Source organism: Kaistia dalseonensis (assembly GCF_030814715.1).
GTDB lineage: Bacteria > Pseudomonadota > Alphaproteobacteria > Rhizobiales > Kaistiaceae > Kaistia > Kaistia dalseonensis.
Genome location: NZ_JAUSVO010000005.1, coordinates 167,446 through 222,340, shown reverse-complemented (window position 1 = coordinate 222,340; position 54,895 = coordinate 167,446). Strand labels below are relative to the sequence as shown.

General features: G+C 65.2%; 57 protein-coding genes (1 of these 57 cut by a window edge). 23 read left to right on the top strand and 34 right to left on the bottom strand.

Features of this window, described 5'->3' with window-relative positions; genetic code table 11:
* From QO014_RS18195 to QO014_RS18185, 3 genes are all read left to right on the top strand, one after another.
* Positions 1-719, top strand: partial view of an iron-containing redox enzyme family protein gene (locus tag QO014_RS18195; protein WP_266350149.1) — the 3' portion only. 19 nt of this gene lie to the left of the window's left edge; only the last 719 of its 738 coding nucleotides appear in the window; its start codon lies beyond the left edge, outside the window; the stop codon is at positions 717-719.
* 157 nt (positions 720-876) lie between these two features.
* Positions 877-1,356, top strand: a complete 480-nt coding sequence (locus tag QO014_RS18190) for a GlcG/HbpS family heme-binding protein (RefSeq protein WP_266350159.1) — start codon at positions 877-879, stop codon at positions 1,354-1,356.
* A 54-nt stretch (positions 1,357-1,410) separates the two neighbouring features.
* A complete protein-coding gene (locus QO014_RS18185) occupies positions 1,411-2,412 on the top strand; it encodes a 2Fe-2S iron-sulfur cluster-binding protein (RefSeq protein ID WP_266350158.1) in 1,002 nt (333 codons plus the stop codon).
* An 8-nt stretch (positions 2,413-2,420) separates the two neighbouring features.
* Here QO014_RS18185 and QO014_RS18180 read toward each other — a convergent pair whose 3' ends face one another.
* Positions 2,421-3,578 carry an amidohydrolase gene (locus QO014_RS18180; RefSeq protein ID WP_307258701.1) on the bottom strand — a complete coding sequence of 386 codons (1,158 nt, stop codon included), beginning with the start codon at positions 3,576-3,578 and terminating at the stop codon, positions 2,421-2,423.
* A 228-nt stretch (positions 3,579-3,806) separates the two neighbouring features.
* On the opposite strand from QO014_RS18180, the gene QO014_RS18175 reads away from it, so the two are divergent.
* Complete coding sequence (locus tag QO014_RS18175) at positions 3,807-4,451, top strand: GntR family transcriptional regulator (protein WP_266350156.1); 645 nt, start codon at positions 3,807-3,809, stop codon at positions 4,449-4,451.
* A 7-nt stretch (positions 4,452-4,458) separates the two neighbouring features.
* On the opposite strand, the gene QO014_RS18170 is transcribed toward QO014_RS18175, so the two are convergent.
* The 7 genes from QO014_RS18170 to QO014_RS18140 all read right to left on the bottom strand — a co-directional run bounded on the left by QO014_RS18170 (position 4,459) and on the right by QO014_RS18140 (position 9,625).
* Complete coding sequence (locus QO014_RS18170; RefSeq protein WP_266350155.1) at positions 4,459-5,373, bottom strand: ornithine cyclodeaminase family protein; 915 nt, start codon at positions 5,371-5,373, stop codon at positions 4,459-4,461.
* 37 nt (positions 5,374-5,410) lie between these two features.
* Positions 5,411-6,169 (bottom strand): sulfite exporter TauE/SafE family protein, encoded by a 759-nt coding sequence (locus QO014_RS18165; protein WP_266350154.1) that lies wholly within the window; start codon positions 6,167-6,169, stop codon positions 5,411-5,413.
* A 5-nt stretch (positions 6,170-6,174) separates the two neighbouring features.
* Positions 6,175-7,629 carry an aldehyde dehydrogenase family protein gene (locus QO014_RS18160; protein ID WP_266350153.1) on the bottom strand — a complete coding sequence of 485 codons (1,455 nt, stop codon included), beginning with the start codon at positions 7,627-7,629 and terminating at the stop codon, positions 6,175-6,177.
* Between the two features lie 144 nt (positions 7,630-7,773).
* Positions 7,774-8,073, bottom strand: a complete 300-nt coding sequence (locus QO014_RS18155) for a 2Fe-2S iron-sulfur cluster-binding protein (protein ID WP_266350152.1) — start codon at positions 8,071-8,073, stop codon at positions 7,774-7,776.
* Positions 8,074-8,121: 48 nt separating this feature from the next.
* On the bottom strand, positions 8,122-8,415 hold the full coding sequence (locus QO014_RS18150) for a ferredoxin (protein WP_266350151.1): 294 nt from the start codon (positions 8,413-8,415) through the stop codon (positions 8,122-8,124).
* A 76-nt stretch (positions 8,416-8,491) separates the two neighbouring features.
* Positions 8,492-8,782 carry a 2Fe-2S iron-sulfur cluster-binding protein gene (locus QO014_RS18145; RefSeq protein WP_266350150.1) on the bottom strand — a complete coding sequence of 97 codons (291 nt, stop codon included), beginning with the start codon at positions 8,780-8,782 and terminating at the stop codon, positions 8,492-8,494.
* A gap of 105 nt (positions 8,783-8,887) precedes the next feature.
* Positions 8,888-9,625, bottom strand: a complete 738-nt coding sequence (locus QO014_RS18140; protein ID WP_266350149.1) for an iron-containing redox enzyme family protein — start codon at positions 9,623-9,625, stop codon at positions 8,888-8,890.
* Positions 9,626-10,045: 420 nt separating this feature from the next.
* On the opposite strand from QO014_RS18140, the gene QO014_RS18135 reads away from it, so the two are divergent.
* Positions 10,046-11,518 carry a gamma-glutamyltransferase family protein gene (locus QO014_RS18135; protein ID WP_266350148.1) on the top strand — a complete coding sequence of 491 codons (1,473 nt, stop codon included), beginning with the start codon at positions 10,046-10,048 and terminating at the stop codon, positions 11,516-11,518.
* Positions 11,519-11,535: 17 nt separating this feature from the next.
* Here QO014_RS18135 and QO014_RS18130 read toward each other — a convergent pair whose 3' ends face one another.
* The 6 genes from QO014_RS18130 to QO014_RS18105 form a co-directional block, all read right to left on the bottom strand.
* Complete coding sequence (locus tag QO014_RS18130) at positions 11,536-12,540, bottom strand: ABC transporter ATP-binding protein (protein ID WP_266350147.1); 1,005 nt, start codon at positions 12,538-12,540, stop codon at positions 11,536-11,538.
* 7 nt (positions 12,541-12,547) lie between these two features.
* A complete protein-coding gene (locus QO014_RS18125; protein WP_266350146.1) occupies positions 12,548-13,570 on the bottom strand; it encodes an ABC transporter ATP-binding protein in 1,023 nt (340 codons plus the stop codon).
* Between the two features lie 5 nt (positions 13,571-13,575).
* Positions 13,576-14,553: an ABC transporter permease gene (locus tag QO014_RS18120; protein WP_266350145.1), complete on the bottom strand. Its 978-nt coding sequence runs from the start codon at positions 14,551-14,553 to the stop codon at positions 13,576-13,578.
* A 2-nt stretch (positions 14,554-14,555) separates the two neighbouring features.
* Entirely contained in the window at positions 14,556-15,476 is a 921-nt protein-coding gene (locus tag QO014_RS18115) for an ABC transporter permease (RefSeq protein ID WP_266350144.1), read from the bottom strand.
* 129 nt (positions 15,477-15,605) lie between these two features.
* Complete coding sequence (locus QO014_RS18110) at positions 15,606-17,093, bottom strand: ABC transporter substrate-binding protein (protein WP_266350143.1); 1,488 nt, start codon at positions 17,091-17,093, stop codon at positions 15,606-15,608.
* Between the two features lie 637 nt (positions 17,094-17,730).
* A complete protein-coding gene (locus tag QO014_RS18105) occupies positions 17,731-18,327 on the bottom strand; it encodes a MarR family winged helix-turn-helix transcriptional regulator (protein WP_266350142.1) in 597 nt (198 codons plus the stop codon).
* Between the two features lie 255 nt (positions 18,328-18,582).
* On the opposite strand from QO014_RS18105, the gene QO014_RS18100 reads away from it, so the two are divergent.
* Together QO014_RS18100 and maiA are read left to right on the top strand one after the other, a co-directional pair.
* Positions 18,583-18,954, top strand: a complete 372-nt coding sequence (locus tag QO014_RS18100) for a hypothetical protein (protein ID WP_266350141.1) — start codon at positions 18,583-18,585, stop codon at positions 18,952-18,954.
* Positions 18,955-18,972: 18 nt separating this feature from the next.
* Positions 18,973-19,614, top strand: coding sequence for a maleylacetoacetate isomerase (gene maiA, locus QO014_RS18095; protein WP_266350140.1), 642 nt, complete (start codon positions 18,973-18,975; stop codon positions 19,612-19,614).
* Between the two features lie 170 nt (positions 19,615-19,784).
* On the opposite strand, the gene QO014_RS18090 is transcribed toward maiA, so the two are convergent.
* The gene (locus tag QO014_RS18090; RefSeq protein WP_266350139.1) at positions 19,785-21,032 is read right to left on the bottom strand and encodes a flavin-dependent oxidoreductase; all 1,248 of its coding nucleotides are present in this window, start codon (positions 21,030-21,032) and stop codon (positions 19,785-19,787) included.
* 196 nt (positions 21,033-21,228) lie between these two features.
* On the opposite strand from QO014_RS18090, the gene QO014_RS18085 reads away from it, so the two are divergent.
* Positions 21,229-21,993, top strand: a complete 765-nt coding sequence (locus tag QO014_RS18085; protein WP_266350138.1) for an SDR family NAD(P)-dependent oxidoreductase — start codon at positions 21,229-21,231, stop codon at positions 21,991-21,993.
* A gap of 4 nt (positions 21,994-21,997) precedes the next feature.
* Here the strand turns inward: QO014_RS18085 and QO014_RS18080 are convergent, their stop codons facing one another.
* Both QO014_RS18080 and QO014_RS18075 read right to left on the bottom strand, forming a co-directional pair.
* The gene (locus tag QO014_RS18080) at positions 21,998-23,248 is read right to left on the bottom strand and encodes an NAD(P)/FAD-dependent oxidoreductase (protein WP_266350137.1); all 1,251 of its coding nucleotides are present in this window, start codon (positions 23,246-23,248) and stop codon (positions 21,998-22,000) included.
* A 122-nt stretch (positions 23,249-23,370) separates the two neighbouring features.
* Positions 23,371-24,171, bottom strand: a complete 801-nt coding sequence (locus tag QO014_RS18075; protein WP_266350136.1) for a GntR family transcriptional regulator — start codon at positions 24,169-24,171, stop codon at positions 23,371-23,373.
* Between the two features lie 209 nt (positions 24,172-24,380).
* Here QO014_RS18075 and QO014_RS18070 point away from each other — a divergent pair, with 209 nt between their 5' ends.
* The 5 genes from QO014_RS18070 (at position 24,381) to QO014_RS18050 (ending at position 29,334) form a co-directional block, all read left to right on the top strand.
* Positions 24,381-25,640, top strand: coding sequence for an ABC transporter substrate-binding protein (locus QO014_RS18070; RefSeq protein ID WP_266350135.1), 1,260 nt, complete (start codon positions 24,381-24,383; stop codon positions 25,638-25,640).
* 254 nt (positions 25,641-25,894) lie between these two features.
* Complete coding sequence (locus QO014_RS18065; RefSeq protein WP_266350134.1) at positions 25,895-27,022, top strand: ABC transporter ATP-binding protein; 1,128 nt, start codon at positions 25,895-25,897, stop codon at positions 27,020-27,022.
* On the top strand, positions 27,019-27,912 hold the full coding sequence (locus tag QO014_RS18060; RefSeq protein ID WP_266350133.1) for a carbohydrate ABC transporter permease: 894 nt from the start codon (positions 27,019-27,021) through the stop codon (positions 27,910-27,912). Before QO014_RS18065 ends, QO014_RS18060 begins: the two co-directional genes overlap by 4 nt.
* On the top strand, positions 27,909-28,796 hold the full coding sequence (locus tag QO014_RS18055; protein WP_370877170.1) for a carbohydrate ABC transporter permease: 888 nt from the start codon (positions 27,909-27,911) through the stop codon (positions 28,794-28,796). The genes QO014_RS18060 and QO014_RS18055 overlap by 4 nt, the downstream gene beginning before the upstream one ends.
* Positions 28,797-28,827: 31 nt before the next feature.
* Complete coding sequence (locus QO014_RS18050; RefSeq protein WP_266350132.1) at positions 28,828-29,334, top strand: GNAT family N-acetyltransferase; 507 nt, start codon at positions 28,828-28,830, stop codon at positions 29,332-29,334.
* A gap of 10 nt (positions 29,335-29,344) precedes the next feature.
* Here the strand turns inward: QO014_RS18050 and QO014_RS18045 are convergent, their stop codons facing one another.
* Both QO014_RS18045 and QO014_RS18040 read right to left on the bottom strand, forming a co-directional pair.
* The gene (locus QO014_RS18045) at positions 29,345-29,764 is read right to left on the bottom strand and encodes a universal stress protein (protein WP_266350131.1); all 420 of its coding nucleotides are present in this window, start codon (positions 29,762-29,764) and stop codon (positions 29,345-29,347) included.
* Positions 29,765-29,847: 83 nt separating this feature from the next.
* Positions 29,848-30,612 (bottom strand): FCD domain-containing protein, encoded by a 765-nt coding sequence (locus QO014_RS18040; RefSeq protein ID WP_266350130.1) that lies wholly within the window; start codon positions 30,610-30,612, stop codon positions 29,848-29,850.
* Positions 30,613-30,733: 121 nt separating this feature from the next.
* Here QO014_RS18040 and QO014_RS18035 point away from each other — a divergent pair, with 121 nt between their 5' ends.
* From QO014_RS18035 to QO014_RS18020, 4 genes are all read left to right on the top strand, one after another.
* Positions 30,734-31,828: an Ldh family oxidoreductase gene (locus QO014_RS18035; protein WP_266350129.1), complete on the top strand. Its 1,095-nt coding sequence runs from the start codon at positions 30,734-30,736 to the stop codon at positions 31,826-31,828.
* Positions 31,829-31,852: 24 nt separating this feature from the next.
* Positions 31,853-32,650: an SDR family NAD(P)-dependent oxidoreductase gene (locus QO014_RS18030; RefSeq protein WP_266350128.1), complete on the top strand. Its 798-nt coding sequence runs from the start codon at positions 31,853-31,855 to the stop codon at positions 32,648-32,650.
* Positions 32,651-32,797: 147 nt separating this feature from the next.
* Complete coding sequence (locus QO014_RS18025) at positions 32,798-33,220, top strand: cysteine rich repeat-containing protein (RefSeq protein WP_266350127.1); 423 nt, start codon at positions 32,798-32,800, stop codon at positions 33,218-33,220.
* A 35-nt stretch (positions 33,221-33,255) separates the two neighbouring features.
* Entirely contained in the window at positions 33,256-33,849 is a 594-nt protein-coding gene (locus tag QO014_RS18020) for an OmpA family protein (RefSeq protein WP_266350126.1), read from the top strand.
* A gap of 58 nt (positions 33,850-33,907) precedes the next feature.
* Here QO014_RS18020 and QO014_RS18015 read toward each other — a convergent pair whose 3' ends face one another.
* Positions 33,908-34,942 (bottom strand): C-terminal binding protein, encoded by a 1,035-nt coding sequence (locus QO014_RS18015; protein WP_266350125.1) that lies wholly within the window; start codon positions 34,940-34,942, stop codon positions 33,908-33,910.
* A 31-nt stretch (positions 34,943-34,973) separates the two neighbouring features.
* Positions 34,974-36,014 carry a LacI family DNA-binding transcriptional regulator gene (locus QO014_RS18010; protein WP_266350124.1) on the bottom strand — a complete coding sequence of 347 codons (1,041 nt, stop codon included), beginning with the start codon at positions 36,012-36,014 and terminating at the stop codon, positions 34,974-34,976.
* Between the two features lie 273 nt (positions 36,015-36,287).
* On the opposite strand from QO014_RS18010, the gene QO014_RS18005 reads away from it, so the two are divergent.
* The gene (locus QO014_RS18005) at positions 36,288-37,319 is read left to right on the top strand and encodes an aldo/keto reductase (protein WP_266350123.1); all 1,032 of its coding nucleotides are present in this window, start codon (positions 36,288-36,290) and stop codon (positions 37,317-37,319) included.
* A gap of 572 nt (positions 37,320-37,891) precedes the next feature.
* Here the strand turns inward: QO014_RS18005 and QO014_RS18000 are convergent.
* The 8 genes from QO014_RS18000 to QO014_RS17965 all read right to left on the bottom strand — a co-directional run bounded on the left by QO014_RS18000 (position 37,892) and on the right by QO014_RS17965 (position 45,177).
* Positions 37,892-38,641, bottom strand: a complete 750-nt coding sequence (locus QO014_RS18000) for an SDR family NAD(P)-dependent oxidoreductase (protein ID WP_266350122.1) — start codon at positions 38,639-38,641, stop codon at positions 37,892-37,894.
* 30 nt (positions 38,642-38,671) lie between these two features.
* On the bottom strand, positions 38,672-38,986 hold the full coding sequence (locus tag QO014_RS17995) for an L-rhamnose mutarotase (RefSeq protein ID WP_266350121.1): 315 nt from the start codon (positions 38,984-38,986) through the stop codon (positions 38,672-38,674).
* A 123-nt stretch (positions 38,987-39,109) separates the two neighbouring features.
* Positions 39,110-40,111, bottom strand: coding sequence for a substrate-binding domain-containing protein (locus QO014_RS17990; protein WP_266350120.1), 1,002 nt, complete (start codon positions 40,109-40,111; stop codon positions 39,110-39,112).
* 37 nt (positions 40,112-40,148) lie between these two features.
* Complete coding sequence (locus tag QO014_RS17985) at positions 40,149-41,153, bottom strand: ABC transporter permease (RefSeq protein WP_266350119.1); 1,005 nt, start codon at positions 41,151-41,153, stop codon at positions 40,149-40,151.
* Entirely contained in the window at positions 41,150-42,136 is a 987-nt protein-coding gene (locus QO014_RS17980) for an ABC transporter permease (protein ID WP_266350118.1), read from the bottom strand. The genes QO014_RS17985 and QO014_RS17980 overlap by 4 nt, the downstream gene beginning before the upstream one ends.
* Positions 42,133-43,659, bottom strand: coding sequence for a sugar ABC transporter ATP-binding protein (locus tag QO014_RS17975; RefSeq protein ID WP_266350117.1), 1,527 nt, complete (start codon positions 43,657-43,659; stop codon positions 42,133-42,135). The genes QO014_RS17980 and QO014_RS17975 overlap by 4 nt, the downstream gene beginning before the upstream one ends.
* Positions 43,656-44,519 (bottom strand): amidohydrolase family protein, encoded by an 864-nt coding sequence (locus QO014_RS17970; protein ID WP_266350116.1) that lies wholly within the window; start codon positions 44,517-44,519, stop codon positions 43,656-43,658. Before QO014_RS17970 ends, QO014_RS17975 begins: the two co-directional genes overlap by 4 nt.
* A 451-nt stretch (positions 44,520-44,970) precedes the next feature.
* Positions 44,971-45,177 carry a hypothetical protein gene (locus QO014_RS17965; RefSeq protein ID WP_266350115.1) on the bottom strand — a complete coding sequence of 69 codons (207 nt, stop codon included), beginning with the start codon at positions 45,175-45,177 and terminating at the stop codon, positions 44,971-44,973.
* Between the two features lie 224 nt (positions 45,178-45,401).
* On the opposite strand from QO014_RS17965, the gene ykgO reads away from it, so the two are divergent.
* Together ykgO and QO014_RS17955 are read left to right on the top strand one after the other, a co-directional pair.
* The gene (gene ykgO, locus QO014_RS17960) at positions 45,402-45,527 is read left to right on the top strand and encodes a type B 50S ribosomal protein L36 (RefSeq protein ID WP_266350114.1); all 126 of its coding nucleotides are present in this window, start codon (positions 45,402-45,404) and stop codon (positions 45,525-45,527) included.
* A 92-nt stretch (positions 45,528-45,619) separates the two neighbouring features.
* Complete coding sequence (locus QO014_RS17955; protein WP_266350113.1) at positions 45,620-46,177, top strand: tetratricopeptide repeat protein; 558 nt, start codon at positions 45,620-45,622, stop codon at positions 46,175-46,177.
* A gap of 177 nt (positions 46,178-46,354) precedes the next feature.
* Here QO014_RS17955 and pyk read toward each other — a convergent pair whose 3' ends face one another.
* Genes pyk through QO014_RS17940 form a run of 3 tightly spaced genes read right to left on the bottom strand, consistent with a single transcriptional unit; the run spans position 46,355 to position 49,364 of the window.
* The gene (pyk, locus tag QO014_RS17950) at positions 46,355-47,797 is read right to left on the bottom strand and encodes a pyruvate kinase (protein ID WP_266350112.1); all 1,443 of its coding nucleotides are present in this window, start codon (positions 47,795-47,797) and stop codon (positions 46,355-46,357) included.
* Positions 47,794-48,456 (bottom strand): DUF1036 domain-containing protein, encoded by a 663-nt coding sequence (locus QO014_RS17945; protein WP_370877169.1) that lies wholly within the window; start codon positions 48,454-48,456, stop codon positions 47,794-47,796. The genes pyk and QO014_RS17945 overlap by 4 nt, the downstream gene beginning before the upstream one ends.
* 5 nt (positions 48,457-48,461) lie before the next feature.
* Positions 48,462-49,364, bottom strand: coding sequence for a DMT family transporter (locus QO014_RS17940; protein ID WP_266350111.1), 903 nt, complete (start codon positions 49,362-49,364; stop codon positions 48,462-48,464).
* Between the two features lie 45 nt (positions 49,365-49,409).
* Between QO014_RS17940 and QO014_RS17935 the strand changes: the two genes are divergently transcribed.
* The 3 genes from QO014_RS17935 (at position 49,410) to QO014_RS17925 (ending at position 50,965) form a co-directional block, all read left to right on the top strand.
* The gene (locus tag QO014_RS17935; protein WP_266350110.1) at positions 49,410-50,279 is read left to right on the top strand and encodes an N-formylglutamate amidohydrolase; all 870 of its coding nucleotides are present in this window, start codon (positions 49,410-49,412) and stop codon (positions 50,277-50,279) included.
* A gap of 23 nt (positions 50,280-50,302) precedes the next feature.
* Complete coding sequence (locus QO014_RS17930) at positions 50,303-50,611, top strand: DUF1244 domain-containing protein (protein ID WP_266350109.1); 309 nt, start codon at positions 50,303-50,305, stop codon at positions 50,609-50,611.
* Between the two features lie 87 nt (positions 50,612-50,698).
* Entirely contained in the window at positions 50,699-50,965 is a 267-nt protein-coding gene (locus tag QO014_RS17925; RefSeq protein WP_266350108.1) for a DUF2312 domain-containing protein, read from the top strand.
* A gap of 207 nt (positions 50,966-51,172) precedes the next feature.
* Here QO014_RS17925 and QO014_RS17920 read toward each other — a convergent pair whose 3' ends face one another.
* Together QO014_RS17920 and QO014_RS17915 are read right to left on the bottom strand one after the other, a co-directional pair.
* A complete protein-coding gene (locus tag QO014_RS17920) occupies positions 51,173-52,891 on the bottom strand; it encodes a peptidoglycan L,D-endopeptidase MepK (RefSeq protein WP_266350107.1) in 1,719 nt (572 codons plus the stop codon).
* Positions 52,892-53,141: 250 nt separating this feature from the next.
* Positions 53,142-54,827 (bottom strand): L,D-transpeptidase family protein, encoded by a 1,686-nt coding sequence (locus tag QO014_RS17915; protein WP_266350106.1) that lies wholly within the window; start codon positions 54,825-54,827, stop codon positions 53,142-53,144.
* Positions 54,828-54,895: the final 68 nt, after the last annotated feature.

Here is a 54,895-nt window from a genome sequence, read left to right as displayed (position 1 = left end):
TGAACCCTGACGAATTCCGCACGGCGCTTGAGAATGCGATCAAGGGCAAGAGCGCGAACAAGTCGCCCTTTTCGGTGGCCTGGGCGTCGGGCAAGCTCTCGCGCGAGCATTTGTCGCGCTGGGCCGAGAACCACTATCACTATGTCGGCCCCTTCGCCGACTACCTCGCCTATATCTACGCCCGCATGCCGGAGACCTATGTCGAGGCGAAGGATTTCCTGCTCGCCAACATGTATGAGGAAGAGATCGGCGGCGATCGCCACACCGACCTGCTGATCCGCTTCGGCGAAGCCTGCGGCACGACGCGCGAACGCATCACCGATACGGAGAACATGTCGGCGACGACGCGCGGCCTGCAGAGCTGGTGCTATGCGGTGGCGATGCGGGAAGATCCGATCGTGGCCGTGGCCGGCCTGGTCGTCGGGCTCGAATCGCAGGTTCCCTCGATCTACCGCAAGCAGACGCCGACGCTGCGCGACACCTATGGCTTCACGGACGAGGAAGTCGAGTTCTTCGACCTGCACATCGTCTCCGACGAGATCCATGGCGAGCGCGGCTACCAGATCGTGCTGGAGCATGCGCGGACCGTCGAGATGCAGCAGCGCTGCCTGAAGATCTGCGAGATCGGCGCCCAGATGCGCCTGCTCTATACCACCGCTCTTTACAACGACTATGTCGGAGCCGAACTCCCCCTCTCCGAACTCAACCTCGCCGCCTGAGGCGAGGCTGCATTTCGGCGCGTGGGACGAGGCGAATGGCTCGGCTCGCGCGCCTTCATCTCCATGAGAACGGGGCGCCCCTTGATAAGGGGGATCCATCGAGCCTTTCCGCCTGGACGGCAGAAGGCAACACGATCAAAGTGATAGGATTTACGAATTGAAAGCAGCGCTCAAGCTGGAGCTTCGCGAGGCACGGGCCATGATCGCCGCGGCGATCGCGAAGTCTGAGGAAATCGGCGTTCTGGAGACGGTTTGCATCGTCGATGAGGGCGGCTTTCCGCTCGCCATGGAGCGCATGGACGGCGCGCGCATAACGGGTCCGCAGATCGCCTGGAACAAGGCGTTCACAGCCGCCGGGCACAAGCGCTCGACGCATCTCTTCACCACGCCGCCCAATGGCCCGGCACTGCCGGGCAACGAAGCCTTCGGCATCCAGCTCTCTTTCGAGGGGCGTTTTGCAGCCTTCGTCGGCGGCTTTCCGGTTGTCGTGAATGGTGCCGTCGTCGGCGGCGTCGGTCTGTCGGGCGGCAATGGCGAACAGGATACGAAGGCGGGTCTCGCGGCGCTTCAGGCGCTCGCCGATCTGCTCGCCTCGGAAGGACACACGGTTCTGGTCGAGGCCGATATCAAGAAATAGGAGGGGTCGATCACCGCTCTTCGTTCTTTTCACCGCACAATTGACGGGTGTCCCTTGTCGCACCGCGTGACGCTCATCGAAAGCCTGATCGCTTTCGACGTCGAGCCGCATGAATCGATCCTCGCCGCGGCCCTTCGCGCCGAGGTCAACCTGCCACATGATTGCAAGACGGGCACATGCGGTTCATGTCGCTTCAAGCTGGTGGAAGGCGGTGTCGCCTATGCCGGTGAACCCATGGGGCTTTCGCCCGAAGAGGAGAGCGAGGGGTTCGCCCTGGCCTGCCAGGCGACGCCCACCAGCGACATCGTGGCGAGCGCCGAGGTGCTGCCGTCGACGCGGCCGACCCCCGAACTGCATCGCGCGACGGTCAAGTCCATCGAGGCGCTCAGCAATGACGTCGTGCACCTGGTGCTCGAACTGCCCGACGACACGGAATTCACCTATCTGCCGGGTCAATACGTCAACATACTCACGGACGACGGCGCGCCACGTTCCTTCTCCATGGCCTCGCAGCCTGCCGCGGGCCTGATCGACCTTCATATCCGCCGCATCCCGGGCGGCAGTTTCACACAGGCCCGCCTCGCCGCGCTCAAGCCCGGCGACACGCTCGATGTCGAACTGCCCCATGGGGCCTTCTTCCTGCGCAAGGAAGACTACCGGCCCATGCTCATGGTGGCGACCGGCACGGGTCTCGCGCCGATCAAGAGCATGATCGAATCACTGATGGACGATCCGGATTGTCCGCCCGTCGCGCTCTATTGGGGCATGCGCACCGAGGGCGATCTCTATCTCCACCACGACATCCCTGCCTGGGGCGAGCGGCTCTACGAGTTCCAGTATGTGCCGGTCCTGTCGCGCGCCGGCGAAGGCTGGCAAGGCCGGCGCGGCTATGTCCAGCAGGCCGTTCTCGAGGACATAGACGACCTGTCGGATTATGCGATCTATCTCTGCGGCTCGCCCGAAATGGTTGCAGCCGCCAAGAGCGAGTTCCTGGCCAAGGGCGCGAGCGCCAATCACATCTACGCCGACAGCTTTCTGTTTCAGCACAATCGCTGAACGGACCTCTATTTGGTCGCGCTGCCGCCGAGCGTAGTTCGGATGGCGCGCAAGAACACGTCGATACCGATCGGAATCAGGGCATCGACGAAGTCATAGTCCGGATTGTGCAGAGCCGGACGATCCACGCCAGCGCCGAGCAGGAACATCGCCGTCGGGCAGATGCGGCTGAAACGGCCAAAGTCCTCGGATGCCCGCATCGGCAGTCCGGTCGTCACGATCGGAACGCCGGCATCGGTCAGGGCACGGCGCAGGAGCGCCGTCGCCTCCGGGGCGTTGAAGCAAGCGTCGAACGCATCGTGATGGCTGAACGAGACACCGAGGCCTTCTTCGTTGGCGATGTTGGTTGCCAGGGCCTCCGCTCGCGCCATCAGACTGGCCATGTCCTCATTGGTGATGGCACGAAGTGTCACGCGGATCTCGGCGCTGCCGGGGGCGACACCAAATGTCGGCTCGCCCATTCGTGCATGCGTCACGGTCGCCAGCGAAAAACCCGGGCCGAGCGGCGCGCCGCTGCCAAGCGCCGTCAGCGCCGGCAATAGCCGCGAGACGGCCTGCAGTGGGGAAAGGCCTGTCTCGGGCATGGAGGCATGTGCGGTTCTGCCCGCAAGCGTGATCCGCAGGCCGGCCGAGGCGCAGGCGAATGGCCCCTCGTCGAGCGCGGCGACACCGAACGGAAGTCCCGGCATGTTGTGCAACGCCAGCGCCAGTTCGGGACGGATCTGGTCGAAGCGCGGATCCGCGATCACGGCCGCCGCGCCGGAACCATCCTCCTCGGCAGGCTGGAACAGCAGCACGATGCGGCCTCTCGCCGGGCGCATGCGTCCGAGTTCGAGCGCGAGTCCGGCCAATATGCTGCTGTGCCCGTCATGGCCACAGAGATGACCCTTGCCCGGAATCGTCGAACGGTAGACGGCATGACTCAGCTCCTCGATCGGCAGGGCGTCGAGTTCGGAACGAATCAGCAGCGTTGGACCGGGCTCCGCCCCGGCGAAGATCGCCGCGACGCCATGGCCACCAAGTCCCGTCAACAGGAGATCTGGCCCCGCCGTTTCGATGAAACCGGCAACCCGTCGCGCTGTCTCGACTTCTTCGCCGGAGACCTCAGGATGGCGGTGCAACTCGTGGCGAAAATCCGTGAGCGTGGCGATATCAGGAGCGTTCATCATATCCTTCGGGGCCGCCATCGACGGTAGCCGGCGGTTTCGTAACCTCGCCACAAACGGCCGAGGCTCGCCTGCGACACCAGCCACCGGGCTGGTGGCATGGCGCGGCGATGCTGAATCGGCTATGTCATAGTAGGGTCTTGCATTCTGTATCCAATCGCGAAATAGACCCGTCGGGCGGACCGTTTCCGAGCCCGCGCTTGCAAGGGCCGCCGAGGCAGTAGGATCATGAATATCGCTCTGGGGGCAACCCACGCCCCGCTGACTAAACTCGTCACCGCCGCTCTCCGGGAGCGCATTCTCTCGGGCGATATCCCGCTCGGCGAACGGTTGATCGAAGGCAAGCTCTCCGAGGAGCTCGGTGTTTCGCGCATGCCCGTGCGTGAGGCGCTGCGTGAACTGGCGGCCGAGGGCCTGGTGACGATCGAACCGCGTCGCGGCGCGTCGGTCACGACCTTTACCGAAGAGCAGAAGCGCGAATTGGTTGAGGTTCGTGCCACGCTGGAAGCGCTGAATGCCAAGCTCGCGGCCAAGCGCCATGATCCGAGCCAGATCGCCGAGCTGCAGCAGATTCTCGACGAAGGCGCCGGCATTTCGGAGAGCGAAGATGCGATTCAGCTCTCGCAGCAGAATTTTCGCTTCCATGAGGCGCTCGGCAATATTGGCGGGAACTCTGTCCTTCAGGACATGATCCGCTCGTTGCGCGACCGGACTGCCATGCTGTTCGCACCGATCAGCCGCCATCGCGGCAAGCAGAACTGGCAGGAACACGCTGCGATCCTGCGGGCCGTCATTGATGGTGACGCCGAGCTTGCGGCGCTGCTCGCGGCCCGCCATGTCTATAACGCCGCCCAGATACCGCAGGACGGTTGAACCGCCTTCAGGCGCCGACGATCTTTCGGTAGGCAAGGCCGGCGAGCGCTATGTCCTCGAGGCCGACGCCGACCGATTTGTAGAGTGTGATTTCCGTCGGGTCGGTGCGTCCCGCCTTCTGTGCCGTTACGAGTTCGCCGAGCTCTGCGATCTTCTCGTCCGGCAGCGCGGATCGGGCGCCGAGCACGAGATCGCCGGCCTCGCGCAGGCTTTGGGGCCGCCATTCCACCGCGATGATCGATGAACGGGCGAGCGTCAGATCGTCGAGTTCTCGCGTATTGGGTAGGCTCGATCCCACAGCCGAAATGAACGTTCCCGGCTGCAGCCACGACCCATCAAAGAGCGCTGTCTTGCTGCGCGAAGCCGTGACGATGATATCCGCATTGGCGACCGCCTCCTCCGCCGAGGCGAGTCGGGCAGCGACGCCGCTTTCGGTCGCGATGGCTTCGGCGACCATCGCGTTCGGATGCGAGGAAACGATCAGGATCTCCGCGAGCGGATAGGCGCTCGCCATCTGGATCGCATGGGCACGGCCCTGGACGCCGGTGCCGAACAGCGCGAGGCGCCGGCTGTCAGCGCGGGCGAGGTGGCGTGCGGCCAGGACCGAACAGGCAGGCGTGCGCAGCCGGGTGATCGCGTTCGCCTCGAGCGAGGCGAGCGGCCGTCCGTCCTCCGTCGAAAAGAGCGAGATCGCGAAGGAGAACTGGCCGGCAATCGTCGTGTAGACCTTGGCCCCCGTAACGCCCAGATCCGGGATCACAGCGCCGAGCGTCGAGAGCTTGACGCCGCCGGCCTCCGTGCGGATGCGCTCTTGCATGGAGGCTCGTCCGCGTCCGAAGCTCTCGAAGGCGTCGCGCATCACGGCCTGCGCCTCGGCAATGGTGACGGCTTCGGCGACCATGTCGTCGGTGATGTGGAGCACGGAAGTCCTTTCAGTCGAATGCGGAGCCGCCGGTCGTTCAGGACCAGAGCACCCAACTCCGCACGAGAATACCGATCGCGCCGAGCGCGGAAAGCGTCAACAGCATCATGCGAACGGCTTCGCGGGAAAAGAGGCGCGTCAGCGGATTCGAGGCGATGAAGCCCAGAATCATCAAGGGAAACAGCATCAACCCCAGCCAGAGCTGGGCCGTGCTGAAGCGGCCGACGATCGCGAGCATCAACAGCGACAGGATGGCGCCGAAGAAGAACACGCAGGAGAGCGTCGCCCGCAGGCGGGCCGGGGCCACATGCTGCATGACGATCGCGAAGGGTGGGGCGCCCGACGATGTGATCGTGCCCATCAGGCCGGAAGCGAGGCCGGCGAGCATCATGTTCGGCCGCGTCGCCTCGACCCGCCAGCCGCTCAGGCTGAAGGTCACGCCGGTCAGGATCAGCAAGGCGAAGACGATCGAGAACAGCGTCGTCGGCAGGATCGTCAGCGTCGCGCCGGCGACCAGTGTTCCGCCGATCCGGCCGGCCATCAGGGTGCCGGCGGCGGGCCAGTCAATTTCGCTGCGCTCACGCAGGAGCCCGAGCAGAGCGAGGCCGGCGCCGAGCACCAGCAACGGGCCAGGCGCTAGCTCGGGGAAGAACAGCACCGCGAGCGGCGCCGAAACCATGGCAAAGCCGAGCCCGCCTATGCCTTGCAGCAGGGCCGCGACGAAGACCATGGCCGCGCTGCCGGCAAAATGGCCCCAGGCAAAGCCTTCCGGCAACAGGAACGGCAGGCTCTGCATGATCGCTACGCGCCGAGATAGACCGTCTTGATGCGGCTGTAGAAGTCCATGACGTTGGCGCCGCCCTGTTCCTTGGCCGCCTGGTTGCTCGAATGCTTGAAGCCGCCAAAGGGCGCGTTCAAGGAAACACCCGTTGTCGGGCTGTTGACTTTGATGATCCCGTGTTGCGTTTCGCGCGTGAACCGCATCACGGCGTTCAGGTCGTTGGTCACCAGCGAGACGGCGAGGCCATATTCGGTCTCGTCGGCCAGCGCGATCGCCTCGTCGAGCGAATCGATCGCGCGGATCGCGACCACCGGACCGAAGATTTCTTCGCGCATCAGGCGGCTGTCGGCCGGGAGATCGGCGATGACGGCGGGGCTGACGAAATAGCCATGGGCGAGCGCGTCGTCGCCGCTCTCGCGCAATGCCTCGCCGCCGGTCACGATCCGAGCGCCTTCGCTCTTCGCGATCTCGATATAGGCGAGCACCTTCTCATACTGGCCGCGCGTTGCGAGCGGGCCCATCTTGACGCCGTCGGCGGTGCCGGGGCCGACCTTGATCGCCTTGGCGACGCCGGCGAGCTTTTCGACCAGCGCGTCATAGAGCGGGCGCGCCACGAGCACGCGGCTGGTGCCGGTGCAGGCCTGGCCCGTCAGGCCGAAGGCCCCGCGCTCGATGATTGCCGCTGCCTTGGCGATATCGGCGTCGGCGAGCACGACCGTCGCGTTCTTGCCGCCCATTTCGAGCTGGCAGCGCGTGTCGGTCGAAAGCGAGGCGGCGATCTGCTTGCCGACGGCAAACGAGCCGGTGAAGGTCAGCGCATCGATGCCGGGTTCCGCCGTGATCGCCTGGCCGACGGTCGGGCCGCGGCCCTGCACCAGGGCGATCAGGTTGGCCGGCAGTCCTGCCTCGAGCAGCACCTCGACGAGCCGCTGGCCCATCAGCGGCGTGATCTCGGACGGCTTGAAGATGACGCCGTTTCCGGCGGCGAGCGCCGGGGCGATCTTGCGCGCGGCCATGGAGAGCGGGAAATTCCACGGCGTGATCACGGCGACAACGCCGACCGGCTGGCGGACGGAGAGCACCAGCTGTCCAGCCTCGCTCGGATAGGTCTCGCCGTTGAGGCGCAGCGCCTCGCCCGCATAAAGGCGGAAATTCGCCGCGATGCGGCGGGCCTCGTTGCGGGCCTCGTTGATCGTCTTGCCCTCTTCGCGCGTCAGCTCGGCCGCGATCTCGTCGGCTCGGCGCGACATGATGTCGGCGGCCTTGAAGAGGATGTCGGCGCGCACCTCCGGCGAGGCGGCCGACCAGGCCGGGCGCGCGGCCTTGACCGCGCTCACCGCAGCGGCGACATCGGCCGCGCCGGAATCGGGAAAGGCGCCGATCAGGTCGCGCTCATCGGCGGGGTTCGTGTCCTCGAAGGTCGCGCCGCTCGCAGCGCCGATCCACTGGCCGCCGATATAATTCAGATAGGACATTCCATTGGGCTTTCGTGGTGCGCGGCAATCGATGGACGATCGCCTGTCGTTGCAGGGCCGCGTCGGAGCAGTTTCAGGCGCAGGGAATCGTGGTTTGCATGAAGCAATGCGGCCAGACAGAGAGCCGGGGCATGGGAAGATGCCCTAGCGCCGATCGGCCAGCGGGATCCAGGAGACGCTGATGTCGCCATTGACGAAGGTCTGGCAGGCCATGCGATAGCCGGCGGCGAAATCGGCTTCGGTCAGGTGCTTGCGCTCCTTCGGCTTGATCGTGTCGGTATTCTCGATGCCGTCTTCGATCTTGCACTTGCAGGTGCCGCAGATGCCGCCGCCGCATTTGAACGGAATGCCGCCCTTCTCGCGCAGCGAGACGCGCAGGAGGTTGCTGTTGTCCGGCGCGGTAGCGGTCTTGCCGTCATTGGTAACAAAGGTGATCGTGATCATGGGCCGGCTGGCAGTCCATTGCGTGTCGTGTGGGGGAAGAGGCCGCGATCAGGCCGGACGGAGCTCGATGTCCATGCTGCCATAGGTCGTCAGCGTATGAAGCTCGTGGCGGGCTTCATCCAGCGTCTCGAACTTCTCGAACAGCTTGGACGGCACCTTGTTCACGATCCGCGGCGGCGCATCCTCGATGATCGTGATCCGGACCGGATCCTTGATCTCGGCGATGGTGAAATTGGCGCGCTTGTGGCCGTAGAAAATGTAGTCGTAAGATTCGACGGCTGTCAGTCCGTCGGTGATCTCGGTCTTGAACTGTCCGGGCTTGGTGGTCAGGATGAGATACATCGCACGATCCAATCGGGTTGTTGTCATGTGATCTTCAAGACGCGTTCGCCGCATCGACGATGCGGGTGACGCCCAGTTATTCCTGCATGAGCTCGATATCCTGGTGGATCCAGAGCTGGCAGGCGAGGCGGTAGCCCTGGTCGAGCTTTTCGCCGAGCTGCTTTTTCTCTTTCCAGTTCGGCGCGGCGAGATGCTCCGCGCCGCTCAGGATCTTGCAGGTGCATGTCGCGCATTTTCCCATGCCGCAGCTATATTTCAGATGCGGAAACGGGAACTGCTTGATGCCGGCGCGGACGACGAGATTGGTGTTGTCCTTGACCTCGTCCCGGTAGATTTCGCCATTCTTGTGAAACACCACAGTCGGCATACGAACTCTTTCGCCAGCAAATTGATTGGTCGTCGGCCATGGGTCACGGCCATCTCTCCGTCACCCCAGAGAAAGACCGGGATGACGGAGAAGGTGAGGGGCGCCTCAAGCGGCGAGGTTGAGTTCGGAGAGGGGGAGTTCGGCTCCGACATAGTCGTTGTAGAGAGCGGTGGTGTAGAGCAGGCGCATCTGGGCGCCGATCTCGCAGATCTTCAGGCAGCGCTGCTGCATCTCGACGGTGCGCGCATGCTCCAGCACGATCTGGTAGCCGCGCTCGCCATGGATCTCGTCGGAGACGATGTGCAGGTCGAAGAACTCGACTTCCTCGTCCGTGAAGCCATAGGTGTCGCGCAGCGTCGGCGTCTGCTTGCGGTAGATCGAGGGAACCTGCGATTCCAGTCCGACGACCAGGCCGGCCACGGCCACGATCGGGTCTTCCCGCATCGCCACCGCATAGCACCAGCTCTGCAGGCCGCGCGTCGTCGCCGACATGTTTTCCGTATCAGTGATGCGTTCGCGGGTCGTGCCGCAGGCCTCGCCGAAGCGGATCAGCAGGTCGGTGTGGCGGTCGCCGCCGATCTCTTCCTCATACATGTTGGCGAGCAGGAAATCCTTCGCCTCGACATAGGTCTCCGGCATGCGGGCGTAGATATAGGCGAGGTAGTCGGCGAAGGGGCCGACATAGTGATAGTGGTTCTCGGCCCAGCGCGACAAATGCTCGCGCGAGAGCTTGCCCGACGCCCAGGCCACCGAAAAAGGCGACTTGTTCGCGCTCTTGCCCTTGATCGCATTCTCAAGCGCCGTGCGGAATTCGTCAGGGTTCATTACTGCCGTCTGGCTCATCGGGCGTCTCCTCGTCGTGGGGTCCAAGGCATCTACAGGAAGCGGACGGCACCCAATCCAGTGTGGGCGACATCCGGCGGCGATCGATAAAGAATACTGTATACCAAGATGCCTTGCCTGAAAAGGCGAAAGGCGCGGCAGGATTCTGCCCAATTTGGCGGCGTTCGCACCCGCCGGCCGGCCCGCGGGCGTCGAGCAGGGTCCAAGACCTATCACATTATTATGACTGCCGTTCTGACAGTCGGTGATGGCACTTTTGCCGGCGTTCAAGCGCATCGCCCTGGCCGCCGGAACGCTGCGGGCACCATGTCCGATATGGACGGCGGCCGCTTCCATACAGTATATGAAAGTATACAGCCTTGCCCATGCGACCCTCGCGCGCGGCGCTGGTTCGTCACCCCACAAGCGGAACATGCGGTCATGAATCTTCACATCAACGCGGCCGAGCACGGCGTCCGTGCCCAGAACTGCATGGTGGCAACGGGACACCCGCTTGCGGCCGAAGCGGCGCTGAAGGTTCTGGCCGAAGGCGGCAGCGCGATCGATGCGGCGATTACGGCCGATGCCATTCTCGGCGTGGTCGAGCCGATGGCGACGGGAATCGGCGGAGATCTGCTCGCCATGATCGTGCCGTCCGATGGCAAGGCCATCACCTATAACGGCACCGGACGCGCGCCGGCGGCCCTGACCGCCGACCAGGTCGAGGCACTCCCCGGCCGGCGAATTCCGGAGCGGCACGCGCTGTCGGTCACGACGCCCGGCGCCGTGCGCGGCTGGTTCGATCTCCATGCCCGCTTCGGCAGGCTCGATTTTGCCCGGCTGCTCGCCCCCGCCATTGCGCTCGCCGAAGGCGGCTTCGCGGTCGCCCCGATCTGCGCGCGCGAGTGGAAACTGTTCGAGCCGGTGATCGCCCGGGACCTGGTCAGCGCGAAACTCTATCGTGCCGGCGCCGTGCCTGCCGCTGGCGACATCTTCACCAATCCGGAACTCGCTGCCGTGCTGAAGGCGATCGCGGCCGACGGGCCTGCCGCCTTTTATGAGGGCGAGCCCGCGCGTGCTGCCGCCGAGGCCAGCAAGGCCAGTGGCGGCGTCCTCGCCGAGGCGGATTTCCGTGCCCATACCGGCGATTTCCGCGATCCCGTCTCGGCTGTGTTCCGTGGCCTGACGGTGCTCGAATGCCCGCCCAATACGCATGGTGTCGCTGTGCTCGAGGCGCTCTCGGCGCTCGAGCCGCTCGCCCTGCGGCGCGATGATCCCGAGACGATGGTGCTGGCCGCCCGCGCCATGGCGGCCGGTCTCGCCCACGCCAGGAAGACGGTCGCCGATCCGGCGGGCAACACGGTCTGCACGGTGATCGTCGATGCGAGCGGTCTCGCCATCACGCTGATGACGAGCGTCTTCAAGCGGTTCGGCTCGGGCATCGGCGTTCCGGGCTGCGGCTTCGTGCTGCAGAACCGTGGCTCTGGCTTTGCCGAGCCGGGCCACATCAACGGGCCGGCTCCGGGCAAGCGCCCCTATCACACCGTCGTTCCGGCGGCCGCGCTGAAGGATGGCTGCTTCCATGCCGGCTTTGGCGTCGTCGGCGGCGCGATGCAGCCGCAAGGCCATGTCCAGTTGCTGCTCCGCATCGCCGCCTGGGGCGAGCCGCTGCAGGCGGCTCTCGACGCGCCGCGCTGGCGGCTCGAATCCGACACGGCGCTCGCGATCGAAGCCGGCACGCCGCAGCCGATCGTGGATGCGTTCCGCGCCGCCGGCTTCACCGATCCCGCCGGCAGCGGCGAACTGGCCGGTCGCAGCGATTTCGGCGGCGCCCAGATCGTCATGCGCGCATCCGACGGCAGCCTCATCGGCGCGTCGGACAAGCGGAAGGACGGCGTCGCACGCGGCGCCTGATCGGTTCGCCGCCGCGTTCAGCGGTTCCAGCAGGCGACCCAATGGTCCGGCGCCTTCTTGGTGAGGATGGGCACCTGCAGCGAGCAGCGCTCGGTCGCGATCGGGCAGCGTGTATGGAAATGGCAGCCGACCGGGGGATTGGCGACATCCGGCACCTCGCCCTTGTAGACGATGCGCTTTCGCGCGCGCTGCGTCTTCGGGTCCGGCACGGGAACCGCCGATAGCAGCGCCTCGGTATAGGGATGCATCGGCCGCTCATAGAGCGAGTCGCGGCTCGCGATCTCGACCATGCGTCCCGAATAGAGGATCGCGACGCGGTGCGAGATATGGCGCACCACCGAGAGATCATGCGCGATGAAGAGGTAGGAGAGGCCGAGTTCCTTTTGCAGATCCTGCAGGAGGTTCACGACCTGCGCCCGCACCGAGACATCGAGCGCCGAGACGGGCTCGTCCGCGACGATGAATTCGGGCTTCAGCGCCAGCGCGCGGGCAATGCCGATGCGCTGGCGCTGGCCGCCGGAAAAGGCGTGCGGGAAGCGGTCATGCGCATCGCGCGGCAGGTTGACGAGGCGCATCAGTTCGCCGACCTGATCGCGCGCCTCGTCGACATTGCGGACCAGTCCGTGAACGATCAGCGGCTCGGCGACGATGTCGAGCACGCGCATGCGCGGATTGAGGCTCGCATAGGGGTCCTGGAAGACAAGCTGCATGTTGCGACGCAGCTTGCGCAGTTCCTCGCCTTTGACATTGGTGATGTCGCGGCCATTGAAGACGATGCGCCCATCGGACGTGTCGATGCGCCGCAACACGGCGCGACCAGTGGTGGTCTTGCCCGAGCCGGATTCGCCGACGAGGCCCAACGTCTCGCCGGGATAGAGGTCGAAGGAAATATCCTGCAGCGCATTGATCATGCGCGGGCGGGCCCAGAAGCCATTGCGGCCCGCCTGGTAGCGGACACTCAGGCTGCGGACTGAGAGAAGCGGCTGGGCCGTTTCGGGAGCGGAAGCGAGAACTGCAGACATCCGATCCTCACGAAACGGCTTCGGCCAGCGCGGGAGCTTCGCGCCAGGCTGGGGTTGCAGGATGCCAGCAGGCGGCGGAAGCGCCCGCATGCACGGCGACGAGCGGCGGCTGTTCCGCGCATTTCGGCTCCGAAAGCGGGCAGCGCGGGCTGAAGGCGCAGCCCGTGGGCGGCGCAAGCAGGCTCGGCGGCGAGCCCTCGATCGCGATCAGCCGTTCCATCTGGTCGTCGAGGCGCGGTGTCGAGCGGATCAGCCCTTGCGTATAGGGATGCGAGGGGCGCTCGAAGACGTCGTCGGCCAATCCCGTCTCGATGATCTTGCCGGCATACATGACGGCGACGCGGTGGCAGAGGCCGGCGACAACGCCGAGATCATGCGTGATCAGGATGACGGAGAGGCGCAGCGTCTCCTGCAGACCCGCAAGGAGTTCGAGGACCTGCGCCTGGATCGTCACGTCGAGCGCTGTGGTCGGCTCGTCGGCGATCAGCAACTGCGGCTCGCAGGCGATGGCCATCGCGATCATCACGCGCTGGCGCATGCCGCCGGAGAGCTCATGGGGATATTGATCGACACGCCGGCGCGGTGCGCTGATGCCGACTGCGCCGAGCAACTCCTCGGTGCGGGTCCGCGCCTGTATCTTCGACAGGCCGAGATGGCGACGGAGGACTTCGCCGATCTGCGCACCGATGGTCATCAGCGGGTTGAGCGACGTCATCGGGTCCTGGAAGATCAGCGCGACATCCTTGCCGCGAATATCCTGTGCCATCGCAAGGCCCTCGCGCGAGAGCATGGACTGGCCCTTCCAGCGTATGTCGCCGCTTGCGATCCGTCCGGGAACATCGATCAGGCCCATCACGGCCTGCGCCGTGACGCTCTTGCCCGAACCGGATTCGCCGACGATTGCCAATGTCTCGCCGCGGCGGACGGACAGGTCCACGCCGCGCAGTCCATGCACCACGCCGCCGCGCGTATCGAATTCGACGCAGAGGCGGTCGATTTCGAGCAGAGCTGCTTCGCTCATCATATCCATCTCGGTCATGCCTTTGCGGGGGCGCCCGCCGGGGCACCGTTGCGGCGGCGCTCGACCGCCTTCAGCCGGGCGAAGCGCTTTTCGCGTTCCTGCGGATCGGTGGTGACGCGCAGCCAGTTGGCGAAGAGATTGATCGAAAGGACCGTGATCGAGATCGAGAGCCCGGGGAAGGTGATCAGCCACCAGGCGACGAAAATGTAGTCCTTGCCGTTCGAGACATCCAAGCCCCAGCTCGTCGCCGGCGGCTGCACGCCGAGTCCGAGGAACGACATGGCCGCCTCGGCGAGAACGATGTTGGTGAATTCGAGAATGCCGAGCGTCAGCAGCGGCGAGGTCAGGTTCGGCAATATGTGCTTGAACAGGACCCGGCCAGGCTTGCAGCCGATCATCTCCGCCGCTTCGACATAGGGCGTCTGGCGCACGGAGAGAACGATGCCGCGCACGACACGGGCGTAGATCATCCAGTTGGTGACCGCGAGCACGACGATCATGGTCGAAAGGCTCGGGCCGACGGCCGAGATGATGAGCAGGATCATGAGCAGGCCGGGAAAGGCGACCTGGATATCGACGAGGCGCATCATCAGATCATCGATCCGCCCGCCCTTGAATCCGGCGAAGAGCCCGAACAGCACGCCGAACGTGCCGGCGAGCAGCACGACCGACGTGCCCACGAGCAGCGATGCGCGGGCGCCGTAGATGACACGCGAGAGCACGTCGCGGCCGAGCTGGTCGGTTCCCAGCACATGCTCCCAGCTTCCCTTGGGCAGCCAGGCCGGTGGCTTCAGCCGCGCGGCAACCGATTGGATCGCGGGATCATAGGGCGCGATCAGCGGCGCGAAGACGGCCATCAGGATCAGGAGGACGATGACGGTGAAGCCGATCATCCCGGCCTTGTCGTGCCAGAGTTCCAGCGCGATCGGACGGAACGAGCCGGAGCGGGGCTTGGCCGCGGTCGGGGGCGCCGCGTGTGTGGTGACTGCCATGTTCAAGCCAGCTTGATGCGAGGATCGATGAGTTTGTAGAGGACGTCGAGCAGGATGTTCACGATGACGATCATGATCGCGACGGTGAACACGATCGCCTGTAGCAGGAACAAGTCGCTGCGCTCGATCGCCTTCATGGCGGTGAGGCCGAGGCCGGGCCAGGCAAAGACCGTCTCGACCACGACCGTGTAGCCGGCGAGCGCGCTGATGAACTCCCAGCCGGCCAGCGTCAGGAACGGCACCAGCGCGTTGCGCAGCGCATGGCCGAACAGGATGGTGTGGAAGCGCATCCCCTTGGCGCGCGCGGTGCGCACATATTGCTGGTTCAGCTCGTCGATGACGGACGAGCGCACCAGCATCATCAGCCGCGCCAGTGATGGAATGGCGAGCGTGACCGCCGGCAGGATATAGTGCGATGGCCCGCCCACGCCCGATGTCGGCAAGATCTTCAGCGTCACCGCGAAGAACATGATCATCAGGAGGCCGAGCCAGAATTGCGGCAGTGACAGGCCGAACAGCCCGCCAAAGACGACGACCCGGTCGGCGACGCCTCCCGGGCGCAGCGCCGCGAGCGCGCCGAGCGGCAGGGAAAGCGTGACGGCAAGGCCGAGGCCGAGGCCGATCAGCGCGAGTGTGTTCGGCAGTCGCTCGAACACGATCTGGATCGCCGGCCGGCGCTGCCAGAGGCTGTCGCCGAAATCCAGCGTCGAGAGGTCACCGACAAAGGTGATGAACTGCGCGCCGAGCGGCCGGTCGAGGCCCATCTGGTGGTTGAAGGCCGCGCGCTGCGCGTCCGTCGCCGAAAGCGGCAGCATGACCTTGGCCGGATCGCCGACCATGCGCGTCGCGACAAATACGACGAGCGTCACACCGAGCACGACCAGCATGCCCTGAAAAATGCGACGCAGGAGGAATGCACCCATGCTGCAGCCTCTGATCTCTTGGAAGCAAGATGCGACGCCGGCCGCATCCTGGGTTGAAACGCCTTGCCCTTCTCGTGACGTCGAGGCGGACGTCGCCGTCCGCCTCGCTGCCCTGTCGAGAGGTGAGGACTATTCCTCGGTGACCTTCATCTCCTTGACGAGAAGCTTGGAGTCGACGCGCGGCTTCCAGTCGAGGCGCTTGGAGAAACCATAGATGTCCTGCTGGTTCAGCAGCGGTACCAGGTAGTAATTGTCGTGCGCCTTCTTGGTCACTTCGTCATAGAGCGCCTGGCGCTTGGCGACGTCGGTCTCGGTCCGCGCGGCAATGACCCATTCGGCCAATTCCTTGTCGGTGTTCGAGGTCGCGGTGCCGCCGGCCTGATAGGCGAAGCTGGTCTCGCGATCGGCGTCGAGCAGTTCGTTCGAGTTCACGACGAAGATGGCGTCGGGACGCTTGGCCTTGTCGAAGAGCTGGTTCAGATATTCGCCGAACTCGTTGATCTGGATGTCCGTCTTGACGCCGACGGCATCCCAGTAGGCACCGACGGCCTCGATCAGTTCGCGATCCTTGAGCCAGCGGCCGGCTTCACCGACGAGGGTGATGGTCTTGCCCTCGGCGCCGGCTTCCTTGATCAGCGCGCGCGCCTTCTCGGGATCATAGGGGTAGGGCTCGAGCGCCTTGTTGTAACCGAAGGCGCGCGGGTTCACGAGCTGGCCCTTGGTCGGCGTCGCATAGCCGGAGAAGAGGCTCTCGGCGAGGGCCTTGCGGTCGACGGCGAGGTTCAGCGCCTCACGCACCTTCAGATCCTTGACCGTCGGATTCTCGGTCGAGAGGATGATGACCGAGGTCTCCAGGCCCTGGACGGCCTCGGACTTCGGCACGCTGGCAACGAATTCCGGCAGCAGGTTGGTGATGACGTCGAGTTCGCCAGCCATCAGGCCGGACATGCGCGTGCCGGGCTCGCTGATGAAGCGGTAGTTGACCTGGTCGATCGCCGGTGCGCCGCCCCAATATTTCGGGTTGGCCTTGAGCACGACGCTTTCGCCGCGCGACCAGCTGTCCAGCTCATAGGGGCCGGTGCCAACGGGCGCGGTCGCGAAGTTCGGGTCCTTGGAATAGGCGGCCGGAACCATCTTCATCCAGTACATGCGCGACGGCAGGATCGGATCGGCGCCGGTCGTGATGATGCGGACGGTGACGTCATCGACCTTTTCGGCCGACTTGATCGTGCCGAAATAGGACATCTGCTCGGACTTCAGCGCCGGATCGATGATGCGCGTGACGCTCGCCACGACCGCGTCGGCGTTGAAGGGCTCGCCATTGGTGAAGGTGACGCCGGGACGAAGCTTGAATTCCCAGGTGGTCGCGTCGATTTGCGTCGGCGCCGCGGCCGCAAGGCCGGGGACGAGTTCGCCAGCCGGCGTGCGCGCCATCAGCGTCTCGTAGATGTTGTCGTTGATCGCGCGTTCGCCGCCATCGTCGCGCTGCTGCGGATCGAGGGTGGACGGCTCGGAGCCGATTGCGATCGTCACTTCAGATGCGCTCGCGGCAACGGCCGGAAGCGCTGCCATAGCGGCAAATACCACGCCGGAAAGTAAGTTTCTTATCAACGTCATCATCCGCTCCGTTGCTTTAAAGCAAGGTTTGTCAATGCAGCCCTGCGCTGCACGACCGTGCGGATCGTCGGCATTCCCCAAGCCCAGATTGGAGACTCTCTAAACGCGTGTCAAGCAGTCAGTATACAGCGCATTGATCTAGATCAACGCGAGGCGCGTATTCGCTCGCGCGGCGCCTGGACCGGCTGGAAGGGCGCGACCGGCACAGCGGCTTGGCTTCCCATCACATAGTATGGATCGTGAAAGCCTTGCTGCTGATGAATTTTGCAGCGACTGCCGGCTTTATGCTCAACCCCCTGGGCAGGCGCGCCTAGGCATTGAAATGATAGGCCGAAGGACCCCGGCATGATCCGAGGGCATGATCAATATTTCGGCTACTCAAATCGAATTGTATACCTCATACTAAATACAATGGATCGCGGCGTCCCCACCCCAGCTTTTCCAGCCTCTCAGAACGTTCCCTCTCAGGACGCAAATCCTGGCGGCGGATTTTGCCGGCATAGCGAAAGGCGTGCATGGGCCGTGCCGAAGCGGATCACGGCGCAGGCGCCGACCGCATTCAGTCTCATTATTTCCATCATGATCGGCAGGCCGGCACCGCGATAGGGGCCTTGGCGGCCTCATGCGCCGGCGTGGATCAGGTGTGATCCATCTTCGAGGCGCCCAGCGTCGCGCGGCCATATTTGTTGTTGGCCTCGAGCAGGCGCATCAGCGTCGCGAGGAACTGATCGCGCTCTTCTGATCCCAGCGCTTCGAGCAGGCGATCCTGGGCTTTGGCCATGGCCGGATGCATGCGCTCGACGAGGTCTTCGCCCACACTGGTCAGCCGGGCCAGCACCATGCGGCGATCGTTCTGGCTGCGCATGCGCGCGATGAGGCCGCGCTGCTCCAGCCGCACCAGCACATCGGCAACATTGGTCCGGTCGATCCCGAGCGCATTGGCGAGCGTGACCTGGTCGGCGTCCGGATTGGTCGAGAGGATCGTCAGCAGTCCGTACTGGACGGGTGTGATGCCGAAGCCGTCGCATTCCTCGAAGAAGATCGCATAGTGAATCTGGTGCAGTCGCCGCACCAGATAGCCGGGACGGCGCCAGAGCGGCAGCCGCTCGGCGAGCGCCTTGAGAGCGGGGTTCGATGCGGCATCGTCCGCGCTCGCGGTCTCGGCAATCTTCTCCGTGACAGCAGGGGTCTTGCTGTCGGGCGCCGCGCGGCCGCGCTGCTTCTTTTCCGTCATTTGAGCCGCCTTGTTCCGATTCTGCGGTCGAGTTCCGTCGATCATCAGCACACATCGCAATTGCTGTCGAATGCAGCGGCGCGCCGGCCTGCGGTGCCGACCCAGCGCGCGGGAATCGGAGGCAGGCTCAAAATTCGGGCAGATCGACGCAGTCTTCTGTTGTCGATCCGATAAAAGGCGGTACACTGATGATTAAGCGGATCGATGGCTTTCCCCAAGCCCTTTCCAGACCAACCCCACATCAGGAGAGAATTCATGGCCCAGGAGCCGCTCGCCACTAAAGGAAACTTCCTGCACATTTATGATTTCATCGTCGAGGTCGGCCGCGAGGACGAGTTCATCAAGCTTTTCGAGGAATTCGATTATTCGGACGGCAACCCCATGCACAAGTCATGGGCGCAGGTGAAGGACGGTGTGCTCTGTCGCGACACGGAAAATCCGCAGCGTTTCTTCCTGATCGCCGAATGGTCCGACATCGTCGAGCATGCCAAGATCCGCAAGGTTCTGGCGGAAGAGATCAAGCCGGCCTTTGTCGGCCTGATCGAGGGGCGCAAGTTCGTGCCGAAATATGTCGAGGTCGTATCCTCGACCCCGGACGAAATCCTCAACGCCGCCGCGGCCGGCTGATCGACGACGGGGCCGGCCATGCGGGCACTTTACACCTTCTTCCGGTCCTCAACCTCTTACCGCGTGCGCATTGCGCTCGCGGTCAAGGGGCTCGACTGGGAGGCGCATTATATCAGCCTGCCCAGGATGGAGCATCGCGCTCCGGACTATATGGACCTCAACCCGCAGGGTCTGGTTCCGGCCCTGGTCGAGGAGGGCAGGGCGATCGCACAGAGCCTCGCCATCCTCGAATATCTCGACGAGACCTATCCCGAGCCGCCCTTCCTGCCCGGTGACGCCTTCGACAGGGCCTATATTCGCGGTCTGTCGCAGATCATCGGCTGCGACATCCATCCGCTCAATAATGTCCGCGTGCTGAAATGGCTGAAAGAGCGGTGGGGCGTATCGGATTCGGAGCGCAACGAATGGTATGCGCATTGGGTCGTCGAGGGATTTCGGGCCTTCGAGGCGACGCTGGTCAAGGAAGCGCGGCACGGCACCTATTGCTTCGGTGATCAACTGACCATGGCGGATATCTGCCTGGTACCCCAGATCGCCAATGCCAGGCGCTTCAATTGCGACCTGTCTGCCTATCCGCTCACGGTCGCCATCGCCGATCGTGCGGCCGCCCTGCCGGCCATCCAGGCCGTCGCGCCGCAGACGCAGGCCGACGCCTTTTAGAGCGTTTCTGGGCGAAGTCGACAGCGGCTGGCGTGAAGGAAGCACGGCCAATCAAAGAGCTGGATCATCCCATCGTTCTCGTGAAACGATGAGATGATCTATCGGCCTTGGGCGGGACGGCACCGGCGATACCGCCAGCGTCGCGCGACGATGGTCGCCAGTCCGGTGGCCTATGCCACCTTCTTGCCTGCGAGCGTCTGCTTGTCGTAGCCGGCGACCTTCTTGTAGCTGTTCGTGATCGCGGCAAGCTCGGCCGGGTCGATGACATCCTCGATCCGGTCGAACGGCTTGTCACCGCTTCTGAGATAGACTTCGCGCAGGATCGCGTCGGGCGGCGTGGTCCGGTTGGTGCGCACGACATTCGCCGTCGCGCCGAGCCGCTGGTCCTCATAGATCTTGAGCGCCGTTTCGATGTCGTCATGCCCGGCGATCGCGTCGGCCAAGGCGCGTGCGTCGAGGATTGCCTGGCCGGCGCCGTTCGAGCCGCGCGGATACATCGGATGGGCCGCATCGCCGAGCAATGTCAGCCGACCAAAGCTCCAGCGATCGAGCGGGTCCTTGTCGACCATCGGATATTCGAGGATCGAATCCGCCGCGCGGATCATTGCGGGCACGTCGAGGAAATCGAAATGCCAGTCTTCGAAATAGCTGATGAAGTCCTCGGTCCGGCCCTGCTTGTTCCAGTCCTGGCGATCATGCTTCGGCGTCTCGACCTCGGCGACCCAGTTGATGAGCTGGTTGCCCTCGGCGTCGATATTGTTGCGGATCGGGTAGATGACCATCTTGCCATGCGTCAGCCAGCCCGCGCGAACATAGCTCGCGCCGGTCAGATACGGCTTCCAGCGGGTGACGCCGCGCCACATGTTGACGCCGGAATAGATCGGGCCGCCATCATTCGGGTGCAGTTGCTTGCGGATCACCGAATGGATGCCGTCGCAGCCGATGATCGCCGACCCCTCGACGATTTCGGTCGGCCCGTCCGGTCCGCCGATGGCGAAGGTCGCGGTCGCCTTGCCATTCCCTTGGTCGACGCGCAGGCAGCGGCGGCCGGTGATCACGCGATCCGCCCCGGCTTCGGCGATATAGGCCTTGTAGAGGATCTGCTGCAGGTCGCCGCGATGGATCTGGAATTGCGGCCATTCATAGCCGGCATAGGTGCCGACGGGCTCTTTGTATACAAACTGCCCGAAGCGGTTGAAGAAGCAGGATTCCTGCGCCGTGATCGCGACCTCTGCGAGCGCGTCCTTGAGGCCCAGTTCGCAGAGTTCCCGGCTCGCATGCGGCAGGACGCTGATGCCGACGCCGATCGGCCTGATTTCCGAGGCGCTCTCGTAAACCCTTGTTGAAATGCCCTTTCGCTGCAGCATGAGGGCAAGCGTCAGGCCGCCTATGCCCGCGCCGACGATGATGACATCCATGGCCTGCTCCATCCGAAAGCGAGAGATCCTGAAGGCGATTAGCAACCAGCGGCGGCCGCGTGTCAATAAAAAGGAGGTATACTGATGGAATTTTGTATACCGAAAATGCGACGGCCGCGTTAGGCTGCGTTCCGGCGGCATCAGGGCCGCCATCCTTCATGCAAGATCCTCGCCCAATCCCACAGGAGACAGAAGCGTGACTGCAGTTTTCGACCGTGTCGTGATCGTAACAGGCGCCGCGAGCGGCATCGGGGCGGCGACTGCCCGCGCCCTGGCTGGTGCCGACACGGCCCTGCTGCTCCATACGCGCAAGAACGGCGCGGGGCTGGAGACAGTCGCCGAGGCGTGTCGCGCGCTCGGCTCGCCGGTGGAAATCGCGCTCGGTGACCTCGGCGATGCCGACGTGCCGGTGGCGATCGTCGAGGCCGCGCGCTCGCATTTCGGCCGCGTCGACCAGATCGTCTCAAATGCGGGGCAGGCCGCCCGCTCACGCTTCGGCGAATTGTCGCCTGACGATCTGCAGGCCGCGTTCAATTCGATGCCGATCGCCTTCCTGCGCATGGTGACGGCCGCGCTTCCCGATATCGAGGCCTCGTCATGGGGCAGGATCGTCGCCGTCAGCTCCTTCGTGGCGCATATCTTCGGCACGGCCGGACTGAATTTCCCCGCGACCTCGGCCGCGAAGGCCGCCCTCGAGGCGCTGGTCAAGTCGCTCGCCGTGCAACTCGGCCCGGTCGGCGCGACGGCCAATGCCGTGGTTCCGGGCTTCACGCGCAAGCAGGGTGGCGGCCATCTCGCGGCGACCACGGACTCGCTGAAGACGGCGGCATCCGTGACGCCGACCGGCCGTCTGACCGAGCCGGCGGATGTCGCCGCGACGATAGCCTTCCTGCTGTCGCGCGGTGCCGGCCAGATCACGGGGCAGGCGGTCCACGTCAATGGCGGGCTGACGCTGCCCTGATCGTTCAGGCGCCGAAGCGCGCCGGGCTGAAGCCCTCGATGGCCACGGGCGGTGTTTCGTTCGCGATCAGCGCGGCGACGATCCGTCCGGTGATCGGGCCATTGGCGAAGCCGATATGGCCATGGCCGAAGGCGAAGACGAGCCGGCGATGGCGAGGCGCGAGGCCGATCACCGGCAGCCCGTCGGGCGTCGATGGCCGGCTGCCCATCCAGGGCGTCTCGTCAAGCATCGAGCCGAGCGCGATCGTGCCGGCGGCGTCGCGCGTCACGGCCTCGATCTGGCGGTAGTTCGGCGGATCGTCCGGCCGGGCCAGTTCCACACCGGAAAGCAGCCGCACGGTGCCGTTCATCGGCGACATGACATAGCCGCCGGCCGCATCATGGATCGGCCGGCGCAGTTCCACGCCCTCGCCGAGGCGGAAATGGCGGTGATAGCCACGCTCGGCGGCCAGTGGGATGCGGTAGCCGAGCGTCCGTGCGAGCGTGCCCGACCACGCTCCGGCCGCGAGCACGGCAAAGCGCGCTTCGATCGTTCGCTCGCAGCCATACACGGTGACGCCGTCGTCGCGCGGCACGATTCGATCGGCCTTGGCATCAATGAAGCGACCGCCGCGCGCCGTCACGGCCTTGCGGTAATATTGGACCAGCGTGCCGGGGCTCTCGACGGAGCCGCTGTCGCTGAAGAAGAGGCCGTGCGTGAAGCGCCGCGCCAGGCAGGGCTCGAGCGCATCGATATCGGCGGCGGTCAATGGTTCGGCGGCAATCCCATATTGCGCCAGCACGCTGCGCTCGATCGCGCTGCCCGAAAAGGCAGCCTCGCTGCGATAGAGCCGCATCCAGCCATTACGCCGGATCAGATGGCGCGCGCCGACGAGATCCGCGAGCGCGATGTGGCTCTCGAAGGATTTGGAGACCAGCGCATCGAATAGCGCCGCGCTCCGGCGCCAGGCCGTATCGTTCGCGGCGAGGAGGAATTTCTCGACCCAGGGCATCAGCGCCGGCAGCGAGCGCAGCCGCGCCCGAACCGCAATGTCGCGGCCGAGCGCATAGCGTATCAGCCGCTTGCGGACATCGGGGCTCGCGACGGGGAAGATCGAGTTCCGGCTCAGCACGCCGGCATTGCCGAAGGAGGCCCGGCGGCGCTCGTCGCCCGGATCGAGCAGCATCACCTTCAGTCCGCGTTCCTGCAGGTGGAGAGCGGAGGAAAGTCCGACTATGCCCGCACCTACGATGATGACGTCGGTGTGTTCTGTCATTGATCCGATGAGGCCAGCGAAGAGATGCGCAATGATCGACAGCGCCCGGGGGCGGAGACTTAGCGCAGATCGCGACGCAACGGAATCCCTCGATCGATCACGCTTTGACGATCAATGCGGCGTCATATCTGTTCGATGTCGCCGGTTTCGGATTGGGCGAGCGTGAGCGGATAGCGCTCGGGGTGATGCGCCAGCATCGTCATGTTGACGGGGCGGTTGCGTCCGTCGAAGGCGATCTGGTCCACGGTCAGGACAGCAGCCGGCGGAACGAGATCAAGCAGGTCGGCCTCGCGCTCGGTCACGAGCCGGGCGCTGAGCGTGGTTTGTCCGCGCACGGGGCGGATATGGAAGCGCTCTCGGAGCTCGGCATAGAGCGAGCGGTTATCGGACGTCCAGTCGAGGTCGATCAGGCCGGGCACCCGCGCGGCAGAGAGCCAGTCGGTCTGGATCACGACCGGAACGTCGTCGAGCAAGCGCAGGCGCGACAGTACGAACACCTCGGCGCCGGGCGGCAGGAACAGCGGGCGCGTAATTTCGAGCGGTGCCCGGTAGATGCGGGCGTCGAGCAGGCGCTGGCCGGGCCGGCGGTTATTGGCGAGCGCGGTATTGGTGAAGCTCTTGAGCAGGTGCAATTCGAAGCCCTGATGGCCTTCGACGACATAGAAGCCCTTGCCCGGCTGGCTCTGCAGGAAGCCCTGCTGCACGAGATCGCGCATCGCGTGGCGGATGGTGATCCGGCTTACTCCGAATATATCCACAAGTTCGCGTTCCGACGGCAACTTGCCGCTGCGGGGAAGCCGGCCCTCCTCGATCGCCGCGAGTATGGCGCCATGCACCTGGCGATGAAGCGGCCTCGGATCTTCGCGGCTGATGCTGCCATGCGCCACGGCGGCTGCATTCTCGTCGGAGGCGGCAGTCTCCAAATCCGTGCTCCCCATCGGTCCCATATCGTCCCCTGTATCATGCCCCGGCTTCGCTGGCCGGCCTCCTCACGGACATGATGTCACGAAAGACGGCTTATTGACATGACTGGATATATCCAGTGGTAATAGCCCATCGGACAGGCGCCACAAGAGCGCCGTCCCATCCAATGACGGCAGCGTCATATCCAGAGAACGAGGGGAATAAGCGAATGTCGATAAAGTCGATCGCGCTCGGCGCGACCATGTTCTTGACGATGATGGCCGGCGCGGCTCAGGCCGAGTCGATCTCCGTGTTCTGCGGAGCCACTGATTACGATCTCTGTGTCAAGGCGGCCGATGCCTGGAAGGCGAAGACCGGCAACGAGGCCAAGATCAACAAGATGCCGGCGCTGCTGGATGACGCGATCCCGCTCTATCAGCAGCTCCTCGCCGCCAAGTCGCCCGATGTCGACGTGCTCTTCCTCGACGTCATCTGGCTCGGCATGTTCAAGAACAACCTGCTCGATCTCAAGGGCAAGATTCCGCAGGCCGATATCGACGCGCATTTCAAGTCGACCGTCGGCGCGGGCGAGATCAATGGCGAGCTGATCGCCATGCCGGCCTATATGGATGTCGGGCTGATGTTCTACCGGAAGGATCTTCTGGAGAAGTACGGCAAGCCCGAGCCGAAGACCTGGGACGAACTGGCGGCAACCGCCAAGGAGATCCAGGACAAGGAACGCGCCGCCGGCAATGGCGACATGTGGGGCTACACCTGGCAGGCCAAGAGCTATGAGGGCCTGACCTGCGATGCGATCGAGCTGATCGCCTCGAACGGTGGCGGCACCATCATTTCCGATGACGGCAAGGTCACGATCGACAATCCCGAAGCCGCCGAGGCGATCACGCGCGCCAAGGGCTGGATCGGCACGATCACGCCGGAAGGCGTGCTGAACTATGACGAAGAGGCCTCCCGTGCGGTCTTCGAGGCCGGCAATTCGGTCTTCCACCGCAACTGGCCCTATGTCTGGGGCACCTCGCAGACCGCTGGCGGCAAGATCGTCGGCAAGGTCGGCATGATGCCGCTTCCGGTCGGCAAGGAAGGCCAGAAGTCGAGCGGCTGCCTCGGCCCGATGTATTTCGGCGCCTCGAAATATACGACGCATCCCGAGCTCTCGGCCGAGTTCATCGCCTTCATCACCGGCCCGGAAATGCAGAAGATGCGCGCCGTCGAGGGTGCCTATAGCCCCTCCATCTCCGCGCTCTATTCCGATCCCGACGTGCTGGCCAAGCTGCCCTTCCTGAAGGACACCGCACCGGCCTTCGCCGACAGCGCCGCGCGCCCCTCGGGCTATACCGGCACGAGCTATAACCGCGTCTCGCAGGCCTTCTACCGCGCCGTGCACGACATGCTCTCGGGCGAAGCCGACGTGAAGGCGGACCTGACGAGCCTCGCCGCCAAGCTCGAGAAGCTCAAGGAAAGCCGCTGATCGGTTCGCCCCTTCCTTCTCCCTCCCCCTTGTGGGGAGGGGCCGGGGAGGGGCACCGACGCTGCCTGTTGAGGCGTCGCGATACTAAGTCTATCCGGAGGGACCGAGGCGGTACCCCTCCCTAGCCCTCCCCACAAAGGGGAGGGAAATCGGGCATTGCGGGCCGAACCATTGGCGCGTGCCTGTTTCCGCTGTTCCGGGACGATTGCTTTCCCCGAACGGCCGCTTCTTCCCAATCGAAGACCGGGAACCAAATGGCATCGGTTACGCTCAAATCCGTCTCGAAGAGCTACGGCACCAATGCCGTCATTCGCGGCGTCGACCTTGATATCAAGGATGGTGAATTCGTCGTCTTCGTCGGCCCCTCCGGCTGCGGCAAGTCGACCCTGCTGCGCCTCGTCGCCGGGCTGATCCCGGTTTCGAGCGGCGTGGTGGCGATCGATGGCGAGGACGTCACCGACGTCCCGGCCTCCAAACGCGGCATCGCCTTCGTCTTCCAGTCCTATGCGCTCTATCCGCATATGAGCGTCGCGCGGAATATCGGCTTTGCGCTCGAGACACTCGGCATTGGCCGCGACGCGATCCGCACCAAGGTGCGCGACGTCGCGAAGATGCTGAAGGTCGATCACCTGCTCGATCGCCGTCCGCGCGAACTTTCCGGTGGCCAGCGCCAGCGTGTCGCCATCGGCCGCGCGCTCGTGCGCAAGCCCGATGTCTTCCTGTTCGACGAGCCGCTTTCCAACCTCGATTCCGACCTGCGCATGGAGATGCGCGTCGAGATCGCCAAGCTCCATGCCGATATCGGCACCACCATGATCTATGTGACGCATGACCAGGCCGAGGCGATGACGCTGGCCGACCGGATCGTCGTGCTCAATCATGGCCTGATCGAACAGGTCGGCACGCCGCAGGAACTCTATCACACGCCCGACAGCCGCTTCGTCGCCGGCTTCATCGGCAGCCCGCGTATGAACTTCGCGCCCGTCAGCGTCGAGGGCGCCGGCGAGACCAAGCATCTCTCGGGTCCCGGCGGCTTCGCGATCGACCTTGCCTTCAGCGGTCAGGGTGCCGGCGCCGCCTCGATCGGCGTGCGCCCGGAAGCGATCGCGATCACGGGCGAAGGCGAGGGACGGCTTTCCGGCCTGCTCGAACGCATCGAGGATCTCGGCCACGAGCATTTCGCCTATGCGCGCCTTGCCGATGATTCCGTCTGGGTCGTGCGCGTCGCCGGCCGCCCGCCGCTCGAACTGAAGGGTCGCATGGTCGGTCTCGCCTTCCGCGATGCCGACCTGTTCGTCTTCGACGGCGATGGCCGCCGGCTCGATCATCACGAGAGTCATGAGCGGGCCAGCGCGGCGCAGTTCCGTGAGGCACGGCGATGAGCACGCGCCTCGCTCGCCGCGAGCACCGCGCCGCATGGCTGTTCCTGACGCCGCTGGCGCTGGTCATGCTGCTCGTGGCGGTCTGGCCGCTCAGCCGGACGGTCTTCTTCGCGTTCACCAACGCCTATCTCGACGACCCGACCAATTATTCCATGGTCGGCATCGATAATTTCATCGAAGTGCTCACCGATAGCGGCTGGTGGCATGTCGTTCGCAACACGCTGGTCTTCACCTCGATCTCGGTCGCGATCGAGACCGTGCTGGGCCTCGCCATTGCGCTGCTGATCAATGAGGCGATCCCTGGCCGCGGGCTGGTGCGCGCCGCGATCCTGGTGCCATGGGCGATCCCCGTCGTGGTCGCGACCAAGATCTGGGACTGGATGCTGAACGACCAGTTCGGCGTCATCAATGCGCTGATCGTCGGTCTAGGCCTCTCCGACCATGGCATCGCCTGGACGGCAAACAGTTCGCTGATCATGGGCGTCGTGATCTTCATCGATGTCTGGATGACGACACCCTTCATGGTGCTGCTCATTCTCGCCGGCCTGCAATTGCTGCCGGGCGAGATCTTTGAAGCCGCCCATGTTGACGGCATTCCGGCCTGGAAGCGCTTCTGGTCGATCACGCTGCCGCTGCTCACGCCGGCGATCGGCGTCGCCGTGCTCTTCCGCGCGCTCGATGCGCTGCGCATGTTCGATCTCGCCTATGTGCTTTCGGCCAGCAACGAGAACATCATGACGGTCTCGATCTATGCTCGCGATCGGCTGATCAGCTATCAGGAGCTCGGTGTCGGCTCGGCCGCCGCGAGCTGCGTCTTCCTGCTGGTCGCCTTCGTCGCCATCCTGATCATCGGCGTGCTGCGCCTCGATCGTTCCGCGGGAGCCGCATGATGGCCGATGTCGCAATTCGCAGCGCCACGACGCGCCGGCGTTCCTCGGCCAGCTACCGATTCTGGCGCCGTGTGCGCCAGGGCTTTCTCGGCCTCGCCGTTCTCGTCGTGCTGGTCTATGTGCTCTTTCCCTATTACTGGGCGATCGTCTCCTCGACCAAGCAGGGCGCCGAACTCTACCAGAACGCCTTTGTTCCGGCGCTGAACTTCACCTATTACCGTTCGCTGTTCGAGAACCCCGTCTTCCTCGGCTCGCTCGTCAATTCGACCTTCGTTGCGGTGTCGACCACGGCGATCTCGCTCATCCTCGGCCTGTCCGCCGCCTATGCGCTCGGTCGCATCGATTTTCCGCAGCGCCGTTTCGTGCTGATGGCGATCCTGATGATCTCCATCTTCCCGCAGGTCGTGGTGCTCTCCGGCATGTTCGAGCTGATCAACTGGCTCGGCCTCTACAATCGGCCGAGCGCGCTGGTCGTGACCTACCTGCTGGCGACGGTGCCGTTCACGACGTGGATCCTGACCACCTTCATCCGCGAGTTTCCGCGCGAGCTGGAGGAGGCGGCGATCATCGATGGCTGCTCGCATTTCCGCATCCTGATGAAGATCCTGCTGCCGCTGATGGGGCCGTCATTGGCCAGCACCGGCATCCTTGCCTTCATCCTGTCGTGGAACGAGTTCCTCTTCGCGCTGACCTTCATCCTGACGGACGCCAACCGCACCGTTCCAGTCGCGATCGGGCTTCTCGGCGGCAGCAGCCGCTATGAATACCCCTTCGGGCAGATCATGGCGGCGTCGGTCACCGTCACGCTGCCGCTCATCATTCTCGTGCTGATCTTCCAGCGCCGGATCGTGTCGGGCCTGACGGCCGGCGCAATCAAGGGCTGACGGCAGACGCCTCTCCAACAAGGGTTCGATCATGGTCGACATGCTCGTCAAGCTTTACGACTTGAAGCCCGATCCGGCGCTCGACAAGCGCATGGCGGATCAGGGCTTCGTCATCCGCCGCGTCCTGCCGCCCGAGCTGCGCGCGCTGACGGCCTGGATCGGGCCGCGCTTCGGCGAGGGCTGGGTGAGCGAGGCGACCGTCGCCGTCGCCCATCAGCCGGCCTCCTGCTTCATCGCCGTCAGGGACGGACAGATCGCCGGCTTCGCCTGCTATGACGCGACCGCGCGCGGCTTTTTCGGCCCGACCGGCGTGGACGAGTCGATGCGCGGCAAGGGCGTCGGCCATGCGCTTCTGCTCGCGACGCTGCTCGACCTGCGCAATCAGGGTTATGGCTACGGCATTATCGGCGGCGCCGGACCGACCGATTTCTATGCCCGCAGCATCGGCGCGATCCCGATCGAGGGTTCGATCCCGGGCATCTATGCCAACATGCTGCCGATTGCCTCGCCGGACGGCGTGTCGGAATCGCGGAGCTGACGGGCCGCGCTCAGCGGATCACCAGCACCGGCAGCGTCGTGCCGAGCAGAACCTTGGAAGCCTGGCTGCCGAGGATCATGCGTTGAAGGCCACGGCGGCCGTGCGAGGCCATGACGATCAGGTCGCAGCCGCGCACCATGGCGGTGTCGATGATCGCCTCGGCCGGGTTCGCCGTGCTGATCTTGACGCCGGCGCAGGAGACGCCGAGCGCGAAGGCCTTGGCCGCCACCGCGCTCAGGATTTCCGTCGCGTTCTCATCCAGCGTCGCGCGGTCGATCGGGTCGACATCGCCGGCTAACTCCAGTGGCGGTCGGGTCGCGGTCACGGCGGTGACATTGGCGTGGAGCGCCGCAGCGAGCGCCAGTCCGCTGTCGACGCCCTTGTCGGCGAGTTCCGAGCCGTCGGTCGCGATCAGTATGTGCTTGTACATGGGCCGTCTCCTCGCCGATTTGGATTAGAATAGCGCGCGCGAGGGGCGATGGCTTGCGCCAGATCAAGCGCGATCCGCGTTGATCAGCCGGCCGTCTGCGCCAGCTGTTCCGCCCAGACGGCCCATGAGGCGCCGAGATGATCGCGCATCGCCGCCTCCGCCTGGTCGGGGTCTTTCCGGCTGACGGCCGCGAAGATCGCGGCATGGCCTTCATAGGCGGCGGTCTCGGTCTGTTCGTTGCGCACGAGCCGTGCCCAGCGATCCATGAGCCAGCTCACAAGCGCGCTGTGGACCGAATCGAAGACCGGGTTGCCGGCGACGGCGAAGAGGATGCGGTGGAAGACGATGTCGCTGGCGTCGAAGCCCTGCCGGTCACCGATCGCGCGGCGGTTCTGCGCCAGCGCCTCCTCGAGCGCGCGCAATTGATCCGCGTTGATGTACTGCGCGGCATGACGGGCCATCGCCGCCTCGATGAAGACGCGGGCATCGAAGAGATCCTTCAGGCTCTTCCGGTCGTCGATGATCATGCTGACCACGCCGTCCAGTGTGGTCATGACATTGTCGACGCTCGGCTGCCGGACGCGGGCGCGCCGGCCTGACTCGGTGACGATCAGCCCCTTGTTCTGCAACGACAGGAAGGCTTCGCGCACGGCGGGGCGGCCAGTGTTGAAGGCCGCCATGATATCGCGCTCCGAGGGCAGGCTGTCGCCCGGCTTCAGCTGGCCGGAACGAATGAGCGCCTCGAGCCGGCTCGCGACCAGCTCGTGCAGTTTCGGGCGGTGAATGGGTCCTGGCGCGAGATCCAGCGGTCGCGCGGGGGCCTGCTCGTTCTTACCGCCTGATGGCATGCGACGTTCCTCCGGCCTGTCGGTCTTCGTCTTTCACGCGTCTGCGCTTGTCACTTTATGGCATAAGTGATTACGTGCTGTCAGGCTGTTATGCCAGTTTGAGTGTCGGGAGGAATCGAGAATGGCTGAGGCAGAATTGTCGAAGCTTGGTCATGACGTGCGCGGCCGCGCCTCGGCCGAAACCCTGTCCGCGTTCGTCGAGAGCGTTCTGCGTGCCGCAGGAACCGAGACCGGACATGCCCGCTCGGTGGCGTCGGCTCTGACCGAGGCGTCGTTGCGCGGTGTCGACAGCCATGGCGTCCGCCTTGCCGTTCACTACGCCAAGGTGGTGCGCACGGGCCGCATCAATCCGAACCCGCAGCTCAAGGTCGATCGCACAGGACCCGGAACCGCGATCCTCGACGCCGATAATGGCTTTGGCCATCATGCGAGCTTCGCCGCGATCGACGAGGGCGTAGCGCTCGCTGCCGAGACCGGCATCGCGGCCGTGTCGGTGATCAACTCCTCGCATTTCGGCGCTGCCGGCTGCTATTCGCTGCGCGCCGCCGCCTCCGGCTATGTCGGTTTCGCCTTCGCCAATTCCGATTCCTTCGTGCTCGCCCATGACAGCGTCGAGCCGTTTCACGGCACCAATCCGATCAGCTTCGCCGCGCCGGTCGCTGGCGAGCGGCCCTTCCTGCTCGACATGGCGACGAGCACGGTGCCGTGGAACCGCGTCCAGGACATGATGGCCAAGGGTCTCACCCTGCCCAACGACGTCGCGGTCGATTCGAGCGGCGCCATCACGCGCCAGCCGGCCGAGGCGGCGGCGCTGTTGCCGATCGGCGGGCTGCATTTCGGCTTCAAGGGTGCGGCGCTGGCCTCGATGCTCGAGATCCTGAGCGCCGTCATGACCGGGAGCCCGCATTGCACGGAACTGCTCGGCATGGTCGGCCCCGACTGGTCGACGCCGCGCCGTCTCGGCCATTTCTTCATCGTGATCGATCCCGCCCGCTTCGTGCCGCGCCCGCTCTACGATGCCGCCATGGCGGCCTATCTCGCGGATATCCGTGCCGCGCGGGCTCGGCCGGGCACCAGCGTCATGGCGCCGGGCGACCGCGAATGGAAGGTCGAGCGGGAGCGCTCGGCGAATGGCATTCCGGTTGCGGAGGCGCTTGCCATCGCATTCGACAATCTCGCGGCCGAACTCGCCGTTCCGCCGCTCGCCTATCTCTGAGCTGCATCTGGGGAGGACAAGAACATGGCGGAACTCGCCGGAAAGGTCGCGCTCGTCACCGGCGGCGCGACAGGAATAGGCCTCGGCGCCGCGAGGGCGCTTGCGGCCGAGGGCGCGGCGCTGGTCCTGTTCGGGCCGGATGTCGGCGCGCTCGAACGGGCGGCGGCCGATCTCGTCGCCATCGGCGCGACGGTGCGGACCGTGCAGGGCGATGTCGCCTCCGGCCCGTCCGTGGCCGGGCTGGTCGACACGATCGAGTGCGCTTTCGGCCGCCTCGACATCATCGTCAACAGCGCCGCGATCCAGCCCTATGGCACGGTCGAGACCATGGCCGAGGCCGATTGGGACCGTGTGCTCGCGGTCAATCTCAAGGGCATCTACCTGACGGGCCATTACGGCATTCCCCTGATGCGGGCGGGTGGCGGTGGCGCGATCGTCAATGTCGCCTCCGTGCAGGGCATCGCCTGCCAGACCAATGTCGCCGCCTATGTCGCGTCCAAGGGCGCCGCGCTGGCGCTGACCCGCGCTATGGCGCTCGACCATGCCAAGCACGGCATTCGCGTCAATGCGGTCTGCCCCGGCTCGATCGACACGCCGATGCTGCGCTTCGCGGCCTCCGAGAATCTCGGCCCCGGCGAGACCGAGGACGATGTGATCGCCAAATGGGGCGCGGCGCATCCGATCGGCCGCGTCGGCACGACGGATGATGTCGGCGCCATGATCGCCTTCCTGGCCGGGCCCCGGGCGGCGTTCTGCACCGGTGGCGAATATAAGGTCGATGGCGGTCTTCTCGCCAAGATCGGCGTTGTTCTTCCCGATTGATGGATTGATGGCCGGCCCATACGTCACCTGGCGTATTTATCCGAACTATAGGCTATGTAATGCCTGCCTGGGCCGAGTCGGGATGGACATTTTTGTTTTTCTCGTCATAAACCGGGCCAGTCGAAGGACTAATTCGGGGAGTTAGACATGAAATTCAAGTTTATGGCGATCGGTGCCGCGCTTCTCATGAGCGCAGGTTCCATCGCTGCTTCCGCGCAAACGTTGAGCTATTCGGATGCCGGCGCGATGCTCGCCAAGAGCTGCGGCCCTGACATCCAGAAGTTCTGTTCGACGGTCAATCTGGGCAATGATCAGCTGCGCCAGTGCCTGCTGCAGCATGAGAGCCAGATCAATCCGCAGTGCGTCACCGACTATAAGGTCGCTGTCGCTTCGATCGCCAAGCGCGTCGCCGCGCAGAACTCGATCGAGAAGGTCTGCGCCAACGACGCGGCCAACCGTTGCCAGGGCATGGTTCCCGGCGATGGGCATCTCCTGTCCTGCCTCGTGACGGCCGCGCGCGTCGTCAGCAAGAAGTGCAACCAGGTGATTACCGACGCCGGTTATCGGTAGGCCTTATGTCGAAACGCGATAGGAATGCACGCATCATGACACTCCGCACCGCCGGCATGGCGTTGGCCGTCTCCCTGCTCGCATTGGCAGGCCCCGCCTCGGCCCAGACCATGCTGACCTCAGACCAGATTGCGCAGAGCCTCCAGAACGTCACCTCCGACGCGCCCGTCATCTCGGCGGCCGTGCTCCAGGCGATGGCGCTTCAGCACATGAAGCAGTTCCCCGGTGAATCCGGCGTGACGCAGCCGCTGCCGGTCAAGCTCGACAGCCTGGCGCAGATCAACATCCAGATCCAGTTCCAGCTCAATTCGGCGATCATCAAGCCGGAATCCTATGCGGCTGTGGGCTCGATGGCGGATGCGATCCACAACCCGATCCTGGGCGGCTACAAGTTCCTGGTCGTCGGCAATACCGACACGACCGGCAACCGCGCCGACAACATGAAGCTCAGCCAGGCGCGCGCCGACGCGATCGTCGAGGCGCTGACGACGACGTTCAACGTCGATCCGCGCCGCCTCGAGGCGGTCGGTCTCGGCGAGGAATCGCTGCTCGATACCGCCAATCCGAAGGACCCGATCAACCGTCGCGTCCAGCTGATCAACGTCGGCAAGTTCCTGCCGACGCCGTAATCGGCACGGCCCCGTTTCTGATGCGCCGCCCCCACATGGTGAGGGCGGCGTTTTCGTTTCAGCGGCGCGTGGCGGCGAGATAGTCGCCATTCACGAGATTGCGCAGCTTGCCGTCCTGCAGGTAGAGCATCACGGTCTCGACCGCGAGGCGGCGTGCATCGGCCGCACTTTCCGGGCTCGACCAGGCCGCGTGCGGTGTCAGCAGCAGGCGGTCCGCGACACCGGCAGCCTTCAGGTCGCGATAGGCGAGGGCGATCGCATCATCGGCGCGTGGCGGCTCGACCGGCAGCACGTCGATGCCTGCGCCTGCGATCTCGCCGTCCCGGATCGCCGCGATCAGCGCCGGCACGTCGACGATGGCGCCGCGCGCGGTATTGATCAGGATCGCGTTGGATTTCATGCGCTGCAGCGCCGCCTTGCCGATCATGCCCCGGGTTTCGGTCGTGAGCGGGCAGTGCAGGCTGACGATGTCGCTCGTCGCCAGCAGCGCTTCCAGCGTCTGCACGCGCTCGATGCCGAGCGCGATCTCCGTTCCCGGCGAGACATAGGGATCATAACCGACGACGCGGAAGCCGAAGGCCTTGGCGCGCAGCGCCGTCGCGGTGCCGATGCGGCCGAAGCCGACGACGCCGAATGTGCGCCCGCGTGAACGGCGCACCAGCGGGGCGAGGGCGCTGTTGAAGCCCTGGATCGGGTCCTGCACCAGATGCTCGTGATAGCTGACGATGCCGCGCGTCAGCGCCAGCATCAGCGCGATCGCATGGTCGGCCACCTCGCTGGTGCCGTAGTCGGGCGTGTTGCAGACCGGTATGCCGGCGCGCCCCGTCGCCTCGAGATCGATGTGATCGAAGCCGACGCCGGCCCGCGCGATGATCCGGCATTTCGGGATGCGGGCCAGGAAGTCCGCGTTGATCTTCATCTCGTGCCAGACGACGATCCCGTCCGCCTCCGCGAGCGCCGCGTCGGGCAGGCTTTCCGGCGCCCGTTCGCGGCAGATCGTCCAGTCGACATCAGGACCGGCAGTCTGGCGCTCGATGGTGCCATCGTCGGGATACTGGGCGTCGGGCGTGAAGAGGCGTAGGCGCGAAGACAAGATGAACTCCCTGAGCGTGTTGGTTTTTTGTTCAGCGGTGCCGCGGCGCGGCGATGGAACGGCGCAGCAGCACATTGCTGCCGAGCATGATGCGGCGTGGCGGCATGTCGAGGCCGCGCAGCCGGTCGAGCAGCAGCCCGGCCGCCTGCCGCCCGACTTCGACCATGTCGCGGTCGATCACGGTGATGGGCGGATAGACCAGATCGCCGAGCAGCGGATCATCGGCGCCGACGAAGGAGATGTCGTCGGGAATGGTGAGGCCGAGCAGGCGCACGGCGCGCAGCGCGCCATAGAAGATGTCGCTGCCCGCCGCGAGGATCGCCGTCGGCGGATTGGCGCCGGTCAGCAGGTCGTGCGTTTCGGCGGCGCCATATTCGGCGCTCTGCCGATTGGCACGGATCAGCCAGTCGTCGACCGGCAGGCCGGCCCGTTCCAGCGCGCGGCGGAAGCCCGCGACGCGGTCGCGGCCGGGGCGGATATTCTGCGAGGCGGTGACGAGCCCGATGCGGCGATGGCCGAGTTCCAGCAACTGCCCGACCACAGTCTCGATCGACTGCATGTGCTCGCTATAGACGACGTCGGCCTCGACCGGCACCTCGCGGTCGAGCACCACGACGGGCACGCCCATGCGGCCGATCTCCTCGATCGTGGCGGTGGCCGTCTCGTCGGAGAGCGTCACGATCAGCCCGTCCATCTGGCGCTGCCGCGCCGCCTGCAGGAACGCGACCTCGCGGGCCGGCGAGCGGTTCGAGGAGAAGGCGAAGAGCATGTAGCCCTCCGGCGCCAGCACGGTCTCGGCGCCCTGCGCGACGCGGGCAAAGACCTGGTTGGTCATGTCCGGGATGAGAAAGCCGATCGTCTTGGTCTGGTTGGTGCGCATGGCGCGCGCCGCAGCATTCGGCTGGTAGCCGAGCTCGGCCATGGCGGCCAGCACGCGGGCCCGCGTCTCCGGCGCCACGCGCGGGCTCTCGCCGGCAACGCGCGAAACCGTCCCGATCGAGACGCCGGCCGATGCCGCGACCTCATGAATGGTCGGCTGGCGCCGGCCGCCGGCGGGCGTCTTGACTGACATAACGTTTACATCCTTGCCCTGACTTTTGCCGATCAGGCAGCATGGATCATCGATCGCATGCGGGCTTCCTTCGTGCCAAACTGCCATTGAGTCCCTGATTAATCAAGGAAGATCATGTCAGCGACCAAAAGCGGGCCATGCGACAGTGGATCGAAACGAGCGTGTTGACGTTTACACGATCATGGCATTTGATGGGTCCATGCCCCACGCCAAGGGCGGCCGACTCACGCCTTGATGTCGGCCGTTCCTACGGGGCGCCGTGTCAGGGAGGACATGACGATGGATCCATTCGAGCGCCGGCAACTCGGCCGCACCGATATCATGCTGCCGCAGATCGGCTTCGGCGCGGCGCCGCTCGGCGAGCTTTTCACCAAGGTCACCGAGGCCGATGCCGAGGCGACGCTCGCGACGGCCTGGGATGCCGGCGTGCGCTCCTTCGACACCGCGCCCTGGTATGGCCGCGGGCAGAGCGAGCACCGCGTCGGCCGCTTTCTCTACCAGAAGCCGCGCGGCGAGCTGATCCTCTCGACCAAGGTCGGCCGCATCCTGCGCGCGCCGGTGACCAGGCCCGACGCCTTCGATACCGGCTTCTGGGCCGGCGGCCTGCATTTCGAGCATTATTTCGACTATTCCTATGACGGCATCATGCGGGCCTATGAGGACAGTCTGCAGCGGCTCGGCATGAACCGCGTCGACATGCTGGTCATCCATGATCTCGACTGGTGGCATCGCGGCTCGGAAACCATGGTGCAGGCGGGCTTCACGCAGCTCGCCAATGGCGGCTTCCGCGCGCTGGCCGATCTGAAGGCGTCCGGCCGCATCCGCGCCATCGGGGCGGGGATCAACGAGATCGGCCTCATTCCACGCTTCCTCGAACTGTTCGACATGGACTTCTTCCTGCTGGCGCTGCGCTACACGCTCGGCGAACAGGAGACCCTGACGGACGAACTGCCGCTCTGCGCCAAGCGTGGGGTCGGCATCGTCATTGGCGGCGTGTTCTCCTCCGGCCTCTATGCGACCGGACCGGTGCCGGGGGCGAAGTACAATTATTTCGATCCGACGCCGGAGATCCTGGAAAAGGCGCGGCGGATCCAGCTCGTCTGCGAGCGGCACGACGTGCCACTGCCGGCGGCGGCGATCCAGTTCCCGCTGTTCAACCCGGTGGTGACCTCGGTCATTCCCGGCGCCTTCCGCCCTGAGCAGGTGACGACCAATCTCGGCCATGTCCGCCGCGAGATCCCGACAGACCTCTGGGCTGAACTGAAGCATGAGGGCCTGATCCGCGCCGACGCGCCGACGCCGTAGCCGAGTTCGGATGTCAAAGAGCGCCCCGCCGGCGATCGCCGCGAGGGTTGCAGGAGGTGGCGCGGGGCGCAGCGAACCGCCGGCGTCCAGGCGGGCGCCGGCGAAAAAGGTTTGGTCGTGTGCCTGGAACCGCCTGGTCCGGCGATCCGCGGCCCCGCGCACGGGATGTTTTCCAGCCTGTTCTCGATCGACCCGGGGTGTATCGTTGCTTGGGCCACCCCTTCGACGATGTCGCGCGCCGCGAAACTGATGCGGCGTCGTCCTGTGCCCTGCGTTCCAGGGCAGGCGTATCGAGCTTGGCCGCCGCCGCTCACCCGGTTCGTGACGCCGGATCAACGACAGCTTCCCGTTTCCCGCCCGCGTCTCGGAACGACCGGTTCGCCCTCCTGCATGGGCGGGAACGAAGCGATTATGCGGCCGCTCCAGGAGGGCGGGGATAGAATTTAATGAAGTTTATTTTATCCCCGCGTTCCAAACCCGTGTTACGCGCGGGCGCGCGGACCTGCCCGATGGTTGGGCAGATCGCCCCTTGCGAAAGGGCGATCAATGCGCGGTTGGCGAGCCTTATCCCCTCAATACGTCGCCCGTCCGCCCGAGAGGTCGAACACCGCGCCGGTCGTGAACGAGTTTTCCTCGGTCGCGAGGAAGCAGATCATCGAGGCGGCCTCGCTGAGTTCCAGCATGCGGCCACGCGGAATCTTGCCGAGTATGTAGGCGATGTGGTCCGGCGACTGGCCCATCGCGCCGGCGGTTTTGGCCACGGCCGGGGTGACGGCGTTGACGGCGATGTTCTTCGCCGCGACCTCCTTGCCGAGCGATTTGGTCAGCGCGATCACGCCGGCCTTCATCGAGGAATAGGCGACCGCGTTCGGATTGCCTTCCTTGCCGGCGATCGAGCTCACATTGACGATGCGGCCATAGCCGCGCTCGATCATGTGCGGGACGACGGCGCGGCAGCAATGAAACGTGCCGGTCAGCCCGACATGCAGCACATCCATGAAGGCTTGTGGCGGATATTCCCATGTCGGCATGTTCGGACCGACGATCGCGGCATTGTTGATCAATATGTCGATCTTGCCGAAATGGCCGATCGTGCCCGCCGTGGCGGTTTCGACCGAGGCGAGGTCGCCAATGTCGACGGCGCGGCCTTCGACGCGCTCGCTGCCGATCTCGTTGACGGTCTTCTCCAGCAGGGCTGCGTCGCGGTCCCAGATCGAGACCTTGCCGCCGGACGCCAGGATGCGCTCGGTAACGGTGCGGCCGATGCCCTGGCCGCCGCCGGTGACGATCGCGACGCGATCCTTGAAATCATACTGGTTCATCGGGCTGGTTCCGTTGCGACGGCGGGGCCGTCAATCCATGTGGAAGACTTCGGTCAGTGGCTTCATCAGGGCCGAACCATCGGGGTTCGTGTCCATGATGTCGCCCATATGGGCGAACCACTTCTTCATGATCGGATGGGCGAAGAGATCGCCGAGGCGGGCGCCTGCGACCTCGTGATTGATCGCGAACAGTATATCCGTCTCGGGATCGTGGAAGATCGTGTAATCGCGCAGCCCGTGTTGGGCGAGCAGTACGGAAAGCTCGGGCCAGATCTCGTCGTGCCGCTTCTTATATTCGGCGGCGTGACCGGGATGGAGCTTCATCTTGAAGCCGACGCGCTTCATGGCAGTTTCTCTCCCTTGGGGGGCCCTTGGGGGGCGGTGCCCGCTATCCGCCGCGGCCGTCACCCCGGAGGCAACAGGGTCGCGGTCGCGGCGAGACGCGGGCACCTGACTGGGTCGCTGGCCTCAGAAGTTGAAGTCGGCGATGTTCTTCTTGTCGAAGGTGGTGAGGTCGGCCTGCGTCTTGATCACGCTCTTTTCGCCGACGGTGACCTTGCCGAGACCGGGAACCTCGAAGGTGGTGCCGGGCTCGTTCTTGATCGTGCCGTTCTTGACGCCGACGGCGAAGTGCGCCGCGAGCAGGCCCTCATTATAGGGGCTCCAGAGCTGGAACGCCTCGACCGTGCCGTTCTCGATGAAGCGGCGCATCTGGTTCGGCGTGCCGAGACCCACGACCTTGATCTTGTCGGCCTTCTTCGCCGTCTCGACGACCTGCGCGGCCGCCGCGACACCGACGGTGGTCGGCGAGATGATGCCCTTCAGGTTCGGATAGTTGGCGAGAAGCGCCTCGGTTTCTGTCGTCGACTTCTGCGGATCGTCATCGCCGTAAGCGATGGTGACCAGCTTCATCTTGGCGTATTTCGGATCCTTCTCGAGCGTATCCTTCATCGCGGCGATCCAGACGTTCTGGTCGGGCGCGTCGGTGGTGGCGGAGAGGATGGCGATCTCGCCTTCATAGCCGATCTGCTTGCCGAGCAGCTCGACCTGCGAGGGGCCGGTCTTGGTGAAATCGACCGGCAGGATCGCCGCGTCGCGATGGTCCTCATTGCCGGGCATGTCGGAATTCACCGACAGGATGATCGTGCCCTTGGAGCGGGCGCGGTCGAACACCTGGTTCAGCGCGTCGGGGCTGTTTGGCGAGATCGCCACGACATTGACGCCGCGCTGGATCTGGGCGGTCAGGAACGGGATCTGCGAGGTGGCCTCGGCGGAGGCGGGCGCCACGGTGGTGAACTCGCAGCCGAGCGTCTTGCAGCCGTCCTCGAAGCCCTTGATGATCGAATCGAAATACGGATTGCCCGTGTTCTTCGGGATGTAGACGATCGAGACCGGATCGGCGGCATAGGCGGCGCCGGCGAAAAGGCTCGCGCCCAGTACGGCGGCGAGCATCAGTTTCTTCCTCAGCATGTTCAGTTCCTCCCTGTTTGCTGTGGACGTCCTCCCGTCAGCGCTGGCTGCGGGCATAGATCGCGTTGGTCGCGATGATCGAGACGATGAGCAGCAGGCCCATCACGGTGAGCTGGGCGTTGATGGCGATGTTGGCGACGGTCATGCCGGTGGCGATGATGACGAGCAGCCAGGCGGCCAGGAATGTACCGAGGATCGAGCCGCGGCCGCCGAAGATGTAGGTGCCGCCGAGCATGACGATCAGCACCATGGTGAGTTCGCCGCCCGAGGCGAGATCATAGCGCACCGAGCCGAGCCGCGAGGCGGTGAGCAGGCCGGCGATCGAACTGGTCAGACCCGAGGCCAGGAACAGGCCGAACTTGATCCGCCGCACGCGGATGCCGGCATGGATCGCGGCGACCTCGCTGGTGCCGATCTGGTAGATCTGGCGTCCGAGGATGGTGATGCCGAGGAAGAGACCGAGCAGCACCGAGGCGATGATGAAGATCATGACCGGCACGGGCACGATGCCGATCATGCGGTAGTCTATGCCGACGAACCAGCCGGGGAACGAGCCGATCGACTTGTCGCCGGCCAGCACCTGCGCGAGGCCGCGATAGAGGATCAGCGTGCCGATGGTGACGATGATCGAGGGCAGGCGCAGCACCGTAATGAAGAAGGCGTTGAAGGCGCCCATGGCGAGGCCGGAGACGAGGCTGACCAGGATCGCGACCGGGATCGGCGCGCCGGCGCGGTAGGCGGTGCCGAACAGGCAGGCGGAGAGCGCCATCTGCGCCGCCGGCGAAAGGTCGATCTCGCCGGAGATGATGACGATGGTCAGCACCAGGGCGACGATCGCGAACTCGACATAATAGGTCGAGCTTTCCAGGATGAAGCCGAGATCGGCGAAGAAGGGCGAGAGACGCGTCGCCACGATCGTGGCGATGATCAAGAGCAGGAACGTCACCGTCTCGGGCCGGACGAGGATGACCTGCCAGCGCGGGCGGGGCTTGGCCGCCTCGCGGAGGATGACGGCGGGGCGAGGGGACTCGATCGTGCTCATGCGCCACCCCGGGCGAGAAGGCCGCGCAGGCCGCCCTGGCGGACGGTACGGTCGATGACGAGCGCGATCAGGATGATGCCTCCATAGATGGCGTTCTGCCAGAAGCCCGAGACGCCGAGGATCGGCAGCGCGACCTGCACGGCGCCGAGGAAGAGCACGCCGAGCACGGTGCCGGCGACCGAGCCGACGCCGCCATTGATCGAGACGCCGCCGATGACGACGGCCGCGATGACGGTGAACTCAAAGCCGACGCCGGTAATGCCGGGATTCACATAGCCGAAGCGCGCGGCGTAGATGATGCCGGCAAGGCCCGCCAGCGCGCCGGAGAGCGTGAAGACCAGGATGGTCACCGGCATGACGCGGATGCCGCGCAGCGGTGCCGCAGCCGGGTTGGAGCCGATCGCGTAGATCTGCCGCCCGATCTGGCTGTAGGTCAGGAAGACATGGGTGGCGAGCGCCACGCCGAAGGCGATGATGACGATCCAGGGAATATCGATCGGCGATGTCTGCGCCATCTTGATCAGCGGCTCTGGAATATCGTTCGGGTCGATCTGCTTGGAGCCGGAGAGGATGAACAGCAGGCCGCGATAGAGGCTGAGCGTGCCGAGCGTCACGATGATCGAGGGCAGTTTGAAGAGCGTGACGACGAGGCCGTTGAAGAGGCCGAGCAGGGCGCCGGAGAGGAGCGCGACGCCGAAGCCGATGAAGAGCGGCCAATCGGGATGATCGCGGAAGATCATGCCGGCGGCGATCGCCGAGAAGCCGAGGATCGAGCCGATCGAAAGATCGACATGGCGCGCGACCAGAACCATCATCTGGCCCATGGCGGCGACCATGATCAGCGGCACGGCGAGCAGAACGATGCGGAGCGTCTCGGCGGTAAGGAAGCGCGGTTGGATGAGGCCGACGACGAGCGCGAACAGCACCAGCATGACGAGGATGCCGGCTTCGCGGGCGCGCAGCAGGCGGGCGATGCTGCTCATGCCGCGGCTCCCGAAACGGTGTGGCGGCCGGAACGCGGCACGGCGGCGAACATGATCGCCTCCTGGCTCGCCTCGGCGCGGGGAATGTCGGCGGTGAGCCTGCCCTCGGACATCACGAGGATGCGGTCGGAGAGCGCCAGCAATTCGGGCAGCTCCGACGAGATCAGCAGGATGGCGCGGCCGCTTGCGGCCAGTTCGCCGATCATGTCGTAGAACTCTGCCTTGACGCCGATATCGATGCCGCGCGTCGGCTCGTCGAGGATCAGGATTTCGGGATCGGAGAGCAGCCAGCGCGCGAGGATCGCCTTTTGCTGGTTGCCGCCGGAGAGCTCACCGATCGGCTGGCGCACTGAGGCGAGGCGGATGCTGAGCTTTTCGACCGATTGGCTCGCCAGCAGCTTTTCCGTCGCCCGGCGGATGATGCCGCGCGGCGCGATCTTCTCCGGCACGGCGGCCGTGATGTTGGTCTCGACCGGCAGCGAGCGGAAGATGCCGGCAATGGCGCGATCTTCCGGCACGAAGGCGATGCGCAGCGCGATCGCATCGGAGGGTTCGTTGATGGTGACGGGCTTGCCGTCGACGCTGATCGTGCCCGAACTCGCCGGCGCGACGCCGAATATGGCGCGCGCGACATCGGTGCGCCCGGCGCCGACCAGGCCGCCGAGCCCGACGATCTCGCCCTTGCGGACATCGAAGCTGATGCCCTCGAAGCGGCCGGGCAGCGTCAGATCGCGCACCGAAAGCGCGACGGCGCCGACATGGCTGGTGCCGCGATGGAGATAATCGGCGACCGGCCGACCGATCATCCGGCGGATGATCTCGGCATCGGAGAGGTCGGCCGTCCAGGCGGTCTCGATCCTGTCGCCGTCGCGGAAGATGCTGACGCGGTCGCAGATCGCGCGCACTTCCTCCAGCCGGTGCGAGATGAAGACGATCGTGCGGCCCTCTTCGCGCAGGCGCCGCACGATCTTGAACAGGGTCTCCACTTCCTTCGGCGTCAGCGCGGCCGTCGGCTCGTCCATGATGATCAGGCGGCTGTCGGAGGCGAGCGCGCGGGCGATCTCGACCATCTGCTGGTCGGCGATCGAAAGGCCGCGCATCGGCTTGGTCACGTCGATCGGCACGTCGAGCAGCGCCATCAGGCGTTTGGCTTCCTGCGCCAGCGCCGCCCAGCGCACGCGACCGAGCGGCCTGGCGCCGACCTGGCCGATGACGAGGTTCTCCGCGACCGAAAGATCGGGGAAGGAGATCGGCTCCTGATGGATCAGCGTGATGCCAAGGCGCTGGGCCGCGATCGGGCTCGGAATCTCGACCGGCTGGCCGGCGAGGCTGAGCGTGCCGCGCGTCGGCTTGTGGACGCCTGCGAGGATTTTCGAGAAGGTCGACTTGCCGGCGCCGTTCTCGCCGAGCAGCGCATGCACTTCGCCGGGCATCAGGTCGAGATCGACATTGCGCAGCACCTCGACACCGCCAAACGACTTGGAGATGCCGCGCGCCGAGACGAGCGGGCCGGTCGCGCTCACAGGACATTCTCCAGCCGGTAGAAGCGCACCGCATTGTCGCGCCAGAACTTCTTCTGCTCGGCCGGCGAGGCGGAGGCGAGGATGCGGTCGAGCAGGCCGACCCAGCGCTGATAGTCGATCGCCTGCACCGCGACCGGCCAGTCGCCGCCGAACATGATGCGGTCGAAGCCGAAGGCGTCGATGGCGGCATCGATGTAGCGCTTCAACTCGTCTTCGCTCCAATTGGCGTGGTCAGCCTCGGTCGCGACGCCGGAGATCTTGCAGGAGACATGGGGCAGGGCGGCCAGTTCGCGCATCTGGCTCGCCCAGGGCTCCATCACGCCGTCTTTGATCGCGGGCTTGCCGATATGATCGAGGATCATCGGCACGTTCGGGACCTGCGCCGCGAATTTCAGCACATTCGCCATGTGGCGGTGATCGATGCAGATGTCGAAGGAGAGGCCGAGCTCGGCCAGCGTGCGCACGCCCTCGATGAAATCGGGCCGCAGGCAGAAATCGAGATCGGGCTCGAACTGGATGATGCGGCGGATGCCGCGCAGAATCGGATGCCGGGCGAGGTTCTGCAGTTCGGGCAGGACGGCGCGGCCCTTTTCGAGCGGCGCCCATGTCACCATGCCCTTGATGCGGGGATCATGCCGGGCGAGATCGGCGACCCAGTCGGCCTCCAACTGGTACTGGCTGGGCTCCACCTCGCACTGCAGGAACACCATGGCCTGGATATCGAGGCCTTTGGTGGCGGCGTTGTAATCGTCCAGCAGATAGGGACGGTCGAGGACATCATTGCCGTCGAGCCAGCCATAGCGCAGGCGCTTCGGGTCCCACAGATGCAGATGGGTGTCGACGATCGAACCATGCGGCATCAGGCGCACTCCGCCCGGCAAGCCACGGTCAGAAAAGCCGCAGCCAGACACACCGCGTTCAAAGACGAACCGTCCCGCTCCACGCTTCTTCCTCCCTTTGGCGCAGCGTTGACCGCTGTCGCGCCGGCGCCTCCTCGCGCCGTTCACTGTGTAAACGTCAACATGGTTGCGCGTCATCGTCAAGCGGGATTCGTCGCGCCGGCGCAAAGAAGGAGAGGGGCGATGACGCCGATTGAGGCTACAACCCCTTCAATATCAATCAATTTCGACTGTCGGTGAAATTTGCTGCTGATGCGATTTCATGCTGCGCTGCCGTGGAAACGTTGGTCATGGTACGGAACTGACGCCAGGGGAGGCTGGGCGGTCGCATGCCCCCGGCAGCGGTGAGCAGGCAAAGAAAAGGCCCGCCCCCGGAGGAGGGCGGGCCCGCAATCAGAATATCGGTCGTGGATCAGCCCTGGCCGGTCTTGTGGGTCGGATCCTGCTGGTGGCCGCCGGAGCCCTGCTGCGTGCCCGAGCCCTGCTGGCGCTTGTCCTGGTCATGGCCCTGCTGATGCTGCGCGGGACCGCGATGTTCGCTCTCCTTGCGTCCGGCATCGGCCGGTTTCTTGGGATCGTTCATCGCGCTGGCGTGACGCTGATCATTGGTGTTGGCCATTTCTGGTCTCCCTTGGTTCTGTTTCCAGCCCGGGCTATCAACGGGGCAGATGGCGGATTGTTCCGGACACGCGACAGACTCCGGTGGAACGCCGCGGATCGGCCGCCTTTTGCCGGCTGATCGTGTTGACAAGCCAAAAGCCGCTGCCTATGGTCCGGCCGAATTTCGAGCGGGCGCCTTGGGCGCTCGTTTCGTTCCTGGAACAAATTCGCGGGTAACGCGCCATGAAGATCAAGAACTCGCTCAAGTCCCTCTTGGGCCGTCACCGCGCCAACCGGCTCGTTCGCCGCAAGGGTCGCGTTTTCATCATCAACAAGACCAATCCGCGCTACAAGGCCCGTCAGGGCTGAGGCCCTGCGCGCCTCGGCGCGCGGCTGCGGATTTTGTTTTGACGATGCCCGCATGACGGCTTAGCCTGTCCATCATGCGGGTTTTTGTTGTCATGTTGATGTTGTCCATCGCCTGGGCGTCGCCGAGCCTTTCGGCGCCGGCGGGCGAAGGCGTGCCGAATCTCGGCGCGCAAACGATGGATCAACTGTTCACGACGCTGGCCAAGCCCGGCGACGAAACCACCGGCAAGGCCGCCGAAGCCGAGATCCAGCGCCGCTGGCGCAAGTCCGGCAGCGACACGGTCGACCTCCTGATGGGCTGGGCGACGCAATCCGTCGCCACCAAGGATTATGACCGCGCGCTCGATTTCCTCGATGCCGTGGTGACGCTGAAGCCGGATTTCGCCGAAGGCTGGAACCGGCGCGCCACGATCTTCTATCTGCAGGATGAATACGGCAAGGCGCTCGCCGACCTCGAGAAGGTGCTGGCCCTGCAGCCGCGCCATTTCGGCGCGCTGGCCGGGCTCGGCCTGATCCTGCGCGATATAGACCGCAAGACCGATGCGCTTGCCGCCCTGCAGAAGGCGGTCGACCTCGACCCCTATCTCGACGATTCGATCCGCGACGCGATCAAGGAACTGAAGCCGAGCGTTGACGGCCAGGACATCTGAGGCCGGCGGGATCACGCGAGCCTTGATCCGCAATCAATGTCATTTCCCGATCATTCGAAGCCGTGCGCGGCCCGCTCAGCGCTGTGCCGCCGCATGGCGTGACGCGCCGCCATCCCCAAAATGAAAGAGGCGGCCCGCTTGGCCGCCTCAGGGTCTCTGTGCCGGTGCCGGGATCGCTTACGCGCCCGGGGTGCCTTCGCTGCCGGTGCCGACGAAGGCGATGCGGATCATGTTGGTCGCGCCGGGGGTGCGCAGCGGCACGCCGGCGGTGATGATGATCCGGTCGCCCGGCTGCGCGAAACCTTCGCGATTGGCGATGTAGCAGGCGCGGTTGACCATGTCGTCGAGGTTATAGGCATCCTCGCTGACGACGCAGTGCAGGCCCCAGACGATCGAAAGACGGCGGGCCGTGTTGACGATCGGCGAGAGTGCGATGATCGGCGTCTTCGGCCGTTCGCGCGCGGCGCGCAGGCCCGTGGAGCCCGAGGCCGTATAGCAGCAGATCGCGGCGAGGTTCAGCGTCTCCGCGATCTGGCGGGCCGCAGCCGAGATCGCATCCGCGCCGGTCGCTTCCGGCTCGGTGCGCTGCGCATGCATGATGTTCTTGTGGTTGATGTCGCGCTCGACCTCGGTCGCGATCGTATCCATCATCGCGACGGCTTCGATCGGGAATGCGCCGGCGGCCGATTCGGCCGAGAGCATGACGGCGTCGGCGCCTTCATAGACGGCGGTGGCGACGTCGGAGACCTCGGCGCGGGTGGGAACCGGCGCGGTGATCATCGATTCGAGCATCTGCGTCGCGACGACGACCGGCTTGCCGGCGCGGCGGGCGGCGCGCGTGATCTGCTTCTGGATGCCGGGAACCTGCTCGAGCGGCATCTCGACGCCGAGATCGCCGCGGGCGACCATCAGCGCGTCCGAGATCTCGATGATCTCGGCGAGGCGCTGCACGGCCTGCGGCTTCTCGATCTTCGACATGACGCCGGCGCGGCCGGCGGCGATCTTGCGCACTTCGGCGACGTCGTCGGGACGCTGCACGAAGGAGAGCGCGATCCAGTCGACCTTGGCCTGAAGGGCCGCATCCAGATCGGCGCGGTCCTTCTCGGTCAGCGCGCCGGTCCGAATCGTCGAATCCGGGACGCTGACGCCCTTGCGATCGGAGAGCTTGGTGCCGACTTCGACGGTGGTGAGCGCGGTCTTGCCGTCGCTGGAGACGACGCGCAGGCGAACCTTGCCGTCGTCGATCAGCAGGCGATGGCCGGGCTCGAGCGCTTCCAGGATTTCCGGGTGCGGCAGAAAGACGCGACCGGCGGTGCCGGGGGTCGGATCGGAATCGAGCACGAAGGCCTGACCGACCGTGATCTCGACGGCCTTGTCGGCGAAGGTGCCGAGCCGGAGCTTGGGGCCCTGCAGGTCGGCGAGGATGCCGATCGGCCGACCGACATCGCTCTCGATTTCACGGATGATCCGGACCAGATCGTTGAGCTTGTCATGCGCCGTATGGCTCATGTTGATCCGGAAGACGTCTGCGCCCGCGTTGAAAAGCGCGGTGATGGTCGCCTTGTCGGATGAAGCCGGCCCGAGCGTCGCGAGGATTTTGACTTTGCGCGACCGTCTCATGGGTTTTTAGCTCCTTGCTGGGCTGGTTCGTTGAGCTGGATCGTCCAGCTTTGTTGTTCGCCTGTATCGACTTCGAAGAAACCGGAGCGATTATAGCCGCGGGCCACGCAATCCTCCGTCCCTTCGATCGTAAACATCTTGTCTTTCGTACACATGACGTATTTCCCGCTCCACTCGCCGCCATGGTCGTAATCGACCGCGTAGACGTAATAGTAGCGCGAGACGAGCGTGCCGCTGACGAGCGTCTCGCAACCGTTGACCGGGACGTTCCACCAACCCTCGGTAGTCCAGATTTTCTTGTCTTTGTAGCCGATCGAGACACCGACGCGGCTAGGCGTTTTGTTGCAGAGCCGGAGGTCGGCCTTGGCCGGACCGGCATAGAGGCAGAAAGCGATCAGAAAGAAGGAGCAGAGCAGGGCGACCGCTGACGGTCCATGTCGAAACCAGGTCGGATGCATTAACGCGGTCGTCAACCGATTGGAGCTGTTGGGCGCTTTATGGGCCTCAGCTTTTCGCGCTGTCAACGTGGCATCGGCATCGACGCCGGCATGAGCATGGGGGCGGGATGTCATGGCAGGGCGGCTCGGCGGGACGGAATCGGTCTTTCGCATGAAAGGGATGTTCGCAACAAAGGCGGCGGCATCATGACCGAGGTCCATCCCGTTCACCCCTCTTTTTTTGGACGTGCGATATAAATCCCGCCGAGGATGAGCGCGCCGCCGAGCGCCTGCGCCCAGGAGACGGCCTCGCCGAGGAAGAGCCAGCCGAAAACCGCCGCCGCGATCGCCTCGAGGAAGATGACGAGCGCGGAGAAGGCGGCCGGCAGATGGCCGAGCGCAAAGGCTAGCAGGCCCTGCCCGCCGGAATGGCTGACAAGGGCGAGCGCGGCCAGCGATGCCGCGCTTTCGACCGTCGAGGGCAGGATGCGCGGCTCCAGCACCAGAGCGACGGCGAGGAGCCCGATCGCGGTGATGAGGGTCGCGAGGAAGGTGATCTTGGCGGCCGATGAGCGCCGCCGCGCCACGCGCACCGCCAGGAAATAGCCGCCGAAGAAGAACGAGGTCGCGATGCCGTAGAGGTCGCCCAGCAGGTGTTCCGGCGAGACGCGCAGCGTCATGCCGATCAGGAAGGCGGCGCCGACGAGGCAGAGCGCGAGGCCGCCAATCACATGGCGCCCGACCTTCTCGCCGATGAAGAAGCCCGATCCGAGCACGACCCAGACCGGCGCCATGGTGGCGAGGAAGGTCGCATTGGCCACCGTCGTCTTCATGATCGCGAGATGCCAGAAGAACAGGTCGCCGATGAACAGCAGGCCGCCGGCAAAGATCGCGCCGTCCATCTTCCAGATCGAGGCGAAGGAGGCGCCCGAGCGGCGCGCCTCGATCATCGCCCAGACGAGCAGCACGGGGAGCGCGCCGCCGACGCGCCAGAACGCGCTCGCATAGGGGCCGACATCGGCATTGCGCACGAAGACCGGCGAGATGCCCATCGCCATGGCGCCGAGAACAAGGCCGGGAATGGCAAGGGATGCGGCCGAAACCGGCGAGGGACGGGAGGTGGCCGACAATCAGGGACTCGAACGGAGGGTGATGCGGATGGAGCGCACATTCCTATGGCAGGCAGAGGCGTCGGTCACTATCATTCGCACATGCTCGACGTTGCAACCCATTCCGCGCCGCGCTCTCCCGTCGACGGGCGGGACGGCGAAGCCTTCGAAATCCTGCCCGGTGACGCCGCCGGCGGGCTGGTCCTGCTGTGCGACCATGCTTCGAATCACGTGCCGCCCGAATATGGCGCGCTCGGGCTGCCGCCCTCCGAATTCGGGCGCCATATCGCCTATGATATCGGCGCGGAGGCGCTGACGCGCGGTCTCGCCGCGCGCTTCGGCATTCCGGCCGCGCTCTCGCGCTTCTCCCGCCTGCTGATCGATCCCAATCGCGGCCTCGACGACCCGACGCTGATCATGAAGCTCTCCGACGGCGCCGTCGTGCCGGGCAATGCCCGCATCGACGCGGCCGAGCGCGAGCGGCGCATTGCGCGCTTCTACCGGCCCTATGACGATGCCGTGCTGTCGCTGATCGAGGCGGGGCTCGCGACGGGCCGCGTGCCGACCATCCTCTCGGTGCACTCCTTCACGCCGATCTGGCGCGGCACGCCGCGCCCCTGGCATGCCGGCGTGCTGTGGGACGCCGACCCGCGCTTTGCCCGGCCCCTGATCGACGGGCTCGCCGCCGACCCGGCCATGGTGATCGGCGACAACGAACCCTATCTCGGTGCGCTCAAAGGCGACACGCTCTACCGCCACGCGACACGGCGCGGCATTGCCCATGCGCTGCTCGAGGTGCGGCAGGATCTGATCGCCGATCCAGCCGGCGTCGCCGAATGGGTCGAGCGGGTCGCGAAGGTGCTGGTCGATCTCGATCTCGGCACCAGCCCGCACGGGATCGAACATTTCGGCTCGCTGACCGGCCCGGTCGCCTGAGCCCTTTCGCAAAGGCTGTCACCATGTCCGAACTCGACAAGCAGACGCAGACCGAACTCGAAGCGGCCGCCTTTCGCCGCCTGCTCGAGCATCTGCGCGAGCGCAGCGATGTCCAGAACATCGACCTCATGAATGTCGCCGGCTTCTGCCGCAACTGCCTCTCCAACTGGTATCGCGAAGAGGCGGAGGCCAAGGGCCTCGCGGTCTCCAAGGACGAGTCGCGCCAGATGGTCTATGGCATGCCCTATGACGAGTGGCGGCGGCTGCACCAGCGCGAGGCCTCGCCCGAGGCCCACGCCGCCTTCGAGACCAAGAAGCCGGCGCATAGCTGATCGGCGCGACCTTGCCGCCGCTTGACCCCGGCGGCGGAAAAGGGCACTCACCCCAGCTTGTCGCAACTTCCGAGGATAAGACCCCTTATGTCCAATCCCGCCATGTCCAATGACGACGTCCAGGGTGTCGCCGCCGCTCAGCTCAAATCCATTGTCGAGCGGATCGAGCGCCTGGAAGAAGAGAAGAAGGCCATCGCCGACGACATCAAGGATGTCTATGGCGAAGCCAAGGGCAATGGCTACGACACCAAGGCGCTCCGGACGATCATCCGTCTGCGCAAGCAGGACGCCTCCGAGCGCGAGGAGCAGGACGCCATCCTCGAACTCTACAAGAACGCTCTCGGCATGGTCTGAGGCCGCCTGACGCCCGTTCTGCACCGTCGCCACGGGCGAGGGGAGGGACGGGCGCAGCGGGGGCTGCGCCTTCGCGTCAGCGTGCTCTGCTCCGAGCCGGCATCAGGCTGGTCCGAACCGACGATCCGGAATCAAAAAGGGCTGCTGTGACCGAGGTCACTGCAGCCCTTTTCATATTCTCGTAGTGTCTGACCGTCGACGAGACGATCAGCGCTTCAGGAAAGCCGTCTGCTGGTAGGGCGCGACGGAGGCGAACTCCATCGTGCCGAGCGGGCGGACGAGCGGTCCGGCGAAGCGGTCCGTGCGCAGGCCCTCATAGGCGATGCGGCCAAATCCGATCTTGATCGAGCGCGCCGGAGCAACGAAGAGCTCAGGCATCGCGAAGGGATGCGGCATGGCGAGCTCGGCATAGCCCCGCTGGCGGGTCGAACCCGTGCGCGTCACCAGTTCGATCGTCTCGGCGCTGTAGCCGACCGGCGTCAGGCGGGCCAGCGGATCCTGCCAGTCTTCCGCGCCGCTCGCCGTCTGCAACGGCAGGGCCGTCATCTGCGAACGCGCGGCATGGCCGGCGACGAGGGCGCCCGTCGTGGCGTCGATATGCGGCTGGTCGAGCTCGGCCGGCGCATAGGCCATCACCGGCGCTGCCGATCCGCTCGAACCGCCGACGGCATCCGCAATCGCATCGGCGGCCGTCTTGGCGCGGCTCGTGCCATCGATCACGGCCAGCGTATTGGAAGCACCCTTGCCGAAGGCCGGCGCCGTGCCCGAAGCGCTGGCCATGGCGACCATCGGACGAGCGACCGGCGAGGGACGCGGCATGGGCGGCAGGGCAGCGTCGTCGGCCATGTCGGCCGAAGCATCGGCGACGACGACCGGCTGTTCGGCCGGACGGTTCGGAGCCGGACGCGGCAGCGGCGCAGTCGCCGTCTCAAACGGAACGGCCTGATCGGCGGTGTCGGAACCGGCTGCGGCAGCGTCGTCCGTCGCGGCGGCGGCAGCAACCTGCACCGGAGCGGCGGGCTTGCGGGCCGGGGCCGGAGCATCTTCGTCGGCTGCGATCGCGGCGGCATCGGCGGCCTTGACGTTCGGGAGCGCATCGCTCTCGTCATCGGCCTCGTCAGCGCCACCACCGGTCAGGCGGGAGAACCAGGACTTCTTGGACGAGCCGGTCGAGGCGCTCGCCATCATGATCTCGCCACCGCTGGCCTTGCGGGCCTTGTAGGCGGCAAGCGCCTGCTCGTAGCCGGGCAGGGGGCGACCATCGGAGGGAATGTGGATCGTCTTGCCATCGGGGAAGATGCGAACGAGCTGTTCGCGCGTCATCTTCGGCCAATGCCGCACGCTGCCGGTGTCCATATGGACGAAGGGCGAGCCGGAGGTCGGGTAGAAGCCGACACCACCAATTTCCATGCGCAGGCCGATGGCGCGCAATTTGGGCAGCGGAACGTCGGGAATATAGAAGTCCATCGCCTTGCCGAGCATGTGCTGGCTGTGCTTGGCGACGCCGGTATAGCGCGTGCGCGTCCTGAGCATCTCGTTGGTGCCCGAGGAGCGATAGCCGCAGACGACGTGGATCGGAACCCGCGAGCCGCTCTGCTGGTAGACCTGCCAGATCAGATCGAACAGATGGGGGTCCATCTTGGTCGGCTCGTTCTTGCGCCAGTCGCGCAGGAACACGTTGAGCTTCTGGAGGCCTGAGGAATCGTAGCGCCCGTTGCGCTTGAAGACGATCGTCGCCGTCTCCTGCGTGTGGACGTTGTAGAGGGTCAGCGCTCGGTCGCCTGCAGCAGCGTCGGCATCGCCGGCCGGGGCCGTGACGAGGATCGTGCCAGCCAGGAAGGCCGAGGCCAGTGCGAGACGGAAAGCAGTACCGCAACGCTGCAGCCACCGCGAATTCCGCTGAATCTGTTCGATCTGGTCAGTCAACGTAGTTCTGCGTCCTTGCCCGGAAATGGGCTCCCCCGTGAAGGGCAGAATGCGTCAATAGAGTTAATCAGCATTTACCGTAATGGACTTTTCTTGGACCCAAACGGTCGATCCGACGCACAGCAACACAACTCACTCGGTAACGATCGATCACGATCGTGGCATTAAAGCGGCAAAAAGGAAACCGCGCAGGGTCGCCCCTGACGCGGTTTCGCATGTCATGACGGAATTGTCGACCTCTTATCGGCTCCTAGAGCCCGAGCGCCTTCTCCACGCGGGCCTCGTAGCCATAGATGTCGGGGCGGGTTTCGAGCCGGCCATTGTCGTCGACGAAGGCGGTGAAATAGACGAGGTGGATGGGAATATGCTTGGGCAGATTGACCCAGCTTTCCTTGCCGCCGATCATTTTCCGGAGCCGCTGGCTGGTCCATCCGCCTTCATAGGCGAGCAGCACATCGGCGAATTCGAGCGGGTTCTGCACGCGGACGCAGCCATGGCTGAACGCCCGAACGTCCTTTGAAAACAGGCTCTTGGACGGGGTGTCGTGCAGATAGACCGAGTGCTGGTTCGGGAACAGGAACTTGATCGAGCCGAGCGCGTTGTCGTCGCCCGGCGGCTGGCGGATCTGGATCTTGCCGGCGCTCACATTCGACCAGTCGACCATGCCCGGATCGACCGGCCGGAACTTGCCGTTGACGCTCGCCAGCACCTGGTAGCCCTGCCGGGAAAGGTAGCTCGGATCGCGGCGGATGGCCGGCAGCATTTCCTTCATCGTGATCGAGGCGGGGACGTTCCAGCTCGGGTTCACGACGATGGATTCCATCTCGTCGGAGAAGATCGGCGTCTGATTCGTCACCTTGCCGGTGACCACGCGGGTCTGGTGGACCACCTTGCCATCGTTGAAAACGCGGACCTCGAACTCCGGTATGTTCACCTCGACGTGAAAATCGCCGAGGTCGCGCGGCAGCCAGCGCCAGCGTTCCATGTTGGCGATGATCTCGGCCGTCTTGTCCTTGCCCTCGCCATTGAGGAAGGCGAGCGTGTTGCCGCCGGCGACGCCATCGGCCTTGAGGCCCTTGACCGCCTGGAACTTGGCGACCGCTTCCGCGACGGTGTTGTCATAGAGGTTCGCGTCGGCAGCGGCGGCGTCGGCCGCGGGCAGACCGAGGCGGGCGCGCAGCAGCGGCACGCGCGGATCGGACATGCCGAGCTTCATCGCCTTGCCATCGGGAACTGGCGTGGGCGCGGGGCCGGTCTGCGCCGCGCGAGCGGCGGCGAGCGCGGTTCTGAGCTTGGCGTAACCGGGATGCGGCGGGTTGAAGCTCGCCACGGCGGCGACGGGATCGGCCGATGCCGAGACGGTGCCCAGCACCTCGATCGGATCGGGCAGCAGCGGCTTGATGGTGACGAGCTTGCCGAGCGAGGCCGGATCGACGCGGCCGGCATAGGCCTGGCGGGCATAGAGGAGAAGCGCGCGGCTCAGCGTCGCCTCGGCCGCGGCCGAAACATCGGGGCCGGCCGGAACGCTCGCGCCGATCGTGCGCGGCGGCAGATGATAGGCGGCGGGATCGAGCCCATCCTCCGACGCGGCGGCGATCCGATCCATGACCTTGAGCGCGGCCGGCGTATATTTGCCATCGACCAGCCAGACGGGCTGGTAATCGCGCTCGGCATAGAACTCGGCCATGGCGGCGCGATCGCGCTTTTCGAGGAAGCTCTCCTTGCCTTCGGGCGTGGCGATCTGGATCTTCAGCGCCTGCGCGGCGGGGTCGCTGGCGACATCGGCCATGGTGAGGCTGGCGGCGCTGCCGGCGCGCTCGCGGAAGGTCTTGCCTTCCGGCAGATAGGCATGGGCCGAACCGACCGACAGGCCGATCAGCGCCGCGCTTGCCAGGAGAGCCTTCAGGGCCTTGTCGATGACGGCCTTGTCGATCATGTCGCTCGCACCTTCAATCACGTCCCGAACATACAAGGCTCAGGGAATTGTTTTGTTCCCTGACGACC

What these genes read in the sequence shown, in the direction of transcription:
- QO014_RS18135 (WP_266350148.1), top strand. Translation starts at nt 10,046, where the DNA reads ATGAATCTTCACATCAACGCGGCCGAGCACGGCGTCCGTGCCCAGAAC.
- QO014_RS17990 (WP_266350120.1), bottom strand. Translation starts at nt 40,111, where the DNA reads ATGCTGAGGAAGAAACTGATGCTCGCCGCCGTACTGGGCGCGAGCCTT.
- QO014_RS18030 (WP_266350128.1), top strand. Translation starts at nt 31,853, where the DNA reads ATGGCGGAACTCGCCGGAAAGGTCGCGCTCGTCACCGGCGGCGCGACA.
- QO014_RS18180 (WP_307258701.1), bottom strand. Translation starts at nt 3,578, where the DNA reads ATGAACGCTCCTGATATCGCCACGCTCACGGATTTTCGCCACGAGTTG.
- QO014_RS18035 (WP_266350129.1), top strand. Translation starts at nt 30,734, where the DNA reads ATGGCTGAGGCAGAATTGTCGAAGCTTGGTCATGACGTGCGCGGCCGC.
- QO014_RS18155 (WP_266350152.1), bottom strand. Translation starts at nt 8,073, where the DNA reads ATGATCACGATCACCTTTGTTACCAATGACGGCAAGACCGCTACCGCG.
- QO014_RS18100 (WP_266350141.1), top strand. Translation starts at nt 18,583, where the DNA reads ATGGCCCAGGAGCCGCTCGCCACTAAAGGAAACTTCCTGCACATTTAT.
- QO014_RS18060 (WP_266350133.1), top strand. Translation starts at nt 27,019, where the DNA reads ATGAGCACGCGCCTCGCTCGCCGCGAGCACCGCGCCGCATGGCTGTTC.
- QO014_RS18025 (WP_266350127.1), top strand. Translation starts at nt 32,798, where the DNA reads ATGAAATTCAAGTTTATGGCGATCGGTGCCGCGCTTCTCATGAGCGCA.
- QO014_RS17955 (WP_266350113.1), top strand. Translation starts at nt 45,620, where the DNA reads ATGTTGATGTTGTCCATCGCCTGGGCGTCGCCGAGCCTTTCGGCGCCG.
- QO014_RS18105 (WP_266350142.1), bottom strand. Translation starts at nt 18,327, where the DNA reads ATGACGGAAAAGAAGCAGCGCGGCCGCGCGGCGCCCGACAGCAAGACC.
- QO014_RS18165 (WP_266350154.1), bottom strand. Translation starts at nt 6,169, where the DNA reads ATGCAGAGCCTGCCGTTCCTGTTGCCGGAAGGCTTTGCCTGGGGCCAT.
- maiA (WP_266350140.1), top strand. Translation starts at nt 18,973, where the DNA reads ATGCGGGCACTTTACACCTTCTTCCGGTCCTCAACCTCTTACCGCGTG.
- ykgO (WP_266350114.1), top strand. Translation starts at nt 45,402, where the DNA reads ATGAAGATCAAGAACTCGCTCAAGTCCCTCTTGGGCCGTCACCGCGCC.
- QO014_RS17930 (WP_266350109.1), top strand. Translation starts at nt 50,303, where the DNA reads ATGTCCGAACTCGACAAGCAGACGCAGACCGAACTCGAAGCGGCCGCC.
- QO014_RS17965 (WP_266350115.1), bottom strand. Translation starts at nt 45,177, where the DNA reads ATGGCCAACACCAATGATCAGCGTCACGCCAGCGCGATGAACGATCCC.
- QO014_RS17925 (WP_266350108.1), top strand. Translation starts at nt 50,699, where the DNA reads ATGTCCAATCCCGCCATGTCCAATGACGACGTCCAGGGTGTCGCCGCC.
- QO014_RS18050 (WP_266350132.1), top strand. Translation starts at nt 28,828, where the DNA reads ATGGTCGACATGCTCGTCAAGCTTTACGACTTGAAGCCCGATCCGGCG.
- QO014_RS18130 (WP_266350147.1), bottom strand. Translation starts at nt 12,540, where the DNA reads ATGTCTGCAGTTCTCGCTTCCGCTCCCGAAACGGCCCAGCCGCTTCTC.
- QO014_RS17995 (WP_266350121.1), bottom strand. Translation starts at nt 38,986, where the DNA reads ATGAAGCGCGTCGGCTTCAAGATGAAGCTCCATCCCGGTCACGCCGCC.
- QO014_RS18150 (WP_266350151.1), bottom strand. Translation starts at nt 8,415, where the DNA reads ATGTATCTCATCCTGACCACCAAGCCCGGACAGTTCAAGACCGAGATC.
- QO014_RS17985 (WP_266350119.1), bottom strand. Translation starts at nt 41,153, where the DNA reads ATGAGCACGATCGAGTCCCCTCGCCCCGCCGTCATCCTCCGCGAGGCG.
- QO014_RS18090 (WP_266350139.1), bottom strand. Translation starts at nt 21,032, where the DNA reads ATGGATGTCATCATCGTCGGCGCGGGCATAGGCGGCCTGACGCTTGCC.
- QO014_RS18020 (WP_266350126.1), top strand. Translation starts at nt 33,256, where the DNA reads ATGACACTCCGCACCGCCGGCATGGCGTTGGCCGTCTCCCTGCTCGCA.
- pyk (WP_266350112.1), bottom strand. Translation starts at nt 47,797, where the DNA reads ATGAGACGGTCGCGCAAAGTCAAAATCCTCGCGACGCTCGGGCCGGCT.
- QO014_RS18125 (WP_266350146.1), bottom strand. Translation starts at nt 13,570, where the DNA reads ATGGATATGATGAGCGAAGCAGCTCTGCTCGAAATCGACCGCCTCTGC.
- QO014_RS18140 (WP_266350149.1), bottom strand. Translation starts at nt 9,625, where the DNA reads ATGAGCCAGACGGCAGTAATGAACCCTGACGAATTCCGCACGGCGCTT.
- QO014_RS17970 (WP_266350116.1), bottom strand. Translation starts at nt 44,519, where the DNA reads ATGCCGCATGGTTCGATCGTCGACACCCATCTGCATCTGTGGGACCCG.
- QO014_RS18005 (WP_266350123.1), top strand. Translation starts at nt 36,288, where the DNA reads ATGACGATGGATCCATTCGAGCGCCGGCAACTCGGCCGCACCGATATC.
- QO014_RS18045 (WP_266350131.1), bottom strand. Translation starts at nt 29,764, where the DNA reads ATGTACAAGCACATACTGATCGCGACCGACGGCTCGGAACTCGCCGAC.
- QO014_RS18145 (WP_266350150.1), bottom strand. Translation starts at nt 8,782, where the DNA reads ATGCCGACTGTGGTGTTTCACAAGAATGGCGAAATCTACCGGGACGAG.
- QO014_RS18115 (WP_266350144.1), bottom strand. Translation starts at nt 15,476, where the DNA reads ATGGGTGCATTCCTCCTGCGTCGCATTTTTCAGGGCATGCTGGTCGTG.
- QO014_RS18175 (WP_266350156.1), top strand. Translation starts at nt 3,807, where the DNA reads ATGAATATCGCTCTGGGGGCAACCCACGCCCCGCTGACTAAACTCGTC.
- QO014_RS18080 (WP_266350137.1), bottom strand. Translation starts at nt 23,248, where the DNA reads ATGACAGAACACACCGACGTCATCATCGTAGGTGCGGGCATAGTCGGA.
- QO014_RS18010 (WP_266350124.1), bottom strand. Translation starts at nt 36,014, where the DNA reads ATGTCAGTCAAGACGCCCGCCGGCGGCCGGCGCCAGCCGACCATTCAT.
- QO014_RS18055 (WP_370877170.1), top strand. Translation starts at nt 27,909, where the DNA reads ATGATGGCCGATGTCGCAATTCGCAGCGCCACGACGCGCCGGCGTTCC.
- QO014_RS17980 (WP_266350118.1), bottom strand. Translation starts at nt 42,136, where the DNA reads ATGAGCAGCATCGCCCGCCTGCTGCGCGCCCGCGAAGCCGGCATCCTC.
- QO014_RS18110 (WP_266350143.1), bottom strand. Translation starts at nt 17,093, where the DNA reads ATGACGTTGATAAGAAACTTACTTTCCGGCGTGGTATTTGCCGCTATG.
- QO014_RS17915 (WP_266350106.1), bottom strand. Translation starts at nt 54,827, where the DNA reads ATGATCGACAAGGCCGTCATCGACAAGGCCCTGAAGGCTCTCCTGGCA.
- QO014_RS17935 (WP_266350110.1), top strand. Translation starts at nt 49,410, where the DNA reads ATGGCAGGCAGAGGCGTCGGTCACTATCATTCGCACATGCTCGACGTT.
- QO014_RS18000 (WP_266350122.1), bottom strand. Translation starts at nt 38,641, where the DNA reads ATGAACCAGTATGATTTCAAGGATCGCGTCGCGATCGTCACCGGCGGC.
- QO014_RS18120 (WP_266350145.1), bottom strand. Translation starts at nt 14,553, where the DNA reads ATGGCAGTCACCACACACGCGGCGCCCCCGACCGCGGCCAAGCCCCGC.
- QO014_RS18040 (WP_266350130.1), bottom strand. Translation starts at nt 30,612, where the DNA reads ATGCCATCAGGCGGTAAGAACGAGCAGGCCCCCGCGCGACCGCTGGAT.
- QO014_RS17945 (WP_370877169.1), bottom strand. Translation starts at nt 48,456, where the DNA reads ATGGACCTCGGTCATGATGCCGCCGCCTTTGTTGCGAACATCCCTTTC.
- QO014_RS18070 (WP_266350135.1), top strand. Translation starts at nt 24,381, where the DNA reads ATGTCGATAAAGTCGATCGCGCTCGGCGCGACCATGTTCTTGACGATG.
- QO014_RS18065 (WP_266350134.1), top strand. Translation starts at nt 25,895, where the DNA reads ATGGCATCGGTTACGCTCAAATCCGTCTCGAAGAGCTACGGCACCAAT.
- QO014_RS18160 (WP_266350153.1), bottom strand. Translation starts at nt 7,629, where the DNA reads ATGTCCTATCTGAATTATATCGGCGGCCAGTGGATCGGCGCTGCGAGC.